This is a genomic window from Caballeronia eucalypticola (assembly GCF_047608185.1).
GTDB lineage: Bacteria > Pseudomonadota > Gammaproteobacteria > Burkholderiales > Burkholderiaceae > Caballeronia.
Map to the genome: position 1 here is coordinate 1 of NZ_JBLKRU010000046.1, position 56,090 is coordinate 56,090.

The window sequence follows — 56,090 nt, forward strand, 5'->3', positions numbered from 1 at the left end:
GCATCTGCAGCACAGAAACGAGATTATGTCCTGCGTTTCGCTTTTCGTCAACAGGTTTTTTACTCAACCCCGACTTTCCGATTCGCTGCGAAGCCCGTCCTGCTTGGCTTTGCGGCATCCTCTTAAACGATACGCCATCTGCACTTTCTCACTTCCCTTCGCCTCTTCGTGAAGCGAAGGAACGGAATTCTAGTGCCCGTTTCTCACTCGCGCAAGGGGTTCATGAAAAGAATTTCAGCGGTGCTTAAAAACCGGTTTGCGCTTTTCGACAAACGCGGCCATTCCTTCCTTCTGATCTTCAGTAGCGAAGAGCGAATGAAACATGCGCCGCTCGAAGTGAACTCCTTCTGCCAACGTGGATTCGTATGCGCGATTAACAGACTCTTTTGCCATCATTACCGCTGGCAGTGAGAAGCTCGCGATTGTCGATGCAGCTTCCATTGCTTCATCTAATAAGCTTGCCACCGGAACAACGCGGGATACCAACCCTGCGCGCTCCGCCTCCTCGGCGCCCATCATGCGCGCGGTCAGGCACATGTCCATTGCCTTCGCTTTCGACACTGCACGCGGCAGACGCTGCGTGCCGCCGGCGCCTGGAATCACGCCAAGCTTGATCTCAGGTTGACCGAACTTGGCGGTATCCGCGGCAATGATGATGTCGCACATCATGGCTAGCTCACATCCCCCACCCAGCGCGAAGCCTGACACAGCGGCAATGATTGGCTTGCGAATAGTGCGCACCGTTTCCCAATTGCGCGTGATGTAGTCGCCCTTGAACGTGTCCATATAGGAATAGCCGGCCATCATCCCGATATCCGCTCCCGCTGCGAACGCCTTTTCGCTACCGGTCAGCACGATCGCGCCGATGTTCTCGTCGGCATCGAATTGCTTCAGCACGATGCCGAGCTCATCCATCAGGGCATCGTTTAGCGCGTTCAGCGCCTTGGGCCGGTTCAGCGTGATCAAGCCGACTCGTCCGCGGACTTCGGTCAATAGATTCTCGTAAGCCATCCATTCCTCCTATGTGAACTCGCGCGAAAAACGCTTCGCGCACGCGTCTCAAAATGCTAACATTCGCAAACCAACCGGTCGGTCAATTAATTGACCGAGCCTCCATCATTGTCACTTTCCCCTTGCCGCCCATGACACATCCACTATTCACGAAGCACGAAGCAACGCTCAATCAAGCGCTTGCCGCCATTGCAACCCGTGCCTACTGGACACCGTTTCCCGAAATGCCAAGTCCCAAAGTGTACGGCGAAACAGCAAATCCGGACGGCGAGGCGGCCTTCAAAGCACACCTGAACCGGACGTTCGATCTGGACCAACCGACCAGCGGCGAAACGGTTGGCAATGAGCGTTCGCCCTTTGGAATCGCGCTCGGGATTCGTTATCCCAAAGTGAGCGTCGACACGCTGCTGGCCGCATCCGTCGCGGCTCAAAGCCGGTGGCGTGCGGCAGGTCCTGACGCGTGGGTGGGCGTAAGTCTCGAAATATTGACCCGACTGAATAAGGCGAGCTTCGAGATCGGCTATAGCGTAATGCACACGACCGGACAGGCCTTCATGATGGCCTTCCAGGCAGGCGGCCCGCATGCGCAGGATCGCGCGCTCGAAGCGGTAGCCTACGCATGGGATGAGCTTCGCAGAATTCCCGCCGACGCTTATTGGGAAAAGCCCCAAGGCAAAAATCCTCCGCTCGCGATGCACAAGTGTTTCACCGTCGTGCCGCGCGGCACGGGTGTCGTCCTCGGTTGCTGCACATTCCCCACGTGGAATGGCTATCCGGGCATGTTCGCCGATCTGGCCACGGGTAACACGGTGATCGTCAAACCGCATCCGGGCGCGATCTTGCCGCTGGCTATTACCGTGCGCATCGCTCGCGACGTTCTGCGTGAAGCCGGATTCGATCCGAACGTGGTCACGCTGCTTGCGACCGAAGCCAACGACGGCACCCTCGTTCAAGATCTTGCGCTGCGCCCCGAAGTCAAGCTGATCGATTTCACCGGCAGCACGCAAAACGGCAACTGGCTCGAGCGCAATGCGCATCAGGCGCAGGTTTATACAGAGAAGGCCGGCGTCAATCAGATCGTGATTGATTCCGTCGATAACCTCAAAGCTGTTGCCGGAAATATCGCGTTCTCCCTGGCGTTGTACTCCGGGCAAATGTGCACGGCGCCGCAAAACATCTATGTGCCACGCGACGGCATCCACACAGCCGAAGGCCACATGAGCTTCGACGACGTCGCGAAGACGCTCGCGGCTGCCGTCGAAAAGCTGGTCTCCGATCCAGCCCGCGCCGTCGAATTGACAGGCGCCATTCAGAATGATGGCGTAATGGCTCGCATTGCCGACGCCCTGCAACTCGGTGAAGTGCTGACGGATAGTCAATCGCTTGCTCATCCCGCGTTCCCTGATGCTCACGTACGGACTCCCCTCATGTTGAAAATGGACGTTCGCGCCGACGCAGCAAAATTCACGCAGGAATGGTTTGGCCCAATCTCGTTTGTCATTGCTACGGACTCGACGGCACAGTCACTCGATCTGGCAGGATCGATTGCCGCCGAACATGGCGCGCTCACGTTCTCCGTGTACAGCACCGACGATGCAGTAATCGAAGCAGCCTACGATGCAGCGATTCGCGGCGGCGTCGCGCTCTCGATCAACTTGACGGGTGGCGTGTTCGTCAACCAGACGGCGGCGTATTCGGACTTCCACGGCACCGGCGCTAATCCCGCAGCGAACTCAGCGTTGTCCGATGCAGCGTACGTGGCGAACCGCTTCCGCGTGGTCCAAAGCAGGGTGCATGTTGCACCGAAGACCGCGCCCGCAACAGCTGGCCAAACGGCATAGGTGCCCAGAGCGCAACGTCGCCCGGAGACGTAGGCCATCTGGCCGAATGGAAAGCGGCGGCAGGCGCGGCTAGTATCGAAGGCATGCGTATTTGCACAACGTAGCGAGCAAGGAGACACCATGTCCGACAACGGCAATTCAATCGTTATCCATATCGACGCCAGCACGCACGTCGCTACATTGACGCTGAACCGTCCCGACAAGCTGAACAGCTTCACACGGACGATGCATGAAGAATTGAGCAAAGCGCTCGATCAGGTAGAAGGAAGTAACGCCCGAGCATTGGTGATCACGGGCGCAGGCCGCGGTTTTTGCGCGGGCCAGGATCTCGCGGATCTTGATTTCACGCCTGGAGCGATGACCAACCTGGGAGCGCTGATCGACCGTTACTTCAATCCGCTCGTGCGACGCCTGCAGGCGTCGCCGCTGCCCGTGATTGCCGCCGTCAACGGTATAGCGGCCGGTGCGGGAGCGAATCTCGCCATGGCGTGCGACCTGATCGTAGCGGCGCGTTCAGCGAGTTTCGTCCAGGCTTTTGTGAAGATCGGACTGGTGCCGGATTCCGGCGGCACGTGGCTTTTGCCACGGCGCGTAGGTGAAGCACGGGCGCTGGGCCTTGCGTTGACTGGCGACAAGCTGGGTGCCGAACAAGCTGAAGCGTGGGGATTGGTATGGAAAGTGGTCGACGACGAGCAATTGCAGAGCGCGACGCTGAAGCTTGCTACGCAACTTGCGCAACAACCCGCCAAGGCCATCGCTGCGATCAAGCACTCGATCCGCGCCGCCGCGAACAACACGCTCGATCAGCAGCTCGATCTGGAGCGCGACGTTCAACGCGAACTGGGTGACTCGCACGACTATGCCGAGGGTGTCGCCGCCTTCAAGGAAAAACGTGCTCCCCGCTTCGACGGCCTTTGAAACGCAAAAAGAAAACTCCGGGAGAACGCAGCAATGACGCCTGAAGAACTCGCCAACGCGACCGCGCAAGCCATGTACGAAGCCGATGCATGCAGCCGTGCACTCGGCCTCGAACTCAAGGAAGTTCGCCCGGGGTACGCGTGCATGCAGATGAACGTCCGTGGTGACTTTCTGAACGGTCACGGCATCTGCCACGGCGGACTCATTTTCACGCTTGCCGACTCCACGTTTGCGTTTGCCTGCAACTCGTACAACATCAATACGGTCGCGGCAGGCTGTTCCATCGAATTTCTGCGTGCAGTGAAGGGCGGCGACCGCTTGTCGGCAGAGGCGGTCGAACAATCGCTGACCGGGCGAACCGGGATCTACGACATTCGCGTCACGAACCGTGAAGGCGAAACGGTCGCCATGTTCCGAGGCAAGTCATCGCAGATAAAGGGCACCCTGGTGCCCGTGAAATCCTGATCCTGATTCACTCTACAAAATACAGCGCCCAGACGAACTCGATTCGGGCCGTTGACTGACGATCAAGAAAGGAGACATTCGATGAACACCGCGCTTCCGCTGGACCCGATCGAGACGGCCAGCCGCGACGAACTAATGGCGCTGCAACTCGAACGCCTCAAGTGGTCGCTTGCCCACGCGTATGAAAATTCGCCGGTGTACCGACGCAAGTTCGACGAAGCGGGCGTGCACCCGGATGACATCAAAACCCTGGCCGACTTGGCGCGCTTCCCGTTCACGACAAAGAAGGATCTCCGCGATAACTATCCGTACGGCATGTTCGCCGTTCCGCACGACCAGATTTCGCGAATCCACGCATCGTCGGGAACAACGGGCAAGCCGACCGTGGTTGGCTACACGGCGAAGGACATCGACACCTGGGCAAATCTCGTCGCGCGTTCCATCCGGGCTGCGGGCGCCCGCCGTGGAGACAAAGTTCACGTCAGTTACGGCTATGGTTTATTCACGGGCGGCCTCGGCGCTCACTACGGCGCCGAGCGCGCGGGTTTGACGGTGATCCCGTTTGGTGGCGGCCAGACTGAAAAGCAAGTGCAACTAATTCAGGATTTCCGTCCCGACATTATCATGGTGACGCCCAGCTACATGCTGTCGATCGCCGACGAACTCGAACGCCAGGGCGTTCATCCTGCTGATTGCTCGCTGCGCATCGGGATCTTCGGCGCCGAGCCCTGGACGAACGACATGCGCACAGCGATCGAGAAGCGGATGGGCATTGACGCTGTCGATATATACGGACTATCGGAAGTAATGGGACCGGGGGTGGCGTCGGAGTGTGTCGAGACGAAGGACGGCCCAACGATCTGGGAAGATCATTTCTATCCTGAGATCATCGATCCTGAGACCGGCGAGGTCTTGCCAGACGGCGAGCTGGGCGAACTCGTATTCACTTCACTGACCAAGGAAGCGCTGCCAATCGTCCGCTATCGGACTCGCGATCTCACACGGCTTTTGCCCGGCACCGCGCGAACCATGCGTCGGATGGAAAAGATTACGGGGCGCTCGGACGACATGATGATCGTGCGCGGCGTGAATGTTTTCCCCACGCAGATTGAAGAGTTACTGCTCAAACAACACGCACTCGCACCGCACTATCAGATTGTGCTGACGAAGGAAGGACCGCTCGATGTGCTCACGCTGAATGTCGAACCCTGTCCTGAAACGGCCCCGGATACGAGTGTTCTCGATCAGGCCAAAGCCGCGCTCACTCATGACATCAAGGCGTTGATCGGTGTGAGCGCAGTGGTTCAGGTGCTGGGTGTGAACGGTATTGAGAGGTCGGTTGGAAAAGCGCGGCGCGTGATCGACCAGCGAAAAATGGCGAGCTGACTCTGCAAGCGGCGCCCACATCCGAGGCTCGAATTTCCATTTGGTCCACTCGCGATTGATCGATCCGCCGAAAGCAGCGAACTGATTGCGTAAGTGCCGGCGCAAAGCCGGCGCTTTCAATTTTCGTTGCGACGGCTCCAAACAAAACAAAACGAAACAACCCGTCTACGAATTCGGCAGCAGCAGCCACATCCTGCCGGCCTGCTTCATCCGGCCAGCGAGATCTCCGGCATCGTCGCCCAAACCCCAGAAATAATCCGCGCGCACGCCGCCCTTGATCGCGCTGCCCGTGTCCTGGGCGAACACCAGCCGATTCATCGGCGAATTGCTTAACGGGCGGGTGGTCTGCAAGAAAACCGGGGTGCCGAGCGGGATGGAGGACGGATCGACGGCGATCGAACGTTCGGGTGTAAGCGGCACCCCCAGCGCACCTACCGGCCCGGTTCCCACCCCAGCCGCCAGCGTTTCCGTGCCCGGCATCTCGCGGAAAAACACAAAGCGCGGATTGACGTCGAGCAATGCATCGACACGCGACGGATTCGCTTTCGCCCACGCCTTGATACCTTGCATGGTGGCCTGTGCAGGCGTGAGTTCACGCCGGTCCAGCAATTCACGCCCGATCGATTTGTACGGCTGGTTGTTAGTCCCGCCAAAACCAACGCGCATCGTGGTCCCGTCTTCCATCACGACTTGTCCCGAGCCCTGGATCTGCAGGAAGAACGCTTCGATAGGATCGTCGACCCACACCAGTTCGTTGCCGTTCAACGCACCCGAACTTTCAAGCTGGGCGCGCGTCGGCAGTGCCGCGCCAGGTTTGAAGCGATACGGCCATCGATACAAAGCGTATTGATAAGGCCCGTGACGCGAACGCGAACCGCGCAGTAAAGGCTCGTAGTAACCGGTCACGAGACCATCGAGCGTGCCGTCGGTGTTGGCCAACTGAAATGGCGTGAAATACGCCTCGAAGAATTCGCGGGCAGCGTTCATGTCTAGATCGTCAAGCCGCTGCGCCGCTGCGCACGCTCGGCGCCACGCGGGCTGTTGAGCGAGACGGCTGCAGTTCTGGCGCATCGCGGCGGTTGCGCCAAGGAGCGAATCGTCCTGCCAGCCGGGCACCTGCTGCCAGCTCACCGCGGTCAGGCGATTAGCCGCGCGCTGTCCCGTGATGATCGGGGCGCCGGTGGGCGGCGCAAGAGACCCGGACTTGATAGCGCCGCCGCCTCCGCACGAAGCGAGCAGGACGGCTGCTGTGATCGACGCCGCCCAACCCGCCAATCCGGCGAGCGAGCGAGTGAAACGCATACAATGTTCGTTCTTGATGAGAACCGCCATGTCTGATCTATTCGACGAATACCCAATGCTTATTTTTGCGCTCGAGTCTCTCGTGGCGCTGCTTCTGCTGATCTTTATCGTCGTGTGGACGGCGTCGGGCAAGAAGAAAAATAGGCGCTAGGGAGAAACGCAAGCGCCATCACAGCACGTGCTTCAGCGCTACCGGTTCAATGCAGCGTACGCGGCATGTGCAACGAAAACTCGGCAACTGGCGCTTCGAAACGCTCGCCGTCTTCGGCTACGCAAAAATACGAACCGCGCATGGTGCCGACGGGCGTTGCAATGACGGCCCAGCTTGTGTATTCGAATTTCTCGCCCGGCGGCAGCAACGGCTGATTGCCGACCACGCCAAGTCCCTTTACTTCCTGAACCACGTCGTCGCTATCCGTGATGATCCAGTGGCGCGAGATCAGTTGGGCCGCGACCTGGCCGGTGTTCCGGATGGTCAGGGTGTAGGCGAACGCAAACTGGTGCGCGTCCGGTTCCGATTGTTCGGGAAGATATTGCGTCTGGACGGATACACTGAATTCATACTGGCTCATCGCTTTTCCAATTCAAAAATGTGCTGCGCGGGTTCGACCCCTACCCCCTTGGGGACAGAGGACCGGCGCGGGTTGCGCGAATTTATTTGCGTGAACGCAGGTGACGCATTCTGCTTGATGCAGCCGGTGCCCGCAACAGAACGCCACCGTGCGCAAGGTCTTTGTCATACACGCGAAACGCCTGCGGAAGGCCACGGGACGGGACACAAGACGAGACGTAGGCCATTCGGTCAGCGGTCAAAAACGTCATCACGCTGTAAAATGCAATTTCCGCTCGCAACCGGCCGACGTCATGACGCAATTTCGCCTGTCCCCCAGTATCTTGTCCGCCGACTTCGCCATTCTCGGCGAAGAGGTCCGCAATGTGGTCGCCGCTGGCGCAGACTGGATTCACTTCGACGTGATGGACAACCATTACGTTCCGAACCTGACGATCGGCCCCATGGTCTGCGAGGCGCTGCGACCGCATACAGACGTTCCTATCGACGTGCATCTGATGGTGCGGCCGGTCGATCGTATCGTGCCGGATTTCGCGAAGGCCGGTGCTAATGTGATCAGCTTTCACCCACAAGGTTCGGATCATATCGATCGCACGCTTTCGCTAATCCGCGACCACGGCTGCAAGGCGGGCCTTGTGTTCAACCCGGCCACGTCGCTCAATCATCTTGACCACGTGATGGACAAGGTCGACCTGGTGCTGATCATGTCGGTGAATCCGGGCTTTGGCGGACAATCGTTCATTCCGGAAGCGCTTAACAAGCTGCGCGAGGCGCGTCGGCGTATCGACGAATACCGCGAGCGGACCGGACGCGAGATTCATCTCGAAGTGGACGGCGGCGTCAAAATTGACAACATCCGGGAAATTGCTGAAGCTGGCGCGGACACCTTTGTGGCCGGTTCCGCCATTTTCGGTCATCACAATTATCACGACGTGATTGCGCAAATGCGCGCTGAACTGGCCAAAGTGAACACGGGGGAAGCGCGATGAGCGAACTGACGGCAGAGCTTCCCGCGTTCACGAACAAAACGCTGCGCGCGGCGATCATTGATCTCGACGGCACGATGGTCGACACCGCCGACGATTTCGTCGCGGCTCTCAACGGCATGCTGGCGCGGCTTGGCACGAAGGCCACGGATCGCGACGAAGTCATTGGCTATATCGGCAAGGGGTCGGAGAACCTGATCCGCTGCGTGCTGGCCGTGCGGTTTTCAGCACTTGAAGCAAGCACGAAGTTCGACGATGCGATCGCGATCTATCAGACGGAATACGCACGCATCAACGGCCAGCATTCCAGCCTGTTTCCCGAAGTCACGGAAGGCCTGAAAGCGCTGCGGGATCTGGGATTGCCGCTGGCCTGCGTGACAAACAAGCCGCATCGGTTCGCGGTCGAATTGCTGACGAAATTCGGTCTGGCCGAATACTTCAAGGTCGTGCTCGGCGGCGATTCCGTCCCGCAAAAAAAACCGGATCCGACGCCTATGCTGATTGCCTGCGAGCGGCTGGACGTGCTGCCGCGCGAAGCTGTAGCCATTGGCGACTCGGAGAATGACGCGCTGGCGGGGCGTGCCGCGGGCATGGCGACGCTGACGGTGCCTTACGGTTATAACCACGGCAAACCTGTGCATCTGGTGAAATCCGATGGTATAGTTTCTTCCCTGCTAGCCGCCGCACAGGCAATAGCAGCAACCATGGCCGCGCCCGCTGCACCCGGCGCGACAACATCGACTGACTAGTTCAATCCTCATGTTTCTGAACAAAAAACGGAGTCTGAGCAGCATCGACCGGGGAGCCTGGCCCTGGCGCCGCTGGTCGCGCTAACCTCGCCCGAGGGTCGCTGAAGCTCATCTTCGGCAACCGTTTTTTGTTTCGCTGCGCATTCCGCGCGCCGATCCCGCCGAGTTTTTACGTTGATGCCTGGCCTGAGCCGCATCATTCGCTATGCCCAAACTTCGTTTTGTGGCCGTACCGTGTGCAAACGCGGCTACAGTCGGAACGATCGGGACAGCGCGTGAAGCTTCCGGCAATGCACAAATGAAAGCGATGAAAGCGAAATTCGCGCCGTGCGGTAAATTGTCCGCAACGCCCAGTGTGTGCTCGATGTCGCCAAATCCAACAAGCGACACGTAAAGGATCAGAACATGACCGAACTCGAATTCCAATCGCTGGCGAATGAAGGTTTCAACCGCATTCCGCTAATCGCCGAGGCGCTTGCCGACCTCGAAACGCCGCTTTCGCTTTATCTTAAGCTGGCTCAAACCGAGCGCAACGGCGCCAACTCGTTCCTGCTGGAATCAGTGGTGGGCGGCGAACGCTTCGGGCGTTACTCGTTTATCGGCTTGCCGGCCCGCACCATGATTCGCGTGCAAAACGGCGTGTCCGAAGTCGTAAAGGACGGCAATGTCATCGAAACGAGCGAAGCTGATCCGCTGACATTTATCGAAGAATTTCAGAAGCGCTTCAAGATTGCGCAGCGCCCGGGACTGCCCCGTTTTTGCGGCGGCCTGGCCGGGTATTTCGGTTATGACGCCGTGCGTTATATCGAAAAGAAGCTGGCCCATTCGGCTCCGCGCGACGATCTCGGCCTGCCCGATATCCAGTTGTTGCTGACCGAGGAAATGGCGGTTATCGATAACCTCGCCGGCAAGCTTTATCTGATCGTCTACGCCGATCCAACCGCGCCCGAAGCTTTTACCAAAGCCAAACAGCGTCTGCGCGAATTGCGCGCGCGTTTGCGCACGACTGTGCAACCGCCGGTGACGTCGGCGAGCGTGCGCACGGAGACGTATCGAGAGTTTGCGAAGGACGATTACCTGAACGCGGTGCGCAAGGCGAAGGAATACATCGCGGCGGGCGAATTGATGCAGGTTCAGGTGGGCCAGCGGCTCGTGAAGCCATTCCGCGATAACCCGCTCTCGCTGTATCGGGCGTTGCGCTCGCTGAATCCATCGCCGTATATGTATTACTACAACTTCGGCGGCGAATTCCATGTGGTGGGGGCATCGCCGGAAATTCTGGTGCGTCAGGAAAAGCGCGGCGACGAACGCATCGTCACAATTCGCCCGCTCGCTGGAACGCGGCCGCGCGGCAACACGCCCGAACGCGATGCCGAACTCGCGACCGAATTGCTGAATGACCCGAAGGAAGTGGCCGAACACGTGATGCTGATCGACCTGGCGCGTAACGACGTCGGGCGGATTGCCCAAACGGGATCGGTCGTGGTGACGGACAAGCTGGCGATCGAAAAGTACTCGCACGTCCAGCATATTGTGAGTTCGGTTGAAGGCAAGCTGAAACCCGGCACGACGAATTTCGACGTGCTGCGCGCCACTTTCCCGGCTGGCACGTTGTCGGGCGCGCCGAAAGTGCGTGCGATGCAAATCATCGACGAGCTGGAGCCGGTGAAACGCGGACTGTACGGCGGCGCTTGCGGTTATCTTTCGTTCACCGGCGAGATGGATCTCGCCATCGCGATCCGCACCGGTCTCATTCACAAGGGCAATTTGTACGTGCAGGCGGCAGCGGGTGTCGTCGCGGATTCAGTGCCCGAGTCGGAATGGCAGGAGACGGAGAACAAGGCGCGAGCAGTGCTGCGCGCCGCCGAGCAGGTGCAAGACGGCCTCGATAGCGACTTCTGATCCGGAGACAAATCATGCTGCTGACGATCGATAACTACGATTCGTTCACCTATAACCTGGTTCAGTATTTCGGCGAACTGGGTGAGGACGTACACACGTACCGCAACGACGAAATTACCCTCGATGAAATCGCGAAGCTGAATCCCGAGCGGATCTGCCTTTCGCCGGGGCCGAGCAATCCGCAACACGCGGGCATCACACTCGACGTGCTGCGCGAATTCTCCGGAAAAATCCCTATTCTGGGCGTTTGCCTCGGCCATCAGGCGATTGGCGAGGCGTTCGGCGGACGCGTGGTGCGCGCGCAAACCATCATGCACGGCAAGGTGAGCACTATTGAAACCGATGGCCGCGGCGTGTTTGCCGATCTGCCGAAACACTTCAGCGTGACGCGTTATCACTCGCTCGCGATCGAGCGTGAATCGCTGCCGGATTGCCTGGAAATATCGGCGTGGACGCCTGACGGCGAAATCATGGGCGTCCGCCACAAGGAACTCGCGGTCGAGGGCGTCCAATTCCACCCGGAATCCATTTTGTCCGAGCACGGCCACGCGCTGCTCGAAAACTTCGTCAAGAGCCCGGCGCAAGGCATTCGCGCGTGAACCGAGATCCGATCATGACTATTACGGCCCAGGAAGCATTGCAACGGACGATCGAGCATCGCGAGATTTTCCACGACGAAATGCTGCACCTGATGCGCATGATCATGCGCGGCCAGATGTCGCCGGTGATGTCCGCCGCGATCATCACGGGGTTGCGCGTGAAGAAGGAAACCATCGGGGAGATCGCGGCGGCGGCCACCGTGATGCGCGAGTTTGCGAATCACGTGAGCGTGCCGGACAGCGACAATCTCGTCGATATCGTCGGAACGGGCGGCGACGGTTCGCACACTTTCAACATCTCGACGGCCACCATGTTTGTCACGGCGGCCGCGGGCGCGAAAGTCGCGAAGCACGGTAATCGCGGGGTATCGAGTAAATCGGGCAGCGCGGATGTGCTTGAGGCGCTGGGCGTGAATATCGATCTGCAGCCGGAACAAGTGGCGCAATCCATTGCCGAAACGGGCATGGGTTTCATGTTTGCGCCGAACCATCATCCGGCGATGAAAAACATCGCGCCGGTGCGTCGAGAACTCGGCGTGCGGACGATTTTCAACATTCTCGGTCCGCTGACCAATCCGGCAGGCGCACCGAATCAGTTGATGGGCGTGTTCCATGAAGATCTCGTCGGCATTCAGGTACGCGTGATGCAACGCCTGGGCGCCAAGCACGTGCTGGTCGTGTACGGCAAGGACGGCATGGACGAGGTATCGCTGGGGGCGGCAACGGTGGTGGGCGAATTGCGCAACGGCGAAGTGCGCGAGTATGAAATTCACCCGGAAGACTTCGGCCTGCAGATGGTGTCGAACCGGACGCTGAAGGTGGCCGACGCGCAGGAATCGAAGACCATGCTGCTCGGCGCGCTGAACAACAAGCCGTGCGTCGCGCGCGAAATCGTGACGTTGAATGCGGGCACGGCGCTATACGCGGCCAACGTGGCGGAATCGATTGAAGCCGGCATGGCCCTCGCGAAAGAGGTGATCGCGAGCGGGCAAGCGCGTGAAAAAGTCGATGAACTCGTGCGCTTCACGCAGCAATTCGCCAAATAGAGAGACCTGGAAATGAGTGACATTCTCGATCGCATCATTGAAGTCAAACGCAGCGAAGTTCGCATGGCGCAGGAAAGCGTCTCGTTGGAAGAAATGCGTTTGCAGGCGAGCGCGCGCGACTCGCGCGATTTCGTCGGCGCCTTGCGCGCGAAGCATGCTGAGGGGAAACCGGCGATCATCGCGGAAGTGAAGAAAGCGAGCCCGTCGAAGGGCGTGATTCGCGAAAACTTCGTCCCCGCCGAGATCGCGCAATCGTATGAAAAAGGCGGCGCCGCGTGTTTGTCGGTGCTGACCGACGTGCAGTTCTTCAAGGGCAGCGTTGCTCATCTTGAAGAAGCGCGCGCCGCGTGCAGCCTGCCGGTTCTGCGCAAGGACTTCATGGTCGATCCGTATCAGGTCCTGGAAGCCCGCGCGATGGGCGCCGATTGCATCCTGCTGATCGCCGCCGCGCTGCAGACTTCGCAAATGCAGGATCTGGAAGCGTACGCGCACTCGCTCGGGTTGGCGGTGCTCGTGGAGGTTCACGATCGCGACGAACTGGAACAATCGCTCACCTTGAAGACGCCGTTAATCGGGGTCAATAATCGCAACCTTCGCACGTTCGAAACGTCGATTGAAACGACCATCGGCATGCTGGACATGGTTCCCGAAGACCGTATAGTGGTGACCGAATCGGGCATTCTGAGCCGTGTCGATGTCGACCGGCTACGCGCCATGGACGTGCAAACCTTCCTGGTCGGCGAAGCGTTCATGCGCGCAGACGATCCCGGTACCGAACTGGCGCGAATGTTCTTCTGATGCTGTTGCAGGGAGTTTATTTTGGGTATTGAACGCGAGATCAAACTGGCGCTACCAACGTCCGAACACGGCGAGATAGCGAAGGACCTGACGAAACGCACGGGTCAGGAAGGCCGCAAGATTCAGCTGACCAACGTCTACTTCGACACCCCCGGCCGTGCGCTCGCAAAAGCGAAAAGTGCAGTGCGTCTGCGCGGTACACCGGATCAGTGGCTGCAAACGTACAAGACGGCGGGAGAATCAGCGGGCGGTTTGCATAACCGGCATGAATGGGAACAGCCCGTCGCTGGCGCGGCCCTGGAAATCCCCGCCTTGCTTGAAATCTGCGACGACGAACAAGCTGCCAACGCGCTCAGCAATGCCGCGCCCGAATTGATCGCCCTGTTCCGCACTGATTTCTCACGCGTGATCTGGGATGTTGAAATTGACGGTGCGAAGATCGAAGCGGCGCTGGACCTTGGTGAGGTCGTGGCTGAGGTAGACGGCGAGCGCCTGACCACGCCGATCAGCGAACTCGAGCTAGAGCTGAAATCCGGCAACGAGGAAGCATTGAACTCGCTTGCGGCACAAATGCGTGGCGCATTCCTGTATCTCCAGCCTGAAGATGCCAGCAAGGCGCGCCGCGGCTACGACCTGTGCGAGCCCAAAGCGCCCGGCTCCAACGGCGGCGTCAAATGAGTCAGGCGTCACTCTTTGAAGCTGAGGCATCGAAAGCCCGGCCGTTTGCGTCGTTGGAAAGTCAGTTCGACGCATTGCCGGCGGACTGGCGCAAACATCTGAAGACGTTCATCGAAAGTCCGCATTGCGCCGCGTTGTGTGCGTTCGTCGATGCCGAGCGCGCCGCCGGTAAGACCGTATATCCCGCCGATGTCTTCCGCGCCTTGCGCTTGACGCGTCCCGGCGACGTGAAGGTCGTGATCCTCGGACAAGATCCGTATCACGGCGAAGATCGTGGCGCGCCACAAGCTCACGGCCTGGCGTTTTCGGTGCCGGCGCCGGTTCGGCCGCCGCCATCGTTGAAAAATATCTTCAAGGAAATCAACGCCAGCTTGGGCTTTGCAGCGCCTGCTCACGGTTGCCTCGATGCCTGGGCGCAACAAGGCGTGCTGTTGCTGAACACATCGTTGACGGTGGAACGCGATAAAGCCGGCAGTCACGCCAAGCGCGGCTGGGAGCATTGCACCGACACGCTGATTCACGAACTTGCCCTTCGGCATGAACATCTCGTGTTCATGCTTTGGGGGGCGCATGCACAGGCGAAACGGGGGTTGATCGCGTCGGCGGTGGCGTCCGGGAAAGCGCATTGCGTGCTGGAGGCGCCCCACCCTTCGCCGCTGTCAGCACATCGCGGTTTTCTGGGTTGCGGACATTTTGTGGCAGCGAATACGTATCTGGAGCAACACGGACGAGGGGCCATTGACTGGCGATTACCTGACGCTCTCGCATAAAAAAACCCGCCGATGTCTCACGACACGGCGGGTTTTTTACAACGGTCCAGAGCTACTTCACAAGCTTACAGCGCGGCGATCGAGTCGCGGGCCGTAGCCAAAGCAGCGCCGGCAGCGTCCGGGCCCATTGCCAGGCCTTCGGCAAAGATGAAGCTGACGTCGGTCATGCCCAGGAAACCGAGGAACGACTTCAGATACGGCGTTTGCGAATCGTTCGGCGTGCCGCTGTATTTGCCGCCGCGTGCCGACACAACAATCACCTTCTTGCCCGTTACCAGACCTTCCGGGCCGTTCGCGCCGTACTTGAACGTGATGCCTGCGCGCGCGATCCAGTCGAAGTAAGCCTTCAATTGCGACGAAATGCCGAAGTTGTACATCGGTGCTGCGATCACGACCACGTCAGCTGCTTGCAGTTCGGCGATCAGCGCTTCGCTCTTCGCGTGGATGGTGTTCTGCTCAGGCGTGCGCGCGTCGGCGGGCGTGAAGAATGCGCCGAGCGTGGCATCGTCGAGGTGGGGGATGTTGTCGGAGAGAAGATTGCGCACGACAAGCTTCGCACCCGGATGCGCTTGCTGCAGCTTCGCCGACACTTCGTCAGCCAGCAACGTGGATTGGGCGCCTTGCGAGCGTGCAGCGGAATTGATTTGAAGAATGGTCGTCATGATGATTCCTGTGTCTGTTGAGTTCGAGCACGGATCGCGCTCTGACAGGACGCATTCTTCTTTTTTACGACGCCAGGAACAAGCTGTGCACTCGTGACGGATTGTTGCAGCAATAGAACAATCCGCCTTTGGTGCTGCTTTTGGCGTTCAACCTTTCAGCCAGCGTTCGCGCCATTGCTTCGACGGACCACCTCCATCGGCTGTGGACAGCACATAACGCGATACTTCTGGCGGATCGAGTTTGACCTGTGCGACGCGCAGTTCGTCGCGCCGGAATGCGTGCACCTCCACCTTCGCGCCGGGCAAATAGCGCGAAAGCAGCGTGTCGAGATTCGATCCCGTGACACGCAAGCCATCGACTGCGACCAGCACGTCACCCGCCGACAAACCCGCCTTCTGCGCCGCACTGTTCTCGTGGACGGCCGCGAGCACGCAGTCCGCGCCGTTGCGAATCCGCGCGCCGAACGACGGTTTCGCCGCTGTGCCGTTGGTCGCCACATCGGGCGCGAACGTAATGCCGAAGGGCTCGAACAGAGTATCGAGCGGCAGATCGCGCGTGCCGTGAACGCCCTCGCGGAACAGCTTTTTCAGGTCCGCGCCAGTAGCTTCGGCAAACAAGGCTTCCACTTCGCTTTCTTCGATACCCCGCGCCTTGCCGTGATAAAAATCGCGGCCGTAACGTTGCCACAAGAGTCGCATGACGTCGTCGAGTGACTTCTTGCCTTCGGTTTGCGCGCGGATCGACAGGTCGAAAGCGAGCGCGACGAGCGAACCCTTCTGGTAATAGCTGACGATCGCGTTCGCCGCGTTTTCGTCCTGCCGATAATATTTGACCCACGCATCGAACGAACTTTCAGCCACGGTCTGCTTGAACCGGCCCGACCCGCGCAGCACGCCGCCGAGTGTCTTGCCCAAGAGCGAAAAGTATTCGCTCGCGCTGATGAGGCCGCTGCGCACGAGCATCAGGTCGTCGTAGTACGACGTGAAACCCTCGAACAGCCACAGCAACGACGTGTAATTTTCTTGCGATAAATCGTACGGCGCGAACGCAGCCGGCTTGATCCGCTTCACGTTCCACGTATGGAAATACTCGTGGCTGCAAAGACCCAGATACGTCCGATAACCCTCCGTCACATCCGGGCGTCCGGTAACGGGCAAATCAGCGCGATTGCAGATCAACGCCGTCGATGCACGATGTTCCAGGCCGCCGTAACCATCGGCGACGGCGACTGTCATGAACACATAACGATCAACCGGCGACTTCTTCGTACGCGGTTCGAACAACGCAATTTGCGATTCGCAAACCCGCTTGAGGTCGGTTTCCAGGCGGTGCATATCGAGTCCGGTCACCCGGCCTGAGATCACGATGTCGTGCTTCGCGCCGTAGGCATCGAAGGAACCGAGCGCGAACTCGCCCAGCGTCACCGGATGATCGATCAGCGCGTCGTAGTTCGGCGCTTCATACGCGCCGAAGCCGTAGCGCCTCGTGCCGCGGGCCTCGGGCAAGGCCGTCGCCACGCGCCAGTTCGCGTATTGCGCGCCCGCAGGCTTTTGAATGTCGACGATGCAGGGCGCATCCGCCTGCCCTTCCACCGCGAGGAACACGCTCGTGCCGTTGAAAAAGCCGATGGTGTCGTCGAGATGCGCTGCCCGCACCGACAAGTCCCAGCCGTAGACCTCGTAGCGCAGCGTGATCGGACCATCGTGCGGCGCGGTCGCCCAAGCGTGCTTGTCGGTTTTATCGATGACGAGCTTGCGGCCGGCCGCGTTGAACGCCTGCAGCGTCACGATATTCCGGGCGAATTCGCGAATCATGTAACTACCCGGAATCCACACGGGCAACACGAAACGCTGACCCGATGGATCGGGTTGCGCGACGGTCAAGGTCACTTCGAACAAATGCGCAGCGGGGTTTTTCGGAACGATGGTGTAACGGATGGCGTTCATGCGTCGAGGTCCTTTTATTCTTGTAGCTGGGCGTGATCGTGTGGCCCGGAATTCAGCGGCTTTTAAAACGCTCATGGCGCAATGAGTCGAGCCCCAACGCCATGAAAGCGAAAGAGGCGCATCGCGCGCCTCCTTCGTCGTTGGTCGAATAGTCGTTTAGCGAACCGCGGACAATTCCTTCTCCAGCCGATCGGCTGGCACCGCGCCGGGCAAGCGGCGTCCATCGGCCAGGAAAACCGTCGGCGTGCCGGTGACGTTCATCGACTGGCCGAGCTTCAGGTTCTTGTCGATGGCGGCCGTGTCGCAGCTAGAGGCGGCGGTCGGTGCCGTGTGGTCGAGCATCCAGCCTTCCCACGCGCCCGAGCGGTCCTTCGAACACCAGATCGACTTCGACTTGACTGTCGAATCCGGCGACAAAACCGGGTACAGGAAGGTGTAGACGGTGACGTTATCGACGGACTTGAGCGTGGTTTCCAACTGCTTGCAATACGGGCAATTCGGATCGGAGAACACCGCGATCTTGCGCGCGCCCGTGCCCTTCACCACTTTGACCGCGTTCTCGAACGGCAGCTTCGCGAAGTCGATCTTGTTCGTTTCCGCCAGACGCGCTTCCGTGATGTTCGTGCGCGTGCGCGTGTCCACCAGATCGCCCATCAGCAGATAGTTGCCGGTGGCGTCCGTGTAGACGATCTGCGCGCCGAGGTTGACTTCGTAGAGGCCCGGAACCGGCGACTTCGCGACGCTTTTGATGTCAGCGTCGCCAATGCGCGATTGCAGCGTGGACTTGATCTTGTCGGTGGTCTGATCGGCTTGAGCCGCGATGCCGATACCAAACACCGCGGCCAGCGTGGCAGCAGCGACCAGAGCGCGGCGAAGAGTGATTTTCATTCGAGTTTCCGTCAATCTTGAAGTAAGTGGGACGTTCTTGGGCAAGTCTTTTGGCCGGCCTTAACCAAGCGCCGCGGACACAAGCCAGCGTTTGACAAGCGGTTGTGCACCCACGAGCGCCATGCCGGTGTTGCGCAGCCCGCGAGCGAGCGTGCCTGGCATGGCGAAGAGTTTCTGCAGGCCGTCGCAGGCGAGCGTCAATTTCTGGATGTCCTCGCGACGGGTGCGTTCGTATCGGCGCAATAAAACGGGGTCGCCGGCCAAACGAAATGCTTCCTTGTTGGCGAGGGTTTCGGCCAGCGCGGCGACATCGCGCAAACCCAGGTTCATGCCCTGGCCCGCCAACGGATGAATCAGATGCGCGGCGTCGCCAACCAGCGCCACACGCGGGCCAATCAAGCGGTCCACGGTTTGCAGCGCGAGCGGAAAGCCCTGCGCCGGCGTCACGCATTCGAGCGCGCCGAGCATGTTTTGCGTGGCCTTTTCGACCTCCGCCGCGAGTTGGGCGGGATCGAGTTGCAGGAGGGTATCGGCGTGTTCGGTCTTAGCGGACCACACGAGCGAAACGTGATCGCCGGGCAACGGCAATAACGCAATGATCTCGCCATCGCGAAACCACTGGTATGCCGTCTCGCCGTGCGGTTTTTCGCACTTGAAGTTCGCCACCACACCCGTCTGCCGATAATCCCGGCGCTGCATCTTCGCGCCCGTCTGCGCCCGCACCCAGGAATGCGCGCCGTCCGCGCCAACCACCAGATCCGCTTCGAGCGTGTCGCCGTTTGCAAGGGTCAGATGAGCGGCGTCATCGTGGATGGTCAGACCTTGGGCGCGCGAATCGAACCACGTGAGGTTCGGCTGGAAACGCAGTGCGGCATCTAAAGACCGTTCGATCAACGACGATTCCACGATCCACGCCAATTGCGGCACAGCGGCCTGGAATGCGGAGAAATGCAGCTCGGCGAAAGCATCGCCGAACACACGCATGTCCAGCACTGGCCCGAGTTTGTCGCGATCCAGCGCCTGCCAGATGCGCAGCCGTTCCAGCAGCGCCTGCGAACTCGATGAAAGCGCGTAGATGCGGGAATCGAAGCTGTCGGCGGCGGGCGCGGCAGCAGCGGGCGTTGCCAGCAGCGCCGTGCGCAGGCCGGATTGCGTCAGCGCAAGCGCCGCCGTCTTGCCGACAAGGCCGCCGCCGACCACAACCGCATGAAAATTTCTTGAGTGGAAAGTCATGGATCCATTATAGCTGCCGGGGTATTTCGAGATTCGATGCGCAATGCGGTGTTTCAACGGCTGCGACAGCCCGGACAGCCCGGCAGCGACCTTCCCGCCTGCCCAGCCGACCCGGCCGTGGCGCTACAATAGCGGTTTTTCCGGCCCGCACGACGTGGCCGCCCGCTATGCGCGCAGGACCCGCGGTTTTTGAAACCCGCGACGCGCGCATCCAGCGTTGAACCACGCGGCGCACGCCGTTTCACCAGTTCGAAGGATTCCATGAGCCTCCAATGCGGCATCGTCGGCTTGCCTAACGTCGGCAAGTCCACACTGTTCAATGCACTGACCAAGGCCGGCATCGCCGCCGAAAACTACCCGTTCTGCACGATCGAGCCGAATGTCGGCGTGGTCGAAGTGCCGGATCCGCGGCTGGCCGCACTCTCGGGAATCGTCAATCCCGAGCGCGTGGTCCCGGCGATTGTCGAATTCGTTGATATCGCGGGCCTCGTGGCGGGCGCGAGCAAAGGCGAAGGCCTTGGCAACAAGTTCCTCGCGAACATTCGCGAAACGGACGCCATCACGCACGTCGTGCGCTGCTTCGAAGACGAAAACGTGATTCACGTCGCGAACAAGATCGACCCGCTCGCGGACATCGAAGTCATCAATACGGAACTGGCGCTGGCGGATTTGGCGACGGTGGAGAAGGCTCATCACCGTTACGCGAAGTCGGCGCGCTCGGGCAACGACAAGGAAGCGGCGAAGCTCGTCCCCCTGCTGGAAAAGATCCAGGCGCAACTCGATCAGGCGAAACCTGTGCGCGCGCTAACCCTGAGCGAAGACGAACTCCTGCTGATCAAGCCGCTCTGCCTGATCACGGCCAAGCCGACCATGTACGTGGCGAACGTGAAGGACGACGGGTTCGAGAACAATCCGCATCTAGACGCGGTGCGCAAGCACGCGGAGGCCGAGGGCGCGCCGGTGGTGGCGGTGTGCGCGGCGATCGAAGCGGAAATCGCGGATCTCGACGACGCCGACAAGCAAGAGTTTCTCGCCGATATCGGCATGGACGAGCCGGGTCTTGATCGCGTGATTCGCGCGGGTTACAAACTGCTCGGATTGCAGACCTATTTCACGGCGGGTGTGAAGGAAGTGCGGGCGTGGACGATTCATATCGGCGACACCGCGCCTCAGGCCGCCGGCGCTATTCACACAGACTTCGAGCGCGGGTTTATTCGCGCGCAGACCATCGCGTTCGATGACTTCGTCGCGTTCAAGGGCGAACAAGGCGCGAAGGAAGCCGGGAAGATGCGGGCGGAAGGCAAGGAATATGTCGTGCACGACGGCGACGTGATGAATTTCTTATTCACCCCTCACTGAATACCCATTGACGTCCCCCCTGATGTACTAGCCTATGGACATAGGCGGGGAGTTTTTGTGACTTTGTCTTTGTAAAAGACGAGTAGCGGAGGGCCCGCCGGGCCCGACCCGCGCCAGCGGGGGCGGCATGGTCAAAATCGTCGATGACTTGGTTTTGGCGCAGTGGCAAACCTTGGACGCACTGTTCGTCCTACAAAAAGTTGGTTGTTGCACCAAGCGCGACATCCCATTTCATCCCGTCACTGCCCGCGATACGGCCCGATATCACGTCAACGCTGCAGGCAGTGACTTCGAGCTTTTGCTAAACGGACCCAAGTTTTGGGACACGCGTGCCAATCGCGGCGGCGGCGGTGCGGTTGACCTAGCGATGCACGTCTTTAAGAGCGATTTCAAGCGCGCCTTGCGCTTGCTCACCGCGACCCTTCTTCCAAGTCCGGCCACGTCTCGAAACCAGCCGGCTTTCTTTGTAGACAATCGGTGTGTCGCTCAAGCGACTGCTGAATCCGACCCACAACGCGCTTTCGTTCAGCAGCACGCACTCGTGAAGCGCCGTCTCCCAACCAAACGCATCCTCGACGGTGTGCGGAAAATCCCAGTAAGGCGACAAACAATTGGATTAAACCGTGTGCCTTTAGGCGGTTTCACCAGTGACGCAGGTGGACATGTCTCCGTCCGGCGTAATCAGGATGGCTCCGAAATCGGTGATGCAGCGGTGCTCGCCGGCCGGGCCGGTGTGCTGCACGTCGAAGCTGATAACAGGCTTCAATAAGCGGCGCGCGAACGCCAAGATATTCGGGTACAAGTTTTCCCCGCTGAGATTTATTGACCTCAGCGGTATAGCGCCGGACTCAGGATTGCCGGCTCGCGCGCCGGCGAATCCATTCAGCGAATGCCTCGTCCTCAATACGGTAATCCCCAACTGCGAGCCGGGTGACGATGCTCTGTGCCTGCAGCCGACGCAGCGCGTGCGCCGCAGTGTTCTTTGTCGCAGGCTTACCCGTCAATTCCTTGAGGCGCGAGAGCCCGGTCGCACCGTGCACGTCGGCCTCGCCCCGCGCAAGCATGGTAACGACAGCTTGGTCCGCTGGATTTAGCTCGGTCCACTGTCGGAGAAAATGCTCATCCGAAAAGACAGATGCCTTGGTGTGCGTCAGCGCGGCTTCGACACCCTGCAACTGATAGAGCATGTAGCGCTCGATGAACCGCTTGAAGAATTCTGGGGTGCGATGCAGCTCCTCGAACGCGAACATGCCCTGTTCGACGGTTAACCGATTGCGGGCCATACTGTTCAGCAACTTGACCGTAAAGGCAACGAATTCCTGGCCAAGTAACGGGAACGGCTCGAGCGCCGCCCAGTTGTAGAACGGCTCGGAGGCACGCGCAAACATCTCCCGCAGCGTCGTCTCAGAGCTGCCCGCGAAAATCACCTTGATGCGGTCCTTGCGGATGTCGAGGGCGGCCCGCAGCGCGTGCGCGAAAACACTGTTGTCCGCGAGCGCCAGAACCTGCGCCTCATCAATGACAAGCAGGAGCGGCCTTTTCTGCTTATCGACCTGCTTGAGAACTTCGCGCAACGCCAACGCGCTGTCGCCGGCGGACGCCAGTTCCGCTTCGAGCGAGCCCTCAGCGCCGGCTATTTTGGCGCTTGCCTTGATTTTCTTGACCGGTTTGCCGAGTTTCGCGAACACCGCCCTTACGCCTTGCGGCTCGAGCGCCTCCGCCAAAGCACTTAGTAGCGCGACGTCAGGTGCGGACCGGTTGTCCCATAGGTTGGTGTATGCAACAAAATAACCCCTCTCCACAGCGGCCGGGAGCAGGTCGCGTCGGAGAAACTCGGTCTTTCCCATCCTCCGGCGCGCAAACAGGCCGCGAGCCGAAGACAGCTTCAGGTCGAACGCCTGGAGATACGCGGCCGCGAGGTCGGGTCGGGCAAAATGCCATGGGTCGGAGTCGTCGGTATCACGCAGTATCATTTACTTTGAGAGGTATCAAAACCATTGAAACCCGATGATACCGCCGCGGCGCGCCAAAGGTAAAGCACCGAATCAGGTAAGCCGTTCGCGGGTCTGCCGAATTACTTGGAGGGTTTATTCTGACCCGGAACGGCCCCCTCGTTACCAGAAGACAGTCGCACGCCGCCATCCCATTCGAGCACGGACGGGGTCTTACAGACGTCGCAATCGTGAGCGCCGCCGTCGTGCAAATCGTCGTCGAGATGGAGCCAACCTCTGTGCCCGCATCACAGGCATCGGTACACGTACAGGACCTGGCCGCCAGTCGTCATGGGTTCCCCCTTTCCGTTCTTGTAAGAGTAGCACCCGACTCCTCTCCGGTTGGGCCGCCGCTGACCTGTTGCGGGCCGCATCGAGGCACTGAGCCAGGCGTGAGTCGGTCCATTTGCCGTTACGGATATTTATCGACCCAGCGGCTTGCCAGAAAAGGACGATCGAGCGAAAGTTAGCTTGCCTGGTTGTTCGTGTCCCCCGACCCAAGAGACAACGACGCCAGCCAAAACGCGAAGCGGGGCACTTTGGCCGTGGAGCACCCGCTGTAATTCGTTTCGGGAAAGGAATCGATGACTACTGTGTCTGACCTGGCCAGCAGTGCGCAAGACGAATCACCAGAGTCGCTGCTGACGTTTGCCAAATACCTCGAACTCTCGCTCGACGCGGGACTGTGCCTCGTCATGATGCGACGCAGGAGTGACGTGGCATCGATTCTGATGGGCGAGCCCTCGGAGGAGTTCAAGGATTTGCAAAACTGCGGCAGGATCACGTCGGCCATGGCTGACGAGATTCTCGATTTGACGAAGTCCGGGACGAATCAGCTAACGATTGGCGAACTTGAGTACCGGTTCTTTCGAAGCTTCGCCCATATCGCGGGCGTCGGAGCGGTGGTGTTCGCACCCGCTTGAGCAAGCATGTCACTCACTTTATTCAGAACGACCAAAGTTGATGGCAATAAGCGCGTCGAACGCTTCGCGTGCGTCCTTCAGTTCTTGCATCGCGGCTGAGAAACGAGCTAGTGTAGTGCTTCTGAATTAACGGAACTAATGGATCTTGCCATTGTCATGCTCTTTGTACCGATGATGGAGCAAGTCATGAAAACGGCGAGACCGATTGAATTGAGCAGCAATCAACGCATCGAGCTTGAGAAGATGGTGAGATCGCAAACCCTCGAGGTAAGAGCAGTGCGACGAGCACAGATCGTGCTGTTGGCGGCCGATGGTATGGGCAATCGGGAGATCGCCGCCGCGTTGGGAATCGGGCGGGTCCAGGTGGGGCGCTGGCGCGAACGCTTTGTTCAGGGCGGCGTCGCGGCGATAGAAGATGACCTGCCGCGCAGTGGGCGCAAGCCGCGCGTCGATAGAGCTGAGATCGTGCGCCTGACGACGCAGACCATGCCCGAAGCTGCGACACACTGGAGCACGCGCACGCTCGCTAGGAAGGCCGGCGTCAGCGACACCACGGTGCTGCGAATCTGGCAGGCCAACGGCCTCAAACCTCACCTGGTTGAGAGCTTCAAGGTCTCGCGGGATCCAAAGTTCGCCGAGAAGCTCGAGGACATCGTGGGCCTGTACATGTCCCCGCCCGAGCATGCCTTGGTGCTGTGCTGCGACGAGAAGAGCCAGGTGCAGGCGCTCGACCGTACTCAGCCCGGACTGCCCTTGAAGAGAGGCCGTGCGGCCACCCAGACTCATGACTACAAGCGTCACGGCACCACGACCCTGTTCGCGGCGCTCAACACCCTCGATGGTTCTGTCATCGCCCGCTGTGATCAGCACCACCGTCACAGCGAATGGCTCGACTTCTTGCGCCAAATTGAGCGCGAGACTCCCAAGGGCAAAGAGCTGCATTTGATTTGCGATAACTACGCCACGCACAAACACCCGAAGGTCAAGGAGTGGCTCGCGAAACATCCTCGGTTCACCGTGCATTTCACGCCGACCTCTGCATCGTGGCTGAACATGGTGGAGCGTTTCTTTCGCGATATCACTACCGAACGTTTGCGCCGTGGCGTGTTCCGTTGCGTTCCCGATCTCATCCTCGCTATCAAGGAGTACATCGCCGTGCATAACCAGGACCCCAAACCATTCGTGTGGACTGCCAAGGCCAACGACATCTTGCAGAAAGTCATTCGCGCCAATCGTCGCCTTGGTTCCAAGAAAAACGAAGCACTACACTAGCTCTAGCAACGTTGCGCGCTGAGCATCACGTTGGGCGTAACGGTGCTCAAGAGCGGCGGACACAGACTGTACCTCACGCGCGGCCGAGGCCACCCGCGCGAGCGCCTGAGCTTCCGGTGAGCGGGGATTATCAGCACTAGGCTGTTCGCGTTTTGATTGGGCCATCGCATCCTGCAGTCGTGGAATGACGCTTATTTCTCAAAATCGGCAGCCGTCAGCGTCAATGAATCGCTCCCCGTTCGCAACGCCATGCGCACCGCCAACGCAACGATGCGGCTGCGCCAGTCTGAAAATGCCTTGAGAACGCGCACCTCGTTAGCATCGGGAGGGAGCCAGAAAAACTGCTCAAGGGCATCCCGGGTAATCGCACAACGCACTTCCCGTCCGCCGGCGGAAACGGGGAACACGACAGCACCGCCGTCCGACTCAAGGATAGTATCGGAATCGTTGGTTTTTTCCATCACGCACCTCAGTACACTTGTCCGCAGTGTTGGTCGAATCATCACTGCTCTGCACAGCTGTCATTTTAAACCGGCACCTTCCAGCAACTCGCGGCGCTGGGAGCCCACCGGCGACGACGTCAGGCGTGAATCAAGTAGCTGCAAAAAATCTCTGCAGCACTTCCCGCAATTCCGACGCCGATGTGCGGCGCTATCGAATCCTCTCGAGGGTTGATGCGGATTACGCGAGGGCCATGAAGCTCGCTGAATCGTCGTACGGTAGGCAATGCTTTGCCTGCACTCAGCTCCACCACCACGAGGCGCTGCGGGCTGCGGAGCCAGCCAGTAAGACGGTCCAGTTGCCGTTCTGAATACTTGTCGACCCAAGCCCCGTCGCCGAACATCAATATGTTGGGCCGCGCCAACTTTCCGCAGCGCGGGCACATGGGCATGTCATTGATGAGACGCCCTGTCGAAGCATCGATGGTCGGCTCAACTTCTTGAGCCGACCAAGCGGCATTGACGCAAGGTTTGATGCATTGGAGCAAGTGAATTGTCCCGTGGCACTCGGCCACCTGCCTCGTGGGAAAACCAGCTTTCTAAAACTGGCCGTCTACGTTGCTCGTGAAAGCGAAGGCGCCGTGCAGCATGCGGGCACCCCACTTTCGGAGAATGTCGAATCCAGTATGCGGTTTGGTCTTCCGATACAGCGCCAGGCGGTGCCCATAGAACCCCCATGCGAGCGTGGGGTCGTTCGAAAAACTGGCTGGATTGGCCATGTCTTCAAACGATAGCCCGTGGTGCTGAAGCGCCGGGTATGCATGCCAGAAGCCATCGACGCCGCGGAAATCAGGCAGCCCGGGATCCACGCCCATCCCGGCCCCCGCGGTGATAAGAAGGCCGTCCGCGTCACGCAACAATTGCGTGGCTTTTCCAGCTTTTCTTCGAAAGTCACATGTAACTCGCTCGTGCGGGTGATTGAACATAGACATCAAGGTGCTTTTTTCGATTTGCCCCGCTGGGTTGCCGTCGACGACCAATCGGCTATCACCCCCAAGGACGGCAGGTGAACGACGACGCGAGTCAGCTTCGCGGACTCGGGCTGCGCCAAAGTTGCAGCGCTTTCGACCTAATTCCGACGTATAAAATTGCTAGCTAGTCAGGGCAGCATGAATTCGGATTAGTTCTTTTCCGAAGAGAAAGTTGAGTCTATCGAACGCCATGCTTTGCATACAGCCGCTCAAAGAAGTCCGTAGCGCACCGGTGTGCACGCGGACCAACCTGTCGCAGCTTAAGGTCGACGTCCGGAAATTCATGGCCGCCGAACCTGTACACCTCGTAGCCCATCAGACTCAGCCGTCGGTCTTCGGCGGCCATCTCGGCATAGCGCTGCGCGTTCGCGACGTAGCCCCCGGGTGTGTTGGTGTCCGGCACAGCGTAGTGATGACGGCCGTCAATCTCGATGACGATGCGCACCCCGTTCTCCAGCAGCGACAAGAAGTCCATGCGTTGACGCGCTAGATATTTTTAGTCCCCGCGTTGACGGACTGTGTAGGGGTCGTAATGCAGATAGACCCGTGGACCAGCGCCGGTAGACGCTCACCAAGCTCTTTGCCAAAGCACTCGTAATAGCCTTGAAAGACGGCAAGCTCGCCGGGTGAGTCGGCGCGGTGAACCGACTGACGCAGTCGCCTGAACAACTGCTCTTTAGCGCCGTCCGAGTCATCGATGCCCTGCACTTCGGCGTACCAGTCGCGAAGGTCCGTCCATAACAGCAAGCCGGAGCTAGGAAGCGTCCGGTCGAAGACGAGCACCTTGTCCGCGTTTTTCGTGATCTCAACGTCATTATTGAGCGCGTCGCGAAAGACCCGCTCCGGTTTTTCTCCCGTCGAAGCGAAAAACAAATTTTTCAACGTGCCGGCTACGCCTGATTGCGCGCCAACCACGCTATAGATGGCGTAACCCGATTGGACGGAGGTTTGTCGCACCGAGAACCCGTCGCGCTTCAGCGCGTTGTTGATGGCAGTGGCAAGCTCGGTCTGCTCAGCGTCTCGGCACGTTACGCCCATCGCAGCGGCACGTGTTCGCGCCACGGCGGTGTCGCATCGTGGCGCTGAGAACGCCGCGCATCGAAGCAGATAAAGGTCCGCCAAGCAGCCATATCCATCGAAGTACAATGTCGTCACTTCCCGCGTGCTGCGGGAAACGCATCGTCGCGCACTGAATCCAGGGTTTCCCGGCGGAGGCTTAAAAACCGACATTCTCCCGGCTGAAGCCCGCCATAAAACCGACATCCGCAAACCTTAAGACAACCGAATCCGCAAATGGCCCAATACGTCTTCACCATGAACCGCGTCGGCAAAATCGTGCCACCCAAGCGCCAGATCCTGAAAGACATCTCGCTGTCGTTCTTCCCCGGCGCCAAGATCGGCCTGCTCGGCCTGAACGGTTCGGGTAAATCGACCCTGATCCGCATCATGGCGGGCGTCGATAAGGAAATCGAAGGCGAAGCCACGCCGATGCCGAACCTGAACATCGGCTACTTGCCGCAGGAACCGCAACTCGATCCGCAGCAAACGGTGCGCGAAGCCGTTGAAGACGGTCTCGGCGAAGTCTTCAGCGCACAGAAAAAACTCGACGCCATCTACGCGGCGTACGCGGAACCGGACGCTGACTTCGACGCCCTCGCCGCCGAGCAAGCCAAATACGAAGCCATCCTCGCCACCAGCGACGGCGGCACGCCCGAGCAACAACTCGAAGTCGCCGCCGACGCGCTTCGCCTGCCCGCGTGGGACGCGAAAATCGAACACTTATCGGGCGGCGAAAAGCGTCGTGTGGCGCTTTGCAAACTGCTGCTGCAAAAGCCCGACATGCTCCTGCTCGACGAACCGACCAACCACCTGGACGCGGAATCGGTGGATTGGCTCGAACAATTCCTGACACGCTACCCAGGCACGGTCGTGGCGGTGACCCATGATCGCTATTTCCTCGATAACGCCGCCGAATGGATTCTCGAACTCGACCGCGGCCACGGCATTCCGTGGAAGGGCAACTACAGCAGTTGGCTCGACCAGAAGCAAGATCGGTTGAAGCAGGAAGAATCGACGGAATCGGCGCGTCAGAAAGCGCTGAAGAAAGAACTGGAATGGGTGCGCCAGAACCCGAAGGGACGCCAGGCAAAGTCGAAGGCGCGTATCGCTCGCTTTGAGGAACTCAACAGCCAGGAATACCAGAAGCGCAATGAAACGCAGGAAATCTTCATCCCTGTCGGCGACCGGCTGGGCAACGAAGTGATTGAATTCAAGAACGTGAGCAAGGCCTATGGCGACCGTTTGCTGATCGATAAACTCAACATGAAGATCCCGGCCGGCGCGATTGTCGGAATTATCGGGCCGAATGGCGCGGGGAAATCGACGTTGTTCCGCATGCTAACGGGTAAGGAGCAACCAGATTCGGGCGAAATCGTCACGGGGCCGACGGTCAAGCTGGCGTATGTGGATCAGAGCCGCGATGCGCTCAACGCCAACAAGACCGTGTTCGAAGAGATTTCGGGCGGTGCGGACGTGCTGACGGTGGGCAAGTACGAAACGCCGTCGCGGGCGTATATCGGTCGATTCAACTTCAAGGGCGGCGATCAGCAGAAGACGGTCGGCGCGTTGTCGGGCGGTGAACGCGGGCGCCTGCATCTGGCGAAAACCTTGATTGAAGGCGGCAATGTGCTGCTGCTGGACGAGCCGTCGAACGACCTGGACGTTGAAACTTTGCGCGCGCTGGAAGACGCGTTGCTGGAATTTGCGGGATCGGTGATGGTGATCTCGCACGATCGCTGGTTCCTCGACCGGATCGCGACGCACATCATCGCGTTTGAAGGTGATTCGCAAGTGACCTTCTTCGACGGCAACTATCAAGAGTACGAAGCCGACAAGCGTAATCGTCTGGGCGAAGAAGCGGCGAAGCCGAAGCGCCTGCGCTATAAGCCAATCGTCCGATAAAGCCGGCAGCGGCCGAGGCCAACAACAACGCACCAAATCGCCGCCCGCGCGCGGCTTGGATGGGGGACATCGGGATGGCGGGTACAAAGGCGCGACGCGTCGCGCTGTGGGCGGGCGTGGTCATCGTGGTGTTGCTGTTGGCAGTGGTCGGCGGCGGGTTTTTCGTCGCTCAGGAAATGAAGGCGCGCGTGCTTGAAACGCTTGGGCCGCTCGGCTCGGTGGAAGATATCGACGTGGGTTATGCGCGCATCACGTTGAGCCGCGTGCGTCTGCGGGGCCCGCAGGGTTGGCCCACGGACGACACGCTGCGCGCCGAGCGCGTTACGCTGAACATCGACATGCGCTCTCTCCTGAGCAACCGCGTGCATCTGCGCCATGTGACGGTGGATGGCTTTTATCTGTCTGCCGCGCGTTTCGCCGATGGCCACGTCGAGTTGCTGCCCAATCTCCGGCAGTCGACGCGCGAAGCCCAGGCCGGTTCAAGCGAAGCGGCGGCGCATGCGCAAGAAGACCGGCTGATCGATCACGTGACGTTCGAGCGTGGCTCGATCGAGTTCTTCGATCAATCCGTGCAAACGCCGCCGTACAGGATCCTGATTTCCGACGCGCGGGCTAACGTCGACGACCTGCATCTTCCCGAACTTACGGACCCGACCACGCTCGACATGACCGGGTCGATCAAAGGGCCGTCGCACACGGGCACGGTCGCGTTCAACGGCTGGATAAAAATTGCGAGCAAGGATTCGCAGACGCACACGACCTTGCGCAACGTCGACATTGCTACGCTCGATCCGTATCTGCTGAGGAGAGCGGGCGCGAGGACCACCGTCACGGGCGGCACGCTCGACCTCACGCTCGATGCCACGGTGCACGACTACCGCATCCACGCGCCGGGTTCGGTCGTGCTGAATCGGCTGCAATTATCGGATAACGGCAATCCGCTCGACACGTTTCTCAGCATTCCAACCAAGCTCGCGATCGCGGCGTTGAAAAACCACGATCAGATCAAGCTGGACTTCACGCTGGACGGTGACTTACGCGACCCGAAGTTCTCGCTTAACGGAAGCTTGTCGACCAAGCTCGCGGAGGGCTTCGCCAAGTTTGTCGGCGTGAACACCGAAGGCGTGGCCAAGAACGCCGGCGGTGTGGTCAAGAACATCGGCGACGCGCTGAAGCATCTATTTGGCAAGTGATTACACGGGCAAACCTAGCGCCCTCAAGCGCGCTTCGGTTTGCTCGGCGTTCGTGTGATGCACGGCATTCCAGCCGAGCGCGGTAGCAGCGTGAATGTTCTTCACGTTGTCATCGATAAAAACAACTTCCTGCGGCTGAATGTCCGGAAGATGCTTCTCAATCTCGGCCCACATCAACGCGAAAATCGCCGGATCGGGTTTTGCGACCGACACACGCCCCGACACGACCACCTCGCGAAAACGCTGCAGCACCGGGAACCGCTCCCACGCCCAAGGGAAAGTTTCAGCGGACCAGTTGGTGAGCCCGAACAGCGGCACTTTCGCGGCTTCGAGCTTGTCGACCAGCGCGACGCCATCTTCCAGCACGCCTCCCACCATCTCCTGCCAGCGCTCGTAAAACGCCCGGATCAGGGCTTCGTGTTCGGGGAATTTGGCGATCAGTTCGGCATTGCCGTCGGCGATGGTTTGCCCCGCATCCTGCTGCAACACCCAGTTCATATGCACGACGTTGTCCATGAACCAGCGCCGCTCGGTGGCATCGGGAATCAGCCGGCTGTACACATACTCCGGATTCCAGTCGATCAACACGCCGCCGAAATCGAACACTACTGCCTTGATCGCCATACGTTTAAAGCTCCGTTCAGATTGCTTGCGTGCGTTTTTCGAGCCACGTTTTCGCCGCGCCTGACACATGCGGCGAGACGCGTTCGAAAACCGTCGCGTGATAGTCGTTGAGCCACGCGCGTTCGTCGTCGCGCAGCAACGTCAGGTCGATGCAGCGTGTGTCGATAGGACACAGCGTCAGCGTTTCGAACTTGAGGAAATCGCCGAATTCGGTTTTGCCGGCGGGTTCGTTCATGACGAGATTTTCGATGCGAATACCCCATTTCCCTGGCCGATAAAGCCCCGGTTCAATCGACGTGATCATGCCGTCTTCCATCGCCGTGTACGGCTCGGCCGGCGCGTAGTGGGAGATGACCTGTGGGCCTTCATGCACGTTCAGGAAATACCCGACGCCATGCCCCGTGCCGTGTCCGTAATCCGCGCCGGCTTCCCAGATCGGCGCACGGGCGATGGCATCGAGCATGGGTGAGCGAATGCCGCGCGGGAAATGCGCCCGCGACAGCGCAATGGTCCCCTTCAGCACGATCGTGAAATCGCGTTTGTGCTCCGACGTGATCGTGCCGATAGGTACAACGCGCGTGATGTCCGTCGTACCGCTCAGGTATTGGCCACCTGAATCGATCAGCAGTAGACCATTGCCTTCGATCACCGAATGCAAGGCGTCGGTCGCGCGGTAATGCGGCATCGCGCCATTCGAGTTGAAGCCGGCGATCGTCGCAAAGCTCAACGTGACGAATCCTGGCCGGCGCGCACGTGCAGCCGTCAGTTTTTCATCGATGGTGAGTTCCGTGATCGTCTCGCGTCCGAGCGCGTCTTCGAACCATGCGAAGAACTCGGCGAGCGCGGCGCCGTCCTGTTCCATCGTCGAACGGATGTGCGCGGCGTCGGCGGCAGTCTTGCGCGACTTGGCGAACGTCGACGGATTCACCGCCTCCACAATCTTCACTTCAGCCGGCACTTTCTCGAGCGAACCGAACGTGATCCGGCGCGGATCGATAAGCAGCGAGGAACCCGCGGGCAACGCACCAAGAGCATTGGCCACAGCGGAATACGGCTCCACGCGCACGTTCTCCTTCGCCAGCGATGCCTTGAGATCGGCGGAAATCTTGCCATCGCCGACGAACAGCGACGCGTCGTCCAAACCGATCAACGCATGCGCGACGAACACGGGGTTATAGGTGACGTCGGCGCCGCGCAGGTTGAAGAGCCACGCGAGATCGTCGAGCGTCGAGATGAAATGCCACTGCGCGCCCTTCTCGCGCATCACGCGCCGCACTTCCGCCAGCTTTTCCGGACGCGTGACGCTCGCCTGGGGCGCGGCGTGTTCGTACACATTCTCCGACGGCAAACCCGGCCGCTCCGGCCAAACGGCATCAAGCAGATCCAGGTCCGTGCGCAACACGATCCCGCGTGCGGTCAACGCATCTTGCAGCGCCCGCGCCGCCGCCACGCCGAGCACGGCGCCATCGACTGCGACCGTCTCGCCAGCCGCCACGTTCTCCGCGAGCCAGTCCACGTGCGGTGCGGACTGCTGCCCGGCCATCATCTTCATCAGCGCGATTCCCGTCCCCGCCAATTGCGCCTCGGCCATCGTCCAATAACGGCTGTCGACCCACACGCCGGCGAAATCAGCGGTCACGACCAGCGTTCCGACCGAACCCGTGAACCCTGAGAGCCATTGCCGTCCCTGCCAATGCTCCGGCAAGTACTCGGAGATATGCGGGTCCGACGACGGCACCAGCACGGCGGCCAGCGCCTCACGCGCCATCGCGCCGCGCAGCAATTCGATACGCCCGGCGAAAGTCTGGGCATCGGGGGAATTCAGTCGATCGTTCATGGAGTCACCTGCAGAATTTATTTGATACATAGAACCAGTCGAACGTCATCAACGGTACATTAACCGCGAATCAACTCCGCGCGGCCAGCCCTACCGTGACGGTTACAGTGACCAGCGCCAACAGCGCGCACGCGAGCCACTCGAGGGAATCGCCATCGTGGAAAGCGCCAGTGATATTGCCGAGCATTTTTGCGAGCGCCGCCGCTACCACGCCCGCGAGTCCCGCCGCCCATAACCGGCCGAGTGGTTTTGAGACCAAACGCCGCAACGGATGCAGCCACCATCCGGCGAGCCCCACCACCAAACCGAGAAATATGATCCCTGGCCACCCCATTAGCGGGACGTTCCAGCGGAATTAAGACTAAACCTATGGGTTGAATCGGATTGGTGAACTAGCATTTTCGGTTCTGTAACCTAGAAGGTCTGGAAGGCGTTTGCAGCGTAGCGGATGAGTTTAGGGGGCTGGAATGGCGATGGCAAGCAAGTGCCAAGTGCCGCGCCGCCCAGCCTGTTCTCAACGCGCGCGGCAGCGTCGGAAATCATGCGAATCGCCATCATCGACGCGGACGTTCAGCACGCCGCACTCATCCGCCGGACACTTGTCCTGGACGGCCATTTCTGCCATTTTTCCCCACGGCGCCCGTATTGCTGGATCGGATGAGGTACGACACATTCGATTTGCTGATCGCCGCCAATGAAACGCGCGACATGATCGGCGCGGAAATCATCGAACGGGTCAGGCAACTGGCGCCGCAGCTTCCCATTGTGTTGATCGCGGCGAGCCAGAGCGAAGCCGATATGGTCGCGTGCCTGAAAGCCGGCGCCGACGATTGCGTCGCAAAACCCGTCCGATGCATCGAACTGGCGGCTCGCGTCGAGGTGCTGGCACGCCGCAGCGCGATTCGCACGCCTGCCGCCGAGCATTTCGGCGAATATCGGTTCAACGCGTCGGAATTGAGCGTGAGTTTCGGGGACGTGCGGGTTTTGCTCACGCCGAAGGAATTCCGCTTCGCCCGGTTGCTGTTCACGAACCTGTCACGCGCCGTGTCGCGGGCGCACATCATGGAAGTCGTATGGCCACGCGGAAGCGCCATGGCGTCGCGGACTCTGGACACCCACGCGTCCCGTCTGCGCACGAAATTGCTGCTTCGGCCGGACAACGGTTACCGGCTGACCCCGCTCTACGGCTACGGTTACCAACTGGACCGGATTGAAGCTGACGGCATCCCGGGCGGCTTGTCTGGCTTGGGTTTCCAGGCTGGGACTGAAGAAATCCGCGAAAGGCTATAATATCGGGCTAAATTCCAAGGGTCTCAAGGCCATCGGATCAGGCCCATAACATGCAGCTCCTCGCGATCGGAATCAACCACCACACTGCGCCTGTCGCCTTGCGCGAACGCGTGGCGTTTCCGCTCGAACAGATCAAACCAGCGCTCGTCGCGCTGAAAGACCTGTGGCTGGGGCCGCTGGGGAAAGCGGCGCCGGAGGCCGCGATCCTGTCGACGTGCAACCGCACGGAGCTGTATTGCGCCACCGACGACAAAGCCGCCCGCGACGCCGCCATCCATTGGCTGTCCAAGTATCACAACCTGCCGGTGTCCGAACTCGCGCCGCACGTCTACGCGCTGCCGCAGTCCGAAGCGGTGCGGCATGCGTTTCGCGTCGCCTCGGGGCTTGATTCCATGGTGCTCGGCGAGACGCAGATCGTCGGCCAGATGAAGGATGCGGTGCGCACGGCGTCTGAAGCCGGCGCGCTCGGCACCTATCTGAACCAGTTGTTCCAACGCACCTTCGCCGTGGCGAAGGAAGTCCGCACGACCACCGAAATTGGGGCGCAATCTGTTTCCATGGCTGCTGCGGCCGTGCGTCTCGCGCAGCGCATCTTCGAAAACATTTCGGGTCAGCGCGTGCTGTTCATCGGTGCGGGCGAAATGATCGAATTGTGCGCGACGCACTTTGCCGCGCAAAAGCCGCGCGAGCTCGTGGTCGCGAACCGCACCGCCGAGCGCGGCGAAAAGCTCGCCGACCGCTTCAACGGCCGCTCCATTCCCCTTTCCGAGCTGCCCGCGCGCATGCACGAGTTCGACATCATCGTGTCGTGCACGGCATCCACGTTGCCGATCATTGGATTGGGCGCGGTGGAACGGGCAGTCAAGGCGCGTCGTCATCGGCCAATTTTCATGGTCGATCTCGCGGTTCCGCGCGACATCGAACCTGAAGTGGGCAAGCTGCAGGACGTATTCCTCTATACCGTCGATGACCTCGGCGCGATCGTGCGCGAAGGCAGCGCGTCGCGGCAAGCGGCGGTGGCGCAAGCGGAATCGATCATCGACACCCGTGTGCAGGGCTTCATGCAATGGCTCGATGCACGCAGCATCGTGCCGGTGATCCGCCACATGCACACGCAAGCCGATGCAATGCGCCGCGCCGAAGTCGAACGCGCCCGCAAGATGCTCGCGCGCGGCGACGATCCAGCTGCGGTGCTCGAAGCGCTGTCGCAATCGCTGACCAACAAGTTGATCCACGGTCCCACGCACGCGCTCAGCCGTGCCAGCCGTGAGAATCGCGACCAGCTCATCGACCTGATGGGCGGGCTTTACAAGCACGGCCATCCGTCAGGATCGAACGAACCGTCCGATCCGTCGGAAACTTAGCGCCCCTCTCTCGTCTCTTCTGCTTTGCGCCGCATGCGAGCATCTTTGCGGTCGCCTTCCTGATTGCTGTCTTCTTCGGAGCCTCGCTCCAGCCTTCCATGAAAACGAGCATGCAAAACAAGCTCGACCAGCTGACTACCCGGCTAGCCGAACTCAATGACCTGATGAGCCGCGAAGATGTGACCGCCGATATGGATCAGTATCGGAAGATCACGCGGGAAAATGCCGAAATTGGACCGGTCGTGGAGCAATACGCGTTGTGGCGGCAGGCGTCGAACGACGAAACCACCGCCATGGAATTGCTCTCTGACCCGTCCATGCGCGATTTCGCCGAAGAAGAAATTGGCGAAGCGCGCGAGCGGATGCTAGCTATCGAGCGCGATCTGCAGGCCATGTTGCTGCCGAAAGATCCGAACGATGACCGCAATATCTTCATCGAAATCCGGGCGGGCACGGGCGGCGATGAATCCGCGCTGTTCGCAGGCGACCTTCTGCGCATGTATCTTCGATACGCCGAGCGCAATCGCTGGACGGTCGAAATGATGTCGGAGAGCGTCTCCGATCTCGGCGGCTATAAAGAAGCGATCGTGCGGATCGCCGGCCAGAACGTGTATTCGAAGCTGAAGTTCGAATCGGGTGGGCATCGCGTGCAGCGGGTTCCCGCGACCGAAACGCAGGGGCGCATCCATACGTCGGCCTGCACGGTCGCGGTGATGCCCGAAGCCGACGAGGTTGGCGAAGTCGTGATCAATCCGGCGGACTTGCGTATCGATACCTTCCGCGCGTCCGGCGCCGGCGGCCAGCACATCAACAAGACCGATTCTGCCGTGCGTGTCACACATTTGCCGACGGGGATTGTCGTGGAATGTCAGGACGACCGCTCGCAGCACAAGAACAAGGATCGCGCGCTGAAGGTGCTCGCCGCGCGGATCATGGACAAGCAGAACCAGGAGCAGCACGCGAAGGAAGCGGCCACGCGCAAGAGCCTGATTGGCTCGGGCGATCGTTCGGAACGGATTCGCACGTATAACTTTCCGCAGGGGCGAATGACCGATCACCGGATCAACCTGACGCTGTACAAGCTCGACGCGATCATGGATGGCGATATCGACGACCTGGTGGCCGCGCTCGTCAGCGAACATCAGGCCGAGCTGCTAGCTGCGCTGGGCGATTCGGAATGACGTCGGTCGCCGGGTTATTGCGCGCGTCTCCCCTGCCCGCGCTCGAAACGCGGATTTTGCTCGAGCACGTGCTCGGCTGGCGACGGACCGAATTGATCACGCGCGATGACAAGGAACTGCCTGAAGAAAGCGTCGAGCGCTTCGACGCGCTGGCCCAACGGCGCGCGGCGGGCGAACCGATCGCGCAACTCGTGGGGATGCGGGAGTTCTTTGGGCTCGCGTTCGAGGTCACGCCGGATGTGCTGATTCCGCGGCCAGAGACCGAATTGCTCGTGGAAATCGCGCTTGAAAAGCTGGCCGGGATCGAAGCGCCACGAGTGCTCGATCTAGGCACGGGCAGTGGCGCGATCGCCGTGGCGATTGCTTTTTCCCACCACAACGCCCGCGTCTGGGCGGTCGATCAATCCGCCGAAGCGCTGGCAGTTGCTACACGAAATGCGTCACGGTTGCTGCGCCCCGAGCGCAACATCACGCTGCTGAAAAGCGATTGGACCAGCGCGCTCGATCCCGCGCTGCGCTTCGACGTGATCGTGAGCAATCCGCCGTATATCGCGAAGAATGACCCTCATCTTTCCGAAGGTGATCTGCGCTTCGAACCCCGTACCGCCCTCACTGATGAAGCCGACGGACTCGCCGCGATCCGCACAATCGTCCAGACGGCGCCGTTTTTCCTGGCGACGGGCGGCTCGCTCTGGCTGGAACATGGCTACGATCAGGCCGCCGATGTACGCGCCCTGGTGACGGCGCGCGGTTTGTCCGACGTGCGCTCGGAGCGCGATCTGGCTGGGATCGAACGTGTCAGCGGCGGTTTTTTCGCGGCTTGACTCCCGTAGATGATGGCGTCAACCGGCTGCAAATCCGTCCGGCCCGCTCAAGCCGCCTGGATTGAAATCCGCTATCATTTCAAATCGTTAACGTGTGAAATTTCGCTTGAAGTAGCGCAAGCGGCCCGCAAATGGCCCATACGTCACCGCTGGACCCAAAATCAACCCCGCATTACAACGCCTCGCAGGAAAGACCATGGAAACGCAAGAACGCATCAAAGAAATCGTTGAAGGAGCACCGGTTGTGCTGTTCATGAAGGGCACCGCGCAGTTTCCCATGTGCGGTTTCTCAGGCCGCGCCATCCAGGTTCTGAAGGCTTGCGGCGTGACCGAGATCAAGACGGTCAACGTCCTTGAAGACGAAGGCGTCCGTCAAGGCATCAAGGAATTCTCCAACTGGCCGACCATTCCGCAGCTTTACGTGAACGGTGAGTTCATCGGCGGCTCGGACATCATGATGGAAATGTACGAATCGGGCGAACTGCAGCAATTGTTCGCCGCTGCCTGAGATTGTCCGTCGCACGTCCTTCGCCTGGAGCGCCCGTGCCGCGTCGGCTGATTGTCGCCATCACGGGTGCAACCGGTTCAATCTACGGCGTCCGGCTGCTGGAAACGCTGCGCCGTCTGGGCGGTGTAGAAACGCATTTGCTGATCTCCAGCGCGGGTTGGCTGAACATCCAGCACGAACTGGATCTCGATAAAACCGCCGTCCACGCGCTTGCGGACGTTGTGCATAACGTTCGCGATGTCGGTGCGAGCATTGCATCGGGGTCGTTCGCCACCGACGGCATGATCGTTGCGCCATGTTCGATGAAAACGCTGGCGAGCATCGCGCTCGGGCTATCGGACAATCTGATCACCCGCGCCGCCGATGTCGTGTTGAAGGAACGTCGCCGCCTGGTGCTGATGGTGCGCGAAACGCCGTTCAATCTCGCGCATCTTCGCAATATGACTTCGGTCACCGAAATGGGCGGCATCATTTTCCCGCCGTTGCCGGCGTTCTATCATCGGCCGGCTTCTATTGATGAAATGGTCGATCAGACAGTCGATCGCGTGATCGATATGTTTGCGCTCGGAAGTCCAATTGCGGCAGCTTGGCCGGGATTGAAAGACGCGAGCGATTAACAACATCGGCGACACAATTCGTTGCCTCGCCGGCTGTTTATCAACCGTTCAACCGTCTATATATTCGTGGTAATGACTCTTTCCGGAGGTTGCCACAATGTCCCGTCTCCCGAGCGTTTTCATATCCCACGGTGCTCCGACGCTGCCTATCGACCCGTCGATGCCCTCCGCCGAGTTCGCCTCTTTCGCCACGCGCTTCGAACGTCCGCGTTCGATACTCATGCTCTCCGCGCACTGGGGCACGGCACAGCCGGTCGCGAGCGTCGCTGAGCAACCCGAGACCATCCACGATTTCTACGGCTTTCCGCGCGCTCTGTACGAGATTCACTATCGCGCGCCGGGTGCGCCGGACCTTGGCAAGCAGGCCGCAACGCTGCTGACGCAAGCCGGGATTCCGTCGGCGATCACTGAGCACGGTCTCGACCACGGCGCGTGGGTGCCGCTGCTGTTGATGTTTCCGGATGCGAGGATCCCGGTCGCGCAGTTATCGATACAACCGCACCTGGATCCGGCCCACCACTATCGCGTCGGTCGTGCGCTGCGGGCGCTCAGAGATGACGGCGTGATGATCGTGGGCTCCGGCCAGATCACGCACAATCTGCGGACAGCGGATTTCAGCGCGCGGCCGGAAGACGCCGATCCGCGCGTGACCGAATTCACGGACTGGTTCGAGGATCGGCTGGCAAAAAGGGACATTGAAGCGTTGCTGGATTATCGGAAACAGGCGCCGCACGCCGTGCTGATGCATCCCACCGATGAACATTTGCTGCCGATTTTCGGCGCGCTGGGCGCCGCCGACGATGATTTCGAACTGGGAATTCAGTCGCTTGGAACGTTTCAGAAAACGTTGGCCATGACAAATTACGTTTTCGGCGATGCCTGAATCGTTGCTTAAAACGTCGTCACAAAATGCGGCGATTTGCCGTGAACGGAAATAAAAAACCCGCTTGATTGCTCAAGCGGGTTTTTTAATGAGATAGCGAAAATTGTCGAGCTGGTTATTACGCGCCGACTTCGGCGAGGATATCGTCGTGGCTTTCGCGTTCGTCGAGATATTGCGACCGATACCCGCTTCCTACGCCCCAATAATAAAACGCCAGCGCCATGGCGGCCACCAACGCCATATCCCAACCGTACGGCAATAATCCGCGCCCACCGAATTCCTTGCTGCCGATCAGTGAAATCAAGGCCATCGCTGGCAAATACGCGATCAGCCACCACGCTGCTTTCAAGTCATCGCTCCATTCGTGGAAACCGGTTTTGGACTGATAGTAGAAATACACCGGCAACGCGACCACCATCAACAGGATGATTTCGCCGGTCAGCGGCCATTTTGCCCAGTACAAAACCTCAGACGCGCACACGAAGGCGAACGGCGCGATGATCGACATGCCTTTGATCATCAGCGGCCGATGCAGGTCCGTGGCCGCGCGGCGCAACGCCATCAGGCTCACGGGGCCGGTCAGGTAGGAGATGACGGTCGCGACCGAAATCACCGCCGCCAGCGAGCTCCAGCCACGGAAGAAGAACATGAAGACGAACGCGACGCCGAGGTTGAAGAACATCGCCGGGCGCGGCACGCCATAGAGCGGATGAACGTGGCCGAGGATCTTCGGCAACGTGTTGTTGCGCTCCATCGCGTAGATCATGCGCGACGTGGTCGCCATATAAGTCGTGCCGGTACCGCTTGGGCTGACGAATGCATCGACGTAAAGAAGAAACGCCAACCAGTTGAGGTTAAGCGCCAGCGCGAGTTCGGCGAACGGCGACGCGAAGTTGAAATGACTCCAGCCTTTCATCACGTCGCCGGGACTCACTGCACCGATATACGCGACTTGCAGCAATACATAGATGACAAGCGCGAGCAGGATTGAACCGATTATCGCAAAAGGAATGCTCTTCGACGGATTGCGCGCTTCTCCAGCAAGATTAACGGGACTCTGAAACCCATTAAAGCTGAATACAATACCGCTAGTAGCAACGGCAGTCAGCACGGCGGACCAGCCGTAAGGTGCGAAACTGGAACTCGTGCCGAAGTTTTCGCTATGAAAACCGGTCAGCATGAGACCCAGAATAGTTGCACCGGGAATAATAAACTTGAATACGGTGATTACCGAATTAGCGCGAGCGAATAATTTAACGCCCCAGTAATTCAAGAGGAAATAGACCACCACCAATAACGCCGATAAAATTAGCCCCACCGGCGTCAACGATCCATCGACAAAAAGCGCATGAGCCCAAGAATATGGCCAGGTACTCATGTATTGAATCGATGCTTCCGCCTCAATCGGAATGACCGAGACAATCGCAATCCAGTTTGCCCATGCGCTGACGAATCCAACCAGCGCGCCATGCGAATAGCGCGCATACCGGACCATTCCGCCTGACTCCGGGAACATCGCGCCGAGTTCGGCATAGGTCAGCGCGATGGCGAGGATAACGACCGCTCCAATTACCCACGCGACGATTGCCGCGGGACCTGCAATCTTGGCCGCTTTCCAGGCGCCAAACAACCAGCCTGAGCCGATGATGGACCCCAGGCCGGTCAGCAACAACGCTACCGGCCCAATGTTCCGTTGAATCGAACTTTTCACACCGTCTCCTTCAGTCATAAAACTTTCAAATACCTTATGCGGATTAATGCACAACCGTCAGCTAAATTCATGCCCTGCCCCAACTTGGCGCGTAGTTTAACGGGTGCGCCCGCATCATGCTCTAACTGTTACGACTGAGTTTAGTGAGTTCAGCGTACGCTGAAAATTTTTACCGAAAGTTTCGTAATGTGACATTCAAACGTCGCGAAAATCGACTCAAGAAACCCCTGTTTACAGTCGGATATTATTTGACCTTGAGTTTGATTCGCCGTATAAACCGTCTTGCAGGATTTCAAGTGGCGAGTGAATTGGTCTTTCGTAGTTCGCCCATTACGGTACTCCGGCTGGTCCCATTGCCCCTTCCTTGATTTTCATGCACATTCGGGCTTCGGCCTTATTCAACATCTTTAGGAACAAGTAACATGGAAACCGGTACCGTCAAGTGGTTCAATGACGCAAAGGGCTTTGGATTCATCACGCCGGACGGCGGCGGCGAAGACCTGTTCGCACATTTCTCCGAAATTCGCGTGGAAGGCTTCAAGACGCTTCAGGAAAATCAAAAGGTTAGCTTTGAAGTGAAGACCGGCCCGAAAGGCAAGCAAGCTGCAAACATCAAGCCCGCCTGAATTTTATCGGCCGCTTGAATAGCAGACAGAAAAAACCCCGCACTCGCGGGGTTTTTCTTTTGCATCACGGATTTATAAGCAGTTAATGAGAAACTACTTTAAAAGATTGGCTGGACGGTAATAGTAGCAGGACCGATCAACCGAATAGGCGGCGAGCATAAATACCAAGGCCGGTCGCCACACTGGCCAGCCGGTCACCGAATACTGCTTCCGCCTCTGGAAACGCATTGGAAAGCGATTGCGACAGGAAGCCGAGTCCTGTTGATCCGCCGGTGAAGTAGACCGCGCCGACATCCTCAGGCGCCACGCCCGCCCGATGCACCGTTTCCCGGGCCGCCGCCACGATTCGCCGCGTCTCTTCCAGCCCTGCATCGATAAGTTGCTGCTCGTTAAAGCCAATCCGCAGCGCCTCTTCTACCTCTTCCATGCCGATGGTGGTCTCGCCGCCCGCCGCCACTTCGATCTTCGCGGTCTCCGCGTGCGATGCCAGCGCGTGCCCCAGACGGCGCTCGACCACGCGCATCAACCGATCGTGGTGTTTCTGGTCGGTATAGAGATGCCGCATCAACTGCAGTTCGCTGACGCGTTTCGGCCCGTAGACCGTGTTGATCAAATGCCAGGTGGCCAGGTCGAAATAAACGCGGTTCGGCACTTCACGGCCTTCCGGCGCCATCGACTGGTAGCCGAGCTCGCGCAGGATTGTCGCGAGTTCCACGCGCCGGTCGAAGTCCGTTCCGGCCACGTGGACGCCGTAATGCGCGAGCACGTCGTCTTTTCGGGACAACAGCTTGGCGCGCTCCGGCCCGACCCGCACCAGCGAGAAGTCCGACGTGCCGCCGCCGATATCCGCGACCAGCACCAGTCCTTCCTTCGTCAGGCGCGCTTCGTAGTCGAAAGCGGCTGCAATCGGTTCGTACTGGAAATGGATATCCGTCAGGCCAACGGCTTGCGCCGCGGCCTGGAGCTGGTTTTGGGCAAGTTGATCGGCGCGGGGATCGTCATCGACGAAAAATACCGGGCGGCCTAAAACGGCGCGCGTGATCGGCGTGCTGGAAACGGCCTGCGCCTTCTGCTTCAGATGCTGCAGGAACAGCGTGATGACGTCGACGTAGCGGATCGCGGACCCGTCGCCCAGGTCCGTGCTCGTCTCAGCCAGCGGCGAGCCGAGAATGCTCTTCATGGAGCGCATCAGGCGGCCGTCGAAGCCGTCGATGTAAGACTCGAGCGCGGCCCGCCCGTAGGCTTGCTCGTCCTCGTCCGTGTTGAAAAAGACAGCGGTCGGCAGCGTGGTGGCGCTGCCTTCGACCGGCGCGAGCCGGATCGATGCCCCGTTGGGCAATGCGACCGCTGAATTCGACGTGCCGAAATCGATCGCGCAATAGGTCATGAGGTGAGCGACGGCAGCGTGAACTCCGTCGACGTCGCAAACAAAAAGTGGAGCGCGTTTTTAGCACGTAACGCGCAGTACATCAACCGTCAATCAAAAACATCGGCGGGGGAACGGATTTTGCTCGAAAACCCGGTAATTAATGCTCTTTGCCGGAGGCGCTTGCAGCCGGTCAATCCCCTCGTTACCGGCCAAACGCATGAACGACACCACGACGATCCGCGCAGATAAAGGAGAGAAGGGAGAAACCGGAGCGCCGGCAGAGATCATCGAAACCGATCTGCCCGGAAGGCTCGACCGGCTGCCATGGGGCCGGTTTCACACGCTGATCGTGCTGGCGCTCGGGATTACGTGGCTGCTCGACGGACTTGAGGTGACGCTCGCCGGCGCAGTGGCCAGCGCGTTGAAAACCAGTCACGTGCTGAAATTTTCGAACGCCGATGTCGGGTTCGCTGGCAGCGCCTACATTGCGGGCGCGGTGGTTGGCGCGCTGGGTTTTGGTTGGCTTACGGACAGGCTGGGACGTCGCAAACTGTTTTTTATCACGCTGTTCTTGTATGTGGCGGCCACCGCGGCCACCGCCATTTCATGGGATCTCGCGAGTTTTGTGCTGTTTCGCTTTCTGACCGGTGCGGGGATCGGAGGCGAATACACCGCGATCAATTCCACGATCCAGGAGTTCACGCCCGCTCGCGTACGCGGCTGGACTGACCTCGCGATCAACGGCACGTTCTGGGTGGGCGCGGGACTGGGTGCGGCAGGTTCGATCGTGCTGCTCGATCCGGGCTTATTGCCGCCCGATTACGGCTGGCGGGCGTGCTTTCTCATCGGCGCAATTCTGGGGTTGCTGATCCTTTTCATGCGCATGTGGGTGCCTGAAAGCCCGCGCTGGCTGATCACGCATAACCGTGTGGACGAGGCGAAAGACATTGTAGAGGGCATCGAGGCGAAGTTTCGGGAACATGGTGTGACCTTGCCCACCGATCCCATCAAGCCGCTGCGCCTGCACGCTCGCGATCACACGAAACTCAGTGAAGTGTTCCATTCGCTGTTTCATTCGCATCGGCGCCGCTCGCTGGTCGGACTGACGCTGATGACCGCGCAGGCGTTTTTCTATAACGCGATATTTTTCACCTATGCGCTGGTGCTGACGGATTTCTACGGTGTGCCGGGGGATCATATCGGCTGGTATGTGCTGCCCTTTGCCGCCGGTAATTTCCTCGGGCCGATCGCGCTCGGCAAGCTCTTCGATGTCCTCGGCCGGCGCAAGATGATCGCCTTCACCTACGGCATGTCGGGCGTTCTGCTGACCATCAGCGGCTATATGTTCGAGCAGGGTTGGCTGACAAGCACAACGCAGACCATTTCCTGGATGGTGATCTTCTTCTTTGCATCGTCGGCGGCGAGTTCGGCGTATCTCACGGTCAGCGAAACCTTTCCTCTCGAGATCCGCGCGCTGGCCATTGCCATTTTCTATGCCTTCGGGACGGCGCTGGGCGGCATTGTAGGGCCCGCCTTGTTCGGGCGCCTCATCGACACACATGAGCGCGGCGCCGTGTTCACGGGCTATCTGATCGGTTCTGCGCTGATGGTGCTGGCGGCGGTGGTCGCCGGAGTGTGGGGGGTATCGGCGGAACGCAAGTCGCTCGAGGATGTGGCGCGGCCGTTGTCATCGGCGGAGGAATGAGCGTTTCGCGCGGCATCTATCTGACTATTTGCCTATCTGACAACCGCGCTTATCGAGCATTCGAAGCCGCTTATTTAAACGCTTTGCCCCAGGCGCCATCGAATGCGATTTCACCAATCGCCACGCGTGCGCGCGGCGCGTTTTCGCGCTCTAACAAGACTCCTTCGAGCAATGCAGGATCGCCGTGATGTCCTAATGAGATCATCGCGATCACTTCAACATCGTCTGGCGGCGAGAACGCTTCGCGGAACGCATTGGCGTCGAATCCGGCCATTTGATGCGCGACCAGCCCAAGGGCATGTGCCTGGAGCACGAGCGACATAGCCGCCGCGCCCGCATCGTACGCAGCGGTGCGGTTCACATCGCCTTTAGGCGTCAACGTCTGCGCAAGCACGCAGATCAACACCGGCACATTCGCGTTCCACGCCTGGTTGAACGGCACCAGTGTGGCGAAGGCCTTCTGGAAAGCGGCTTCGTCGTGGTTACGATCGAAGGTCAAAAAACGCCACGGCTGGAGGTTGGACGACGACGGCGCCCAGCGCGCGGCTTCCAGCACGCTATGCAATTGCTCGCGGCTCACCGCCTTGTTCGATATCGCTCGCGGGCTCCAGCGGCCGGCCAGCAGCGCATCGATTGCGACTTCAGTAGGGGCGATCTTTTCGGTCATGTGGCAGTCCAAGGTTGGTTGATCCGGACAGCGCGCTGACACGCGCGCTGCGAGACCATAAGAATAACCAAGCTGGCAAACCCGCGCTGCGCCATCCGGTTCGCTACGCCACCGGCACGCCGGCGAGCAGTTGCTCCACGCTCAGGTCGCCACTGCCTGCATCGAGCGAGGCGCTTTGTTAATCCGCAAAACCATCACGGCCGCGACAATACACAAGCTGCCGGAGATCATCGTCGCGACGGTGTAGGTGCCGAGGCTTGCGCGCAGCAGGCCGCCCCCAAGCGCCGCAAACGCGGCGCCAAGCTGGTGCGCCGCCACGACCCAGCCAAATACGATAGGCGCCGCCTCCTTGCCATAGACGTCTGTAGCAAGCCGGACAGTCGGCGGCACGGTTGCGACCCAATCCAGCCCGTAGAACACGGCGAAGATCGGCAAACCATAGTAGTCGATGCCAAACGCGTGCGGCAGGAACATCAGCGACAACCCACGCAAGCCGTAATACCAGAACAGCAATACGCGAGCGTTGAAGCGATCGGACAGCCAGCCGGACAGCGTGGTGCCGACGAGATCGAAAATGCCCATGGCGGCGAGAAGGCCTGCGCCCTGCACTTCGGTCATGCCGTGATCGGCGCACATCGCGATCAAATGCGTGCCGATATACCCATTCGTGCTCGCGCCGCAGATAAAAAAGCTGCCCGCCAGCAACCAGAAATCGCGCGTCTTGCTCGCCATGCCCAGCGTGCCGAAAGCGAGCGTGATCGGATTCTTCTGCGCGATGGGAATGGGCGGCGGCGCATCAGGCGCTTCGCCGAACGGGCGCAGCACGAGATCGGCCGGACGCTCGGGCAGCAGCCACGCAACCAGGGGCAAGGTCACCGCAGCGGCCGCAGCGACGACCAGCACCATGGGCCGCCAGCCGAAGCGCTCGGTGACGGCCGCGAGCATGGGCAGGAACACGAGCTGCCCGGTGGCCGAGCTGGCGGTGAGAATCCCCATTGCGAGCCCGCGATGCGACGTGAACCAGCGATTCACCACTGTCGCCGCCAGCGTGATAGCGGCGACGCCAGTAGCGCCACCCACCAGCACGCCCCACACCAAAATCATTTGCCACGGGGCGGTCATCAGCGTCGACAACCCCACGCCCGTCGCCAGCACGCCCAGCGCGACAAGCAGCGTGGGGCGCACGCCGAAACGCTGCATCGCGGCGGCGGCGAACGGCCCGGTCAGGCCATACAACGCCAGGTTGATGGAAATCGCGAGCGAAATGGTCGCGCGGCTCCAGCCGAATTGCTGCTCGAGCGGCAACATCATGACGCTCGGCGTTGCACGCGTGCCGGCGGCCGCGAGCAATACTAAAAACACAACGCCCACCGATATCCACGCGTAATGCATGCGGCCTGAAAGCCGCCTCGCTGCCCAATTCATCCTTCGCTCCGGTTTCTTCTAATTGTCTTGCAACGAACGTGTCGACGAACGTTACCGCTCAGTCACATTTAGGTTGCGAGCTTAGTGACTGCTCGGTAACATGTCAAGAATCCTTGCCGAAGTAAAGGACATAACCGTGGTACGCGTATCGAATGAAGGTGCTATCGCCGATAAAAAGACCGTCCGCCGGCACATGGACGGCGCCACCGCGCAGGAGCAATTGCTCGACGCGGCGGAACAGCTGTTTTATCGCGATGGCATTCGGGCGATCAGCGTGGACGCGGTCGTCGAACGCGCCGGCGTGAACAAGATGAGCGTGTACCGCCAGTTTTCGTCGAAAGACGATCTCGTGGTCGCGTATCTCACGCGCATGGACGCACGCTTTCGGGAGCGGGTCGAGCGCAGTATCGAGAAACATCCGGGGCAACCGGGCAAGGCGCTCGTACAAAGCATTACTGATCTTGTAGAACGGGCATCGGATCCGGATTATCGCGGCTGCCCATTCGTGAACGTAGCCTGCGAATTCGCGGATCGCGAGCATCCGGCTCGGGTATCTGTTGCGAACAACAAGCAGTATCTGATGAGCCGCCTGCTGGAGTTGTCGACCGCGGCGGGCGCAGCCGACCCTCAACTTCTCGCCGATTCCCTCGCGTTGCTGGTCGAGGGCATTTACGCCGCGAGCCAGACTTTCGGCCCCGGTTGCGGACCCATGCGTGCAGCGCCATCCACTGCCGCGCTGCTCGTGAAAGCGGCGTGCGATGAAGACAGGATTGAACGGTGAACGAAGAGATTATCGATACAACGCGACACTGGCTTACGCGTGCGGTCATTGGCCTGAACCTGTGCCCGTTTGCGAAAGCCGTGTATGTGAAGGACCAGGTCCGCTACGCCGTCAGCGAGGCGCGCACGTTCGAAGATGTCCTCGCCGATATCGAAACCGAGCTGAAGTCTCTGGCTGAAACGGATCCAAACCAGACCGACACCACGTTGTTGATCGTCCCGCACGCCCTCGCTGATTTCGCCGAGTACAACGACGCGCTTCATTTCGCCGATACCCTGCTGAAACAGTTGAAGCTGGAAGGTGAACTACAGATCGCGAGCTTTCATCCGGACTATCAATTCGATGACGCCGACCCTGGCGACATCGAAAATTTCACTAATCGCGCGCCCTATCCGATCTTCCATTTGTTGCGTGAGGCAAGCATTGAACGCGCGGTAGAGGCGTTCCCCGACGCCGCCGATATCTACGAGCGCAACATGGCTACGCTACGCCGCCTCGGCCACGCCGGCTGGCTCGCGCACATGAAACGCGACGCCCGGTTCAAGTCGTAAAGAACCGCTCGCGCATCTCTTCCAGACCGAGCGTCTCCAGCACATCGGATAAACGCTGCGCGGGCTTTCCGCGCGGCAGATCCTTGAATTGCGCGATGATCAACTCGTTTTTCATCGAATGCTCCCAGCCAACGAGTTCCGTCACGCTCACCTGATACCCGTGCGATTCCAGTTGCAGGCAGCGCAACACATTCGTGATCTGGCTGCCGAATTCGCGCGTATGCAGCGGATGCCGCCACATCTCCGTCAGCACGTTTTTCGAGAGTGAATGCCCTTTGTTCTTGCGTAGAACCGACGCCACTTCAGCCTGACAACACGGCACCACCACAATCGTTTTCGCTTTCTTCTGCAAAGCGAAATGAATCGCGTCATCGGTTGCCGTATTGCATGCATGCAATGCCGTGACGACGTCCACCGTTTCCGGCAAACGATCTGACGTAATCGATTCGGCCACCGATAGATTCACGAACGACATGCCTTCGAATCCCAGTCGTGTGGCCAATTCCTCCGACTTTTGAACCAGCTCCGATCGTGTCTCAATACCGAAGATATGTGACCGATCGCGCAGAGTCTTGAAGTAGAGATCGTAGAGAATGAAGCCAAGGTAAGACTTGCCCGCTCCATGATCGACCAGCGACACCGAACCTTCTTTTGCATGAATTTCCGCAAGCAAAGGTTCGATGAACTGGAACAGGTGATAGACCTGTTTCAACTTTCGACGGCTGTCTTGATTCATCTTGCCGTCGCGCGTCAAGATGTGCAGTTCCTTCAAAAGTTCGAGGGACTGACCGGGACGGATGTCGTGTTTGGCCGAGTTTGCTTCCGGCTTTAGATCGGACGAATCCGTTGATGCAATGGGCGCGTTCGGCGCTCGGGACTTCTTGGCCATCGTCTGGATACCGTAGTGATTCTGTAGGCGGGGGTCGCGCGGGATTTCGACGCGGAAGTGTGCGCTAACCGCTGGTTGTATCGATGTAAATCGGCAAGTTTACCCAAAAGCGCATAGACGCTCCCGCATGACGCAGCATCGGTAACTGTCGGAGGTTTCAGGTTTCGCAAGATAGCACTGAGAAAGCTCGGGTTTCAGATGGAACATTTCGTGCATTTAGAACGGGATAACCAGCGGGATGGACGCACATTACGGCGGCGCGAGCCGCGACTTTTATAGTTGGACGCCCTGGTAGCAAGGCAGGCGCGACGAACGATGACCTCGGCAGGCCGATGGTCATAGCCGGTGAAACCCACCGGCGAACGTCGACGCGCGGTCTGTTACGTAACACCTAACGCACACGCCGCGTTCCCAAGGGGAACACGCGAACAAAATTGAGGACGGCGATGGACCCAATCCGAGACAGTAAAGCCGAACAGCAGTTTCAGGAAATGCTTGCAAAGCTCACGTCAATGCCCGAGTGGAGCGAAAAACAGCAACTTGAACTCGAAATGGCCCGAGAGATTTCTGGCGAAATGTTGCGCCTCGCAGAAGTCATGCGCGACGGCACAACCGACATGGAAACGTGCCTGACCATGCTCAAGTACGCGAAAGTGATGGATTTCGTGCTGACGACGCTCGCCTCGCGGCGCGAGATTGCGCCGCAAACGCTGCGCGTAATCTTCAAGCTCGCCGGGCTGAAAGTGGACGAGGCATATCCTGGTTGATGCTGGTTTAGCGCTGCTTGTACGTTGTTCGGAGACCAGTCCGGGTTGATTGCGGACTGGCCTGAAGAAGCTTTATGAATGCTTGCGGCGCGTCATCAACCGGCCGTACGACGCCTTCAAATGACGCTGCATGGAAGCCTGCGCCTGAATCGCATCGCGCGATTCGAGCGCGTCCAGGATGTCCTTGTGCTCGCTTAACGCGGCCGCCCACGTTTCCTCCCCTTCAAAATGCACACGCAGCTTCGATGAAAGCGGGCTATGCCGTTCGTCGAAAAGTCCGGCCACCGTGCGCACCAGCACATCGTTTCCTGACATTTGCGCCACCGCCAGATGGAACGCGCGATCCGCCGCCAGCGGAATTTGCCCGTTCGCCACTTCCAGCGCCATGCGTTCGTAGATCTCGCGCAGCGCCTTGAGCGCCTTCGGCTTGCCGAACGCCGCAACATTCGCTGCGATCGCGCCCTCGATCACCATTCGCGCCGTCATGATTTCTAGCAGGCTTTCGCCGAATTCCGTTCCCGGCGGCAAACTCGAGCGCGCGCCGGGCGCGGACGGCGCACAGATATAAACGCCGGATCCCATCCGGATTTCGACGCGCCCTTCCAGCTCCAACGCCACCAGCGCCTCCCTCACCGACGGCCGCGACACCCCCAGCATCAGTGCCAACTCACGCTCGGACGGCAAGCGGGCGTTCGGCGCAAAGCCTTGTTCTTCGATCAGCGCGCGCAGTTTATCGGCGATCTGAAGATAGAGACGACGCGTCTCGGCAGGTTTGACAGCCACGACGGCTCCTTAAGTTGAACAAACGGGCCGCATCGGCGGAAAGGCTGAATTCTAAACAACGATGCGCCCGATGCCGCCGATGGTCAGGCCAAACCCCTAGCCGCGGCTAATTGGCTTGACCAGTTGCGTTTTAGGAAACTAACATGCGTTCTGGTAAGGCCAAAAAATCACTTCTATCCCCATGAAAACTGTCATCTGCGAACAACCCGGCTCGCTCGTTCTAATCGATCGCCCATCACCCGAACCCGGCACTGACGACGTGTTGATCCGCATCAAGCGCGTCGGCGTGTGCGGCACGGACCTTCATATCTACACTGGAAATCAACCGTATCTATCGTATCCCCGGGTGATGGGGCACGAACTGTCGGGGATCGTGGAGTCGGCGCCGGCCGGAGCACGCGTCGCAAAGGGCGATCAGGTTTACGTGATGCCTTATCTTGCGTGTGGGAAATGTATCGCGTGCCGGGCCAAGAAGCCGAATTGCTGCATGAATATTCGCGTCCTGGGCGTCCATACCGACGGCGGACTGGTCGAGCAACTCGCCGTACCGCAGGCATTTGTGTTCAAAGCCGACGGCGTGACGCTCGATCAGGCCGCGATGATCGAATTCCTGGCAATCGGCGCGCACGCAGTCGCACGAGCCGATGTGCAGCCGAAGCAGCGGGCGTTGGTGGTTGGCGCCGGGCCAATAGGAATGGCCGCGGTGATCTTCGCCAAACTACGGGGTGCCGAAGTGACGGTGCTGGACGGCCGCGAGGACCGCTTGCGGTTTTGCGTGACGCAGTTGAACGCCGACCATATCGTTCCTCTGGACACGACCGGCGCCGCGGCGGATGCTAAACAGCTGGCGGAACTCACGGACAATGAGTTTTTCGACATCGTCTTCGATGCCACCGGAAACGTAAAAGCCATGGAACGCGGCTTGGAGTTCGTCGCGCATGGCGGAAAATACGTGCTGATATCGATTGTTAGCGATCGAATCTCTTTTGCAGATCCCGAGTTTCACAAGCGCGAAACCACGCTGCTCGCGAGCCGGAACGCCACGCCGGACGACTTTGAAACCGTGCTCACCGCCATGCGCGCAGGTCTGATTCCTACGGCGGCGCTGAACACGCACACACTCCAGTTAAGCGATTTACCCAGCGAATTTGCCAAACTGCTCGATCCGTCGGCGGGCGTGATTAAAGCATTGGTCGAGTGCTGACCCGCCGATATCAACGATGAGCAATCCGATTCTCCAGTTCGGCACGAGCCGCTTTTTACAGGCGCACGTCGATTTGTTCGTTGCTGAAGCGGCCAGGCGCGAGCCGTCGACGGCGCTCGGACGGATTACCGTCGTGCAAAGCACCTCGAATGCGGAAAGCCGCGCGCGGATCGACGCGTTGCGCGCCTCGAGCGTGTATCCGGTGCGGATTCGCGGCCGCCAAGGCGATGCGACCATCGACGTCACCGTTCAATGCGACGCAATCACCGAAGCGCTCAACGCAACCGACCACTGGCCAACGCTACGCGAACGCGTGCGTCACGACGTCAAGGTGATCGTGTCGAATACCGGCGACACGGGGTACACCTCGTTCGCCGAGGACAGCGCGCGAAGCCCCAAGGGAAATTCCGTTCCGCGCGGATTTCCCGCCAAGCTCGCGGCCCTGCTGCATGACCGGTTTATCGCCGGCGCCGAACCGGTGACTTTGCTGCCTTGCGAGCTGGTATCGCGCAACGGCGACACCTTGCGCGATCTGGTTATTGGCATTGCAAAGCAGTGGCGAGCAGACAACGTGTTTACCCATTATTTGCAACACGATTGCATATGGGTCAACTCGCTAGTCGACCGAATTGTCTCCGAACCGATTCACCCCGTTGGCGCCATCGCCGAGCCCTATGCATTATGGGCGATTGAACGCCAACCCGGCATGGCCCTGCCGTGCGAGCACGAAGACATTGTCCTCACCGACGATCTCGCTCACTACGAACGCCTCAAACTCCTGTTGCTCAACCTCGGCCATACGATGCTTGCGGAACTTTGGCTCGCAGATCAAGCCGCAGCCGATACCAACGTCCACGATGCCATGCGCAACGAAGCTTGGCGGTCGGTATTGGAATCGACGTGGCGCGACGAAGTGCTTCCCGTCTTCGATGCGTTAGGCAAGCACGACGCCGCACGCGCCTATCTCGTCGATGTGCGGGACCGCTTCGAGAATCCGTTTCTGGATCACCGGCTGTTCGATATCGCGCGTAACCACGCAGAGAAAAAGCAACGCCGCTTCAAACCGGCTGTCGATCTTGCGCATCAACTCGGCTTGAATATTGAACAGCGCCGGCTTCGCGCTGCGCTGTCCTGAGGAATACTGGCTATGTCCACCGATCACACTGTTATCCGCCTTCATCCCAACGACGATGTCGTGATCGCCACGCGCCAGCTCATGTCGGGCGCGCGCATTACGACCGAAGTAGAACCGCTCGTGGTGAGCGGGCTGATTCCGCCGGGCCACAAGATCGCTACTCGCGACATCATCAAAGGTGAACCCGTGCGTCGCTACAACCAGATTATCGGCGTCGCGCTGAATGACATCGCGCGTGGCCAGCATGTGCATGTCCACAACCTTGGTATGGCGGATTTCGAGCGCGAACATGAATTCGGCGTCGATATGCGCGAAACCCATTTCGTCGATATACCCGCCACATTCATGGGTATTCGTCGCGATGACGGCCGCGTGGCCACGCGCAATTACATCGGTATCCTGACGAGTGTGAATTGTTCGGCAACCGTCGCGCGTGCTATCGCTGATCACTTTCGCCGCGATGTCCGTCCCGAAGCGCTCGCCGCTTATCCGAACGTGGATGGCGTGATCGCGTTGACGCATGGGCTGGGCTGCGGGATCGATTCTCTCGGCGACGGCATCGCGATCTTGCGACGCACGCTCGCGGGTTACGCCGTGCATCCGAACTTCCATTCGGTGCTGTTCATCGGCCTCGGCTGCGAGACGAATCAGATCTCGGGCATCCTCGGTTCGGCCGGCTTAAAAGATAACGGCGCGAAACTGCGCAGCTTCACGATCCAGGATAGCGGCGGCACGCGCAAGACCATCGAACGCGGCATCGCGATGGTGAAAGAACTGCTCGCCGATGCCAATCGCGTCCAACGTGAACCCGTGCCGGCGTCGTATTTGGTGGTCGGATTGCAGTGCGGCGGTTCGGACGGTTATTCGGGGATTTCGGCGAATCCGGCGCTGGGCGCGGCCGTCGACCGGCTGGTTCAGCATGGCGGCACGGCGATTCTCTCCGAGACGCCCGAGGTCTACGGCGCAGAACATCTGCTTACGCGACGCGCGGTGAGCCGGGAAGTCGGCGAGAAACTGCTGACGCGCATCAAGTGGTGGGAGGAGTATTGCGCGCGAAATGGTGCGGCGATGGACAACAATCCATCGGCGGGAAACAAGGTCGGTGGCTTGACCACGATTCTCGAAAAATCACTTGGCGCGGTGGCAAAAGGTGGCACGACGAAGCTCGTGGAGGTCTACGAGTACGCTCAACCCATCGATGCAAAGGGTTTTGTTTTCATGGATTCGCCCGGGTACGACCCCGTCTCGGCAACGGGCCAAGTTGCGTCGGGCGCAAATTTGATCTGCTTTACAACGGGACGCGGCTCGGCTTACGGCTGTGCGCCCTCGCCTTCGCTGAAGCTCGCCACGAACACAGCGTTGTGGGAGCGGCAGGAAGAGGACATCGATATCAACTGTGGCGGCGTAGTCGATGGAACGGCATCCATCGATCAACTTGGCGAAGCCATTTTTCAGATGATGCTGGATTGCGCGTCGGGAGTGGCATCGAAGAGCGAAGCGCACGGTTACGGGCAGAACGAGTTCGTGCCGTGGCAGGTGGGTGTGATTACTTGATGGCGCGTTAATTGCGCAAAGTGCTGCGTTGCCGTTGCTCATGTGCAACGGCCGCTTAGCGTCTCAGCCAACGACGTCTAAGCTGAACGATCGCTGACGAATAAATACCACCGCTTAAGGCAGCTTACCGATCCGACCAACGCGGCACGACGCCTAACCCGCCATGATTTTCAACGCCAACGCCTCGGCCACTTCTATCCCATCGATCGCGGCCGAATAAATACCGCCGGCATATCCTGCGCCTTCGCCCGCTGGGTAAAGCCCGTCAACATTCACGCTTTGATAATCGTCTTTTCGACGAACTCGTATTGGCGACGATGTGCGCGTCTCGACGCCCGTCAGCACCGCGTCGTGCATGGCGAATCCGGGAATCTTCTTGTCGATTTGCGGCAATGCTTCGCGAATCGCCTCGACCACATACTCAGGTAACGCGCTGGTCAAATCGGTCATACGAACGCCAGGTTTGTACGACGGCTCGACCGTCCCAAGCGCGGTAGATGGCCGCCTTGCAATAAAATCACCGACCAACTGCGCCGGTGCGGAGTAATCACCACCGCCAAGCTCGAAAGCCCGCTCTTCCCAGCGCCGTTGAAACGCGATTCCCGCGAGCGGCCCGCCCGGGAAATCGTCCGGCGTAATGCCCACGACAATACCCGCGTTCGCATTACGCTCGTTGCGCGAATATTGGCTCATCCCATTCGTGACGAGGCGTCCCGGTTCTGACGCCGCCGCCACCACTGTTCCACCCGGACACATGCAAAAGCTATAGACTGCGCGCCCGTTGCTGCAGTGATGAACCACTTTATAGTCCGCCGCACCGAGCAGTTTATGTCCCGCGAATTTGCCGAATCGACTCCGATCAATCAGCCCTTG

At 59.6% G+C, this 56,090-nt stretch carries 56 protein-coding genes and 1 pseudogene (1 of these 57 running past the window's edge); 35 read left to right on the forward strand and 22 right to left on the reverse strand.

From position 1 onward, the window contains the following. A partial coding sequence (locus ACMX25_RS33130) for a hypothetical protein (RefSeq protein WP_414954123.1) occupies positions 1-248 on the forward strand: 248 nt, incomplete at its 5' end. Here the strand turns inward: ACMX25_RS33130 and ACMX25_RS33135 are convergent. Further along, complete coding sequence (locus ACMX25_RS33135; protein ID WP_414954124.1) at positions 235-1,011, reverse strand: enoyl-CoA hydratase; 777 nt, start codon at positions 1,009-1,011, stop codon at positions 235-237. The genes ACMX25_RS33130 and ACMX25_RS33135 overlap by 14 nt on opposite strands. 131 nt (positions 1,012-1,142) lie before the next feature. Here ACMX25_RS33135 and paaN point away from each other — a divergent pair, with 131 nt between their 5' ends. The 4 genes from paaN to paaK all read left to right on the forward strand — a co-directional run bounded on the left by paaN (position 1,143) and on the right by paaK (position 5,621). Continuing rightward, the gene (paaN, locus tag ACMX25_RS33140; RefSeq protein WP_414954125.1) at positions 1,143-2,852 is read left to right on the forward strand and encodes a phenylacetic acid degradation protein PaaN; all 1,710 of its coding nucleotides are present in this window, start codon (positions 1,143-1,145) and stop codon (positions 2,850-2,852) included. Between the two features lie 120 nt (positions 2,853-2,972). Then, on the forward strand, positions 2,973-3,770 hold the full coding sequence (paaG, locus tag ACMX25_RS33145) for a 2-(1,2-epoxy-1,2-dihydrophenyl)acetyl-CoA isomerase PaaG (protein WP_414954126.1): 798 nt from the start codon (positions 2,973-2,975) through the stop codon (positions 3,768-3,770). 33 nt (positions 3,771-3,803) lie between these two features. Beyond that, positions 3,804-4,235: a hydroxyphenylacetyl-CoA thioesterase PaaI gene (paaI, locus tag ACMX25_RS33150; RefSeq protein ID WP_414954127.1), complete on the forward strand. Its 432-nt coding sequence runs from the start codon at positions 3,804-3,806 to the stop codon at positions 4,233-4,235. A gap of 81 nt (positions 4,236-4,316) precedes the next feature. Next, complete coding sequence (gene paaK / locus ACMX25_RS33155; RefSeq protein ID WP_414954128.1) at positions 4,317-5,621, forward strand: phenylacetate--CoA ligase PaaK; 1,305 nt, start codon at positions 4,317-4,319, stop codon at positions 5,619-5,621. A gap of 165 nt (positions 5,622-5,786) precedes the next feature. Here paaK and mltA read toward each other — a convergent pair whose 3' ends face one another. Next, positions 5,787-6,953, reverse strand: coding sequence for a murein transglycosylase A (gene mltA, locus ACMX25_RS33160; protein ID WP_414954129.1), 1,167 nt, complete (start codon positions 6,951-6,953; stop codon positions 5,787-5,789). On the opposite strand from mltA, the gene ACMX25_RS33165 reads away from it, so the two are divergent. Next, positions 6,952-7,074 (forward strand): hypothetical protein, encoded by a 123-nt coding sequence (locus tag ACMX25_RS33165; protein ID WP_047898369.1) that lies wholly within the window; start codon positions 6,952-6,954, stop codon positions 7,072-7,074. The genes mltA and ACMX25_RS33165 overlap by 2 nt on opposite strands. Positions 7,075-7,120: 46 nt before the next feature. Here ACMX25_RS33165 and apaG read toward each other — a convergent pair whose 3' ends face one another. Further along, the gene (gene apaG / locus ACMX25_RS33170; protein WP_299719001.1) at positions 7,121-7,495 is read right to left on the reverse strand and encodes a Co2+/Mg2+ efflux protein ApaG; all 375 of its coding nucleotides are present in this window, start codon (positions 7,493-7,495) and stop codon (positions 7,121-7,123) included. A gap of 292 nt (positions 7,496-7,787) precedes the next feature. On the opposite strand from apaG, the gene rpe reads away from it, so the two are divergent. The 8 genes from rpe to ACMX25_RS33210 all read left to right on the forward strand — a co-directional run bounded on the left by rpe (position 7,788) and on the right by ACMX25_RS33210 (position 15,022). Continuing rightward, positions 7,788-8,483 carry a ribulose-phosphate 3-epimerase gene (gene rpe, locus ACMX25_RS33175; RefSeq protein ID WP_414954130.1) on the forward strand — a complete coding sequence of 232 codons (696 nt, stop codon included), beginning with the start codon at positions 7,788-7,790 and terminating at the stop codon, positions 8,481-8,483. Next, on the forward strand, positions 8,480-9,229 hold the full coding sequence (locus ACMX25_RS33180; RefSeq protein WP_414954131.1) for a phosphoglycolate phosphatase: 750 nt from the start codon (positions 8,480-8,482) through the stop codon (positions 9,227-9,229). Before rpe ends, ACMX25_RS33180 begins: the two co-directional genes overlap by 4 nt. 405 nt (positions 9,230-9,634) lie before the next feature. Further along, positions 9,635-11,131, forward strand: a complete 1,497-nt coding sequence (gene trpE, locus ACMX25_RS33185; protein WP_414954132.1) for an anthranilate synthase component I — start codon at positions 9,635-9,637, stop codon at positions 11,129-11,131. A gap of 14 nt (positions 11,132-11,145) precedes the next feature. Next, a complete protein-coding gene (locus ACMX25_RS33190; RefSeq protein ID WP_414954133.1) occupies positions 11,146-11,730 on the forward strand; it encodes an aminodeoxychorismate/anthranilate synthase component II in 585 nt (194 codons plus the stop codon). Between the two features lie 14 nt (positions 11,731-11,744). Then, positions 11,745-12,776: an anthranilate phosphoribosyltransferase gene (gene trpD, locus ACMX25_RS33195; protein ID WP_414954134.1), complete on the forward strand. Its 1,032-nt coding sequence runs from the start codon at positions 11,745-11,747 to the stop codon at positions 12,774-12,776. A 12-nt stretch (positions 12,777-12,788) separates the two neighbouring features. Next, on the forward strand, positions 12,789-13,574 hold the full coding sequence (gene trpC, locus ACMX25_RS33200) for an indole-3-glycerol phosphate synthase TrpC (protein ID WP_414954135.1): 786 nt from the start codon (positions 12,789-12,791) through the stop codon (positions 13,572-13,574). Positions 13,575-13,595: 21 nt separating this feature from the next. Continuing rightward, entirely contained in the window at positions 13,596-14,252 is a 657-nt protein-coding gene (locus ACMX25_RS33205; RefSeq protein WP_414954136.1) for a CYTH domain-containing protein, read from the forward strand. Further along, positions 14,249-15,022 (forward strand): uracil-DNA glycosylase, encoded by a 774-nt coding sequence (locus ACMX25_RS33210; protein WP_414954137.1) that lies wholly within the window; start codon positions 14,249-14,251, stop codon positions 15,020-15,022. The genes ACMX25_RS33205 and ACMX25_RS33210 overlap by 4 nt, the downstream gene beginning before the upstream one ends. A gap of 65 nt (positions 15,023-15,087) precedes the next feature. Here the strand turns inward: ACMX25_RS33210 and ACMX25_RS33215 are convergent, their stop codons facing one another. From ACMX25_RS33215 to ACMX25_RS33230, 4 genes are all read right to left on the reverse strand, one after another. Next, positions 15,088-15,684, reverse strand: a complete 597-nt coding sequence (locus ACMX25_RS33215) for an FMN-dependent NADH-azoreductase (protein ID WP_414954138.1) — start codon at positions 15,682-15,684, stop codon at positions 15,088-15,090. A 147-nt stretch (positions 15,685-15,831) separates the two neighbouring features. Continuing rightward, entirely contained in the window at positions 15,832-17,631 is a 1,800-nt protein-coding gene (locus ACMX25_RS33220; RefSeq protein WP_414954139.1) for a M61 family metallopeptidase, read from the reverse strand. 156 nt (positions 17,632-17,787) lie between these two features. Further along, positions 17,788-18,519: a DsbC family protein gene (locus ACMX25_RS33225; RefSeq protein ID WP_414954140.1), complete on the reverse strand. Its 732-nt coding sequence runs from the start codon at positions 18,517-18,519 to the stop codon at positions 17,788-17,790. A gap of 60 nt (positions 18,520-18,579) precedes the next feature. Then, positions 18,580-19,752 carry a UbiH/UbiF family hydroxylase gene (locus ACMX25_RS33230; protein ID WP_414954141.1) on the reverse strand — a complete coding sequence of 391 codons (1,173 nt, stop codon included), beginning with the start codon at positions 19,750-19,752 and terminating at the stop codon, positions 18,580-18,582. 261 nt (positions 19,753-20,013) lie between these two features. On the opposite strand from ACMX25_RS33230, the gene ychF reads away from it, so the two are divergent. Together ychF and ACMX25_RS33240 are read left to right on the forward strand one after the other, a co-directional pair. Next, complete coding sequence (gene ychF, locus ACMX25_RS33235; protein ID WP_414954142.1) at positions 20,014-21,111, forward strand: redox-regulated ATPase YchF; 1,098 nt, start codon at positions 20,014-20,016, stop codon at positions 21,109-21,111. A gap of 127 nt (positions 21,112-21,238) precedes the next feature. Then, complete coding sequence (locus tag ACMX25_RS33240; protein ID WP_414954143.1) at positions 21,239-21,880, forward strand: hypothetical protein; 642 nt, start codon at positions 21,239-21,241, stop codon at positions 21,878-21,880. A gap of 79 nt (positions 21,881-21,959) precedes the next feature. Here ACMX25_RS33240 and ACMX25_RS33245 read toward each other — a convergent pair whose 3' ends face one another. Then, positions 21,960-23,084, reverse strand: a complete 1,125-nt coding sequence (locus tag ACMX25_RS33245) for an ATP-binding protein (RefSeq protein WP_414954144.1) — start codon at positions 23,082-23,084, stop codon at positions 21,960-21,962. A gap of 602 nt (positions 23,085-23,686) precedes the next feature. Here ACMX25_RS33245 and ACMX25_RS33250 point away from each other — a divergent pair. Together ACMX25_RS33250 and ACMX25_RS33255 are read left to right on the forward strand one after the other, a co-directional pair. Next, entirely contained in the window at positions 23,687-24,025 is a 339-nt protein-coding gene (locus ACMX25_RS33250) for a hypothetical protein (protein ID WP_414954145.1), read from the forward strand. Positions 24,026-24,211: 186 nt separating this feature from the next. Then, entirely contained in the window at positions 24,212-25,297 is a 1,086-nt protein-coding gene (locus tag ACMX25_RS33255) for an IS630 family transposase (protein ID WP_414954174.1), read from the forward strand. Between the two features lie 191 nt (positions 25,298-25,488). On the opposite strand, the gene ACMX25_RS33260 is transcribed toward ACMX25_RS33255, so the two are convergent. The 4 genes and pseudogenes from ACMX25_RS33260 to ACMX25_RS33275 all read right to left on the reverse strand — a co-directional run bounded on the left by ACMX25_RS33260 (position 25,489) and on the right by ACMX25_RS33275 (position 27,830). Continuing rightward, entirely contained in the window at positions 25,489-25,758 is a 270-nt protein-coding gene (locus ACMX25_RS33260; protein WP_414954146.1) for a DUF1488 family protein, read from the reverse strand. 119 nt (positions 25,759-25,877) lie between these two features. After that, positions 25,878-26,729: pseudogene (locus ACMX25_RS33265) on the reverse strand (SIR2 family NAD-dependent protein deacylase). A 217-nt stretch (positions 26,730-26,946) separates the two neighbouring features. Then, positions 26,947-27,243, reverse strand: coding sequence for a hypothetical protein (locus ACMX25_RS33270; RefSeq protein ID WP_414954147.1), 297 nt, complete (start codon positions 27,241-27,243; stop codon positions 26,947-26,949). An 11-nt stretch (positions 27,244-27,254) separates the two neighbouring features. Then, positions 27,255-27,830 carry an AbiJ-related protein gene (locus ACMX25_RS33275; RefSeq protein ID WP_414954148.1) on the reverse strand — a complete coding sequence of 192 codons (576 nt, stop codon included), beginning with the start codon at positions 27,828-27,830 and terminating at the stop codon, positions 27,255-27,257. A 231-nt stretch (positions 27,831-28,061) separates the two neighbouring features. Between ACMX25_RS33275 and ettA the strand changes: the two genes are divergently transcribed. Together ettA and ACMX25_RS33285 are read left to right on the forward strand one after the other, a co-directional pair. After that, positions 28,062-29,729, forward strand: a complete 1,668-nt coding sequence (gene ettA / locus ACMX25_RS33280; protein ID WP_414954149.1) for an energy-dependent translational throttle protein EttA — start codon at positions 28,062-28,064, stop codon at positions 29,727-29,729. 74 nt (positions 29,730-29,803) lie between these two features. After that, complete coding sequence (locus ACMX25_RS33285) at positions 29,804-30,922, forward strand: DUF748 domain-containing protein (protein WP_414954150.1); 1,119 nt, start codon at positions 29,804-29,806, stop codon at positions 30,920-30,922. Here the strand turns inward: ACMX25_RS33285 and ACMX25_RS33290 are convergent, their stop codons facing one another. The 3 genes from ACMX25_RS33290 to ACMX25_RS33300 form a co-directional block, all read right to left on the reverse strand. Continuing rightward, positions 30,923-31,546 carry an HAD family hydrolase gene (locus ACMX25_RS33290; protein ID WP_414954151.1) on the reverse strand — a complete coding sequence of 208 codons (624 nt, stop codon included), beginning with the start codon at positions 31,544-31,546 and terminating at the stop codon, positions 30,923-30,925. A gap of 16 nt (positions 31,547-31,562) precedes the next feature. Further along, entirely contained in the window at positions 31,563-33,383 is a 1,821-nt protein-coding gene (locus tag ACMX25_RS33295; protein ID WP_414954152.1) for an aminopeptidase P family protein, read from the reverse strand. A 70-nt stretch (positions 33,384-33,453) separates the two neighbouring features. Beyond that, positions 33,454-33,717, reverse strand: coding sequence for a hypothetical protein (locus ACMX25_RS33300; protein WP_414954153.1), 264 nt, complete (start codon positions 33,715-33,717; stop codon positions 33,454-33,456). Between the two features lie 323 nt (positions 33,718-34,040). On the opposite strand from ACMX25_RS33300, the gene ACMX25_RS33305 reads away from it, so the two are divergent. The 7 genes from ACMX25_RS33305 to ACMX25_RS33335 all read left to right on the forward strand — a co-directional run bounded on the left by ACMX25_RS33305 (position 34,041) and on the right by ACMX25_RS33335 (position 40,050). Continuing rightward, positions 34,041-34,673: a response regulator transcription factor gene (locus ACMX25_RS33305; RefSeq protein ID WP_414954154.1), complete on the forward strand. Its 633-nt coding sequence runs from the start codon at positions 34,041-34,043 to the stop codon at positions 34,671-34,673. A 50-nt stretch (positions 34,674-34,723) separates the two neighbouring features. Further along, entirely contained in the window at positions 34,724-36,037 is a 1,314-nt protein-coding gene (gene hemA, locus ACMX25_RS33310) for a glutamyl-tRNA reductase (protein WP_414954155.1), read from the forward strand. A 98-nt stretch (positions 36,038-36,135) separates the two neighbouring features. Continuing rightward, a complete protein-coding gene (prfA, locus tag ACMX25_RS33315; RefSeq protein WP_414954156.1) occupies positions 36,136-37,218 on the forward strand; it encodes a peptide chain release factor 1 in 1,083 nt (360 codons plus the stop codon). Further along, positions 37,215-38,042 (forward strand): peptide chain release factor N(5)-glutamine methyltransferase, encoded by an 828-nt coding sequence (gene prmC / locus ACMX25_RS33320; protein ID WP_414954157.1) that lies wholly within the window; start codon positions 37,215-37,217, stop codon positions 38,040-38,042. The genes prfA and prmC overlap by 4 nt, the downstream gene beginning before the upstream one ends. A 196-nt stretch (positions 38,043-38,238) precedes the next feature. Next, positions 38,239-38,550 (forward strand): Grx4 family monothiol glutaredoxin, encoded by a 312-nt coding sequence (gene grxD, locus ACMX25_RS33325; RefSeq protein WP_414954158.1) that lies wholly within the window; start codon positions 38,239-38,241, stop codon positions 38,548-38,550. A 35-nt stretch (positions 38,551-38,585) separates the two neighbouring features. Further along, positions 38,586-39,167 (forward strand): UbiX family flavin prenyltransferase, encoded by a 582-nt coding sequence (locus ACMX25_RS33330; protein ID WP_414954159.1) that lies wholly within the window; start codon positions 38,586-38,588, stop codon positions 39,165-39,167. Between the two features lie 97 nt (positions 39,168-39,264). Beyond that, on the forward strand, positions 39,265-40,050 hold the full coding sequence (locus ACMX25_RS33335; protein WP_414954160.1) for a DODA-type extradiol aromatic ring-opening family dioxygenase: 786 nt from the start codon (positions 39,265-39,267) through the stop codon (positions 40,048-40,050). A 118-nt stretch (positions 40,051-40,168) separates the two neighbouring features. Here ACMX25_RS33335 and ACMX25_RS33340 read toward each other — a convergent pair whose 3' ends face one another. Next, positions 40,169-41,761, reverse strand: coding sequence for an APC family permease (locus tag ACMX25_RS33340; protein WP_414954161.1), 1,593 nt, complete (start codon positions 41,759-41,761; stop codon positions 40,169-40,171). Positions 41,762-42,183: 422 nt separating this feature from the next. Here ACMX25_RS33340 and ACMX25_RS33345 point away from each other — a divergent pair, with 422 nt between their 5' ends. Next, positions 42,184-42,387: a cold-shock protein gene (locus ACMX25_RS33345; RefSeq protein ID WP_158937752.1), complete on the forward strand. Its 204-nt coding sequence runs from the start codon at positions 42,184-42,186 to the stop codon at positions 42,385-42,387. Positions 42,388-42,523: 136 nt separating this feature from the next. On the opposite strand, the gene ACMX25_RS33350 is transcribed toward ACMX25_RS33345, so the two are convergent. Next, entirely contained in the window at positions 42,524-43,774 is a 1,251-nt protein-coding gene (locus tag ACMX25_RS33350) for an Hsp70 family protein (protein WP_414954162.1), read from the reverse strand. A gap of 199 nt (positions 43,775-43,973) precedes the next feature. On the opposite strand from ACMX25_RS33350, the gene ACMX25_RS33355 reads away from it, so the two are divergent. Continuing rightward, positions 43,974-45,461, forward strand: coding sequence for an MFS transporter (locus ACMX25_RS33355; RefSeq protein ID WP_414954163.1), 1,488 nt, complete (start codon positions 43,974-43,976; stop codon positions 45,459-45,461). A 70-nt stretch (positions 45,462-45,531) separates the two neighbouring features. Here ACMX25_RS33355 and ACMX25_RS33360 read toward each other — a convergent pair whose 3' ends face one another. Beyond that, positions 45,532-46,128, reverse strand: a complete 597-nt coding sequence (locus ACMX25_RS33360; RefSeq protein WP_414954164.1) for a nitroreductase family protein — start codon at positions 46,126-46,128, stop codon at positions 45,532-45,534. Positions 46,129-46,269: 141 nt separating this feature from the next. Next, positions 46,270-47,553 (reverse strand): MFS transporter, encoded by a 1,284-nt coding sequence (locus tag ACMX25_RS33365; RefSeq protein ID WP_414954165.1) that lies wholly within the window; start codon positions 47,551-47,553, stop codon positions 46,270-46,272. Between the two features lie 100 nt (positions 47,554-47,653). Between ACMX25_RS33365 and ACMX25_RS33370 the strand changes: the two genes are divergently transcribed. Together ACMX25_RS33370 and ACMX25_RS33375 are read left to right on the forward strand one after the other, a co-directional pair. Beyond that, entirely contained in the window at positions 47,654-48,334 is a 681-nt protein-coding gene (locus tag ACMX25_RS33370; RefSeq protein WP_414954166.1) for a TetR/AcrR family transcriptional regulator, read from the forward strand. Further along, positions 48,331-48,885, forward strand: a complete 555-nt coding sequence (locus ACMX25_RS33375; protein WP_414954167.1) for a DUF1415 domain-containing protein — start codon at positions 48,331-48,333, stop codon at positions 48,883-48,885. Before ACMX25_RS33370 ends, ACMX25_RS33375 begins: the two co-directional genes overlap by 4 nt. Here the strand turns inward: ACMX25_RS33375 and ACMX25_RS33380 are convergent. Next, complete coding sequence (locus ACMX25_RS33380; RefSeq protein ID WP_414954168.1) at positions 48,875-49,774, reverse strand: class I SAM-dependent methyltransferase; 900 nt, start codon at positions 49,772-49,774, stop codon at positions 48,875-48,877. The genes ACMX25_RS33375 and ACMX25_RS33380 overlap by 11 nt on opposite strands. Positions 49,775-50,220: 446 nt before the next feature. On the opposite strand from ACMX25_RS33380, the gene ACMX25_RS33385 reads away from it, so the two are divergent. After that, positions 50,221-50,541, forward strand: coding sequence for a hypothetical protein (locus tag ACMX25_RS33385; protein WP_031362147.1), 321 nt, complete (start codon positions 50,221-50,223; stop codon positions 50,539-50,541). 72 nt (positions 50,542-50,613) lie between these two features. Here the strand turns inward: ACMX25_RS33385 and ACMX25_RS33390 are convergent, their stop codons facing one another. Beyond that, on the reverse strand, positions 50,614-51,324 hold the full coding sequence (locus ACMX25_RS33390) for a FadR/GntR family transcriptional regulator (RefSeq protein ID WP_414954169.1): 711 nt from the start codon (positions 51,322-51,324) through the stop codon (positions 50,614-50,616). 181 nt (positions 51,325-51,505) lie between these two features. Between ACMX25_RS33390 and ACMX25_RS33395 the strand changes: the two genes are divergently transcribed. From ACMX25_RS33395 to ACMX25_RS33405, 3 genes are read left to right on the forward strand one after another with little or no spacing between them, the layout of a single operon-like run. Further along, complete coding sequence (locus ACMX25_RS33395) at positions 51,506-52,528, forward strand: zinc-binding alcohol dehydrogenase family protein (RefSeq protein ID WP_414954170.1); 1,023 nt, start codon at positions 51,506-51,508, stop codon at positions 52,526-52,528. Between the two features lie 16 nt (positions 52,529-52,544). After that, entirely contained in the window at positions 52,545-53,663 is a 1,119-nt protein-coding gene (locus ACMX25_RS33400) for a mannitol dehydrogenase family protein (RefSeq protein ID WP_414954171.1), read from the forward strand. Positions 53,664-53,675: 12 nt separating this feature from the next. Continuing rightward, positions 53,676-55,217 carry a UxaA family hydrolase gene (locus tag ACMX25_RS33405; RefSeq protein ID WP_414954172.1) on the forward strand — a complete coding sequence of 514 codons (1,542 nt, stop codon included), beginning with the start codon at positions 53,676-53,678 and terminating at the stop codon, positions 55,215-55,217. A 153-nt stretch (positions 55,218-55,370) separates the two neighbouring features. Here the strand turns inward: ACMX25_RS33405 and ACMX25_RS33410 are convergent, their stop codons facing one another. Continuing rightward, positions 55,371-56,090 carry the final stretch of an NAD(P)/FAD-dependent oxidoreductase gene (locus tag ACMX25_RS33410; RefSeq protein ID WP_414954173.1) on the reverse strand. Its footprint extends 894 nt past the window's final position, so only the last 720 of its 1,614 coding nucleotides appear in the window; its start codon lies beyond the right edge, outside the window — the gene reads right to left on this strand; it ends in the stop codon at positions 55,371-55,373.

Bases quoted from the DNA above. Each gene is read 5' to 3' on its own strand.
- ACMX25_RS33365 (WP_414954165.1), bottom strand. From the start codon at position 47,553: ATGAATTGGGCAGCGAGGCGGCTTTCAGGCCGCATGCATTACGCGTGG.
- ACMX25_RS33385 (WP_031362147.1), top strand. From the start codon at position 50,221: ATGGACCCAATCCGAGACAGTAAAGCCGAACAGCAGTTTCAGGAAATG.
- rpe (WP_414954130.1), top strand. From the start codon at position 7,788: ATGACGCAATTTCGCCTGTCCCCCAGTATCTTGTCCGCCGACTTCGCC.
- apaG (WP_299719001.1), bottom strand. From the start codon at position 7,495: ATGAGCCAGTATGAATTCAGTGTATCCGTCCAGACGCAATATCTTCCC.
- ACMX25_RS33370 (WP_414954166.1), top strand. From the start codon at position 47,654: ATGTCAAGAATCCTTGCCGAAGTAAAGGACATAACCGTGGTACGCGTA.
- ACMX25_RS33360 (WP_414954164.1), bottom strand. From the start codon at position 46,128: ATGACCGAAAAGATCGCCCCTACTGAAGTCGCAATCGATGCGCTGCTG.
- ACMX25_RS33305 (WP_414954154.1), top strand. From the start codon at position 34,041: ATGAGGTACGACACATTCGATTTGCTGATCGCCGCCAATGAAACGCGC.
- ACMX25_RS33240 (WP_414954143.1), top strand. From the start codon at position 21,239: ATGGTCAAAATCGTCGATGACTTGGTTTTGGCGCAGTGGCAAACCTTG.
- ACMX25_RS33295 (WP_414954152.1), bottom strand. From the start codon at position 33,383: ATGAACGATCGACTGAATTCCCCCGATGCCCAGACTTTCGCCGGGCGT.
- ACMX25_RS33300 (WP_414954153.1), bottom strand. From the start codon at position 33,717: ATGGGGTGGCCAGGGATCATATTTCTCGGTTTGGTGGTGGGGCTCGCC.
- ACMX25_RS33180 (WP_414954131.1), top strand. From the start codon at position 8,480: ATGAGCGAACTGACGGCAGAGCTTCCCGCGTTCACGAACAAAACGCTG.
- ACMX25_RS33225 (WP_414954140.1), bottom strand. From the start codon at position 18,519: ATGAAAATCACTCTTCGCCGCGCTCTGGTCGCTGCTGCCACGCTGGCC.
- ACMX25_RS33350 (WP_414954162.1), bottom strand. From the start codon at position 43,774: ATGACCTATTGCGCGATCGATTTCGGCACGTCGAATTCAGCGGTCGCA.
- trpE (WP_414954132.1), top strand. From the start codon at position 9,635: ATGACCGAACTCGAATTCCAATCGCTGGCGAATGAAGGTTTCAACCGC.
- ACMX25_RS33335 (WP_414954160.1), top strand. From the start codon at position 39,265: ATGTCCCGTCTCCCGAGCGTTTTCATATCCCACGGTGCTCCGACGCTG.
- ettA (WP_414954149.1), top strand. From the start codon at position 28,062: ATGGCCCAATACGTCTTCACCATGAACCGCGTCGGCAAAATCGTGCCA.
- trpC (WP_414954135.1), top strand. From the start codon at position 12,789: ATGAGTGACATTCTCGATCGCATCATTGAAGTCAAACGCAGCGAAGTT.
- ychF (WP_414954142.1), top strand. From the start codon at position 20,014: ATGAGCCTCCAATGCGGCATCGTCGGCTTGCCTAACGTCGGCAAGTCC.
- ACMX25_RS33230 (WP_414954141.1), bottom strand. From the start codon at position 19,752: ATGACTTTCCACTCAAGAAATTTTCATGCGGTTGTGGTCGGCGGCGGC.
- ACMX25_RS33250 (WP_414954145.1), top strand. From the start codon at position 23,687: ATGACTACTGTGTCTGACCTGGCCAGCAGTGCGCAAGACGAATCACCA.
- trpD (WP_414954134.1), top strand. From the start codon at position 11,745: ATGACTATTACGGCCCAGGAAGCATTGCAACGGACGATCGAGCATCGC.
- paaI (WP_414954127.1), top strand. From the start codon at position 3,804: ATGACGCCTGAAGAACTCGCCAACGCGACCGCGCAAGCCATGTACGAA.
- ACMX25_RS33135 (WP_414954124.1), bottom strand. From the start codon at position 1,011: ATGGCTTACGAGAATCTATTGACCGAAGTCCGCGGACGAGTCGGCTTG.
- prmC (WP_414954157.1), top strand. From the start codon at position 37,215: ATGACGTCGGTCGCCGGGTTATTGCGCGCGTCTCCCCTGCCCGCGCTC.
- ACMX25_RS33210 (WP_414954137.1), top strand. From the start codon at position 14,249: ATGAGTCAGGCGTCACTCTTTGAAGCTGAGGCATCGAAAGCCCGGCCG.
- ACMX25_RS33285 (WP_414954150.1), top strand. From the start codon at position 29,804: ATGGCGGGTACAAAGGCGCGACGCGTCGCGCTGTGGGCGGGCGTGGTC.
- prfA (WP_414954156.1), top strand. From the start codon at position 36,136: ATGAAAACGAGCATGCAAAACAAGCTCGACCAGCTGACTACCCGGCTA.
- ACMX25_RS33345 (WP_158937752.1), top strand. From the start codon at position 42,184: ATGGAAACCGGTACCGTCAAGTGGTTCAATGACGCAAAGGGCTTTGGA.
- ACMX25_RS33220 (WP_414954139.1), bottom strand. From the start codon at position 17,631: ATGAACGCCATCCGTTACACCATCGTTCCGAAAAACCCCGCTGCGCAT.
- ACMX25_RS33190 (WP_414954133.1), top strand. From the start codon at position 11,146: ATGCTGCTGACGATCGATAACTACGATTCGTTCACCTATAACCTGGTT.
- ACMX25_RS33395 (WP_414954170.1), top strand. From the start codon at position 51,506: ATGAAAACTGTCATCTGCGAACAACCCGGCTCGCTCGTTCTAATCGAT.
- ACMX25_RS33165 (WP_047898369.1), top strand. From the start codon at position 6,952: ATGTCTGATCTATTCGACGAATACCCAATGCTTATTTTTGCGCTCGAG.
- ACMX25_RS33290 (WP_414954151.1), bottom strand. From the start codon at position 31,546: ATGGCGATCAAGGCAGTAGTGTTCGATTTCGGCGGCGTGTTGATCGAC.
- paaG (WP_414954126.1), top strand. From the start codon at position 2,973: ATGTCCGACAACGGCAATTCAATCGTTATCCATATCGACGCCAGCACG.
- ACMX25_RS33260 (WP_414954146.1), bottom strand. From the start codon at position 25,758: ATGGAAAAAACCAACGATTCCGATACTATCCTTGAGTCGGACGGCGGT.
- ACMX25_RS33405 (WP_414954172.1), top strand. From the start codon at position 53,676: ATGTCCACCGATCACACTGTTATCCGCCTTCATCCCAACGACGATGTC.
- ACMX25_RS33270 (WP_414954147.1), bottom strand. From the start codon at position 27,243: ATGGACTTCTTGTCGCTGCTGGAGAACGGGGTGCGCATCGTCATCGAG.
- paaK (WP_414954128.1), top strand. From the start codon at position 4,317: ATGAACACCGCGCTTCCGCTGGACCCGATCGAGACGGCCAGCCGCGAC.
- ACMX25_RS33380 (WP_414954168.1), bottom strand. From the start codon at position 49,774: ATGGCCAAGAAGTCCCGAGCGCCGAACGCGCCCATTGCATCAACGGAT.
- mltA (WP_414954129.1), bottom strand. From the start codon at position 6,953: ATGGCGGTTCTCATCAAGAACGAACATTGTATGCGTTTCACTCGCTCG.
- ACMX25_RS33215 (WP_414954138.1), bottom strand. From the start codon at position 15,684: ATGACGACCATTCTTCAAATCAATTCCGCTGCACGCTCGCAAGGCGCC.
- ACMX25_RS33245 (WP_414954144.1), bottom strand. From the start codon at position 23,084: ATGATACTGCGTGATACCGACGACTCCGACCCATGGCATTTTGCCCGA.
- grxD (WP_414954158.1), top strand. From the start codon at position 38,239: ATGGAAACGCAAGAACGCATCAAAGAAATCGTTGAAGGAGCACCGGTT.
- ACMX25_RS33255 (WP_414954174.1), top strand. From the start codon at position 24,212: ATGAAAACGGCGAGACCGATTGAATTGAGCAGCAATCAACGCATCGAG.
- paaN (WP_414954125.1), top strand. From the start codon at position 1,143: ATGACACATCCACTATTCACGAAGCACGAAGCAACGCTCAATCAAGCG.
- ACMX25_RS33355 (WP_414954163.1), top strand. From the start codon at position 43,974: ATGAACGACACCACGACGATCCGCGCAGATAAAGGAGAGAAGGGAGAA.
- hemA (WP_414954155.1), top strand. From the start codon at position 34,724: ATGCAGCTCCTCGCGATCGGAATCAACCACCACACTGCGCCTGTCGCC.
- ACMX25_RS33400 (WP_414954171.1), top strand. From the start codon at position 52,545: ATGAGCAATCCGATTCTCCAGTTCGGCACGAGCCGCTTTTTACAGGCG.